General features: G+C 63.8%; 54 protein-coding genes (1 of these 54 running past the window's edge). 19 read left to right on the forward strand and 35 right to left on the reverse strand.

Going from position 1 to position 57063, the window contains the following annotated elements; genetic code table 11:
• The first annotated feature begins 180 nt into the window (after window positions 1-180).
• The gene (locus tag ACR3EK_RS14545) at window positions 181-918 is read left to right on the forward strand and encodes a response regulator transcription factor (protein WP_170341928.1); all 738 of its coding nucleotides are present in this window, start codon (window positions 181-183) and stop codon (window positions 916-918) included.
• The gene (locus ACR3EK_RS14550; RefSeq protein ID WP_480633733.1) at window positions 915-2354 is read left to right on the forward strand and encodes a sensor histidine kinase; all 1440 of its coding nucleotides are present in this window, start codon (window positions 915-917) and stop codon (window positions 2352-2354) included. Before ACR3EK_RS14545 ends, ACR3EK_RS14550 begins: the two co-directional genes overlap by 4 nt.
• 17 nt (window positions 2355-2371) lie before the next feature.
• On the opposite strand, the gene fliP is transcribed toward ACR3EK_RS14550, so the two are convergent.
• Genes fliP through fliF form a run of 4 tightly spaced genes read right to left on the reverse strand, consistent with a single transcriptional unit; the run spans window position 2372 to window position 5571 of the window.
• Window positions 2372-3100 (reverse strand): flagellar type III secretion system pore protein FliP, encoded by a 729-nt coding sequence (gene fliP, locus ACR3EK_RS14555; protein WP_170365980.1) that lies wholly within the window; start codon window positions 3098-3100, stop codon window positions 2372-2374.
• Window positions 3100-3387 (reverse strand): FliM/FliN family flagellar motor switch protein, encoded by a 288-nt coding sequence (locus ACR3EK_RS14560; protein ID WP_093964097.1) that lies wholly within the window; start codon window positions 3385-3387, stop codon window positions 3100-3102. Before ACR3EK_RS14560 ends, fliP begins: the two co-directional genes overlap by 1 nt.
• The gene (locus ACR3EK_RS14565; RefSeq protein ID WP_480633734.1) at window positions 3380-3976 is read right to left on the reverse strand and encodes a FliH/SctL family protein; all 597 of its coding nucleotides are present in this window, start codon (window positions 3974-3976) and stop codon (window positions 3380-3382) included. Before ACR3EK_RS14565 ends, ACR3EK_RS14560 begins: the two co-directional genes overlap by 8 nt.
• Entirely contained in the window at window positions 3976-5571 is a 1596-nt protein-coding gene (gene fliF, locus ACR3EK_RS14570) for a flagellar basal-body MS-ring/collar protein FliF (protein ID WP_480633735.1), read from the reverse strand. Before fliF ends, ACR3EK_RS14565 begins: the two co-directional genes overlap by 1 nt.
• 119 nt (window positions 5572-5690) lie before the next feature.
• On the opposite strand from fliF, the gene ACR3EK_RS14575 reads away from it, so the two are divergent.
• The 5 genes from ACR3EK_RS14575 to ACR3EK_RS14595 are packed head-to-tail and all read left to right on the forward strand — an operon-like array spanning window position 5691 to window position 10390.
• Window positions 5691-6188 carry a flagellar basal body-associated FliL family protein gene (locus ACR3EK_RS14575; RefSeq protein ID WP_480633736.1) on the forward strand — a complete coding sequence of 166 codons (498 nt, stop codon included), beginning with the start codon at window positions 5691-5693 and terminating at the stop codon, window positions 6186-6188.
• 9 nt (window positions 6189-6197) lie between these two features.
• Complete coding sequence (locus ACR3EK_RS14580) at window positions 6198-6752, forward strand: hypothetical protein (protein ID WP_480633737.1); 555 nt, start codon at window positions 6198-6200, stop codon at window positions 6750-6752.
• A complete protein-coding gene (locus ACR3EK_RS14585) occupies window positions 6752-7333 on the forward strand; it encodes a MotE family protein (protein ID WP_480633738.1) in 582 nt (193 codons plus the stop codon). Before ACR3EK_RS14580 ends, ACR3EK_RS14585 begins: the two co-directional genes overlap by 1 nt.
• 46 nt (window positions 7334-7379) lie before the next feature.
• A complete protein-coding gene (motA, locus tag ACR3EK_RS14590) occupies window positions 7380-8249 on the forward strand; it encodes a flagellar motor stator protein MotA (RefSeq protein WP_170439967.1) in 870 nt (289 codons plus the stop codon).
• Window positions 8246-10390 carry a hypothetical protein gene (locus ACR3EK_RS14595; protein ID WP_480633739.1) on the forward strand — a complete coding sequence of 715 codons (2145 nt, stop codon included), beginning with the start codon at window positions 8246-8248 and terminating at the stop codon, window positions 10388-10390. Before motA ends, ACR3EK_RS14595 begins: the two co-directional genes overlap by 4 nt.
• On the opposite strand, the gene ACR3EK_RS14600 is transcribed toward ACR3EK_RS14595, so the two are convergent.
• The 4 genes from ACR3EK_RS14600 to betB form a co-directional block, all read right to left on the reverse strand.
• A complete protein-coding gene (locus ACR3EK_RS14600; RefSeq protein WP_480633740.1) occupies window positions 10391-10873 on the reverse strand; it encodes a hypothetical protein in 483 nt (160 codons plus the stop codon).
• Window positions 10874-11049: 176 nt separating this feature from the next.
• Entirely contained in the window at window positions 11050-12408 is a 1359-nt protein-coding gene (locus ACR3EK_RS14605) for an MmgE/PrpD family protein (protein WP_480633741.1), read from the reverse strand.
• A complete protein-coding gene (locus ACR3EK_RS14610) occupies window positions 12405-14849 on the reverse strand; it encodes a GcvT family protein (protein ID WP_480633742.1) in 2445 nt (814 codons plus the stop codon). Before ACR3EK_RS14610 ends, ACR3EK_RS14605 begins: the two co-directional genes overlap by 4 nt.
• 141 nt (window positions 14850-14990) lie before the next feature.
• Entirely contained in the window at window positions 14991-16445 is a 1455-nt protein-coding gene (gene betB / locus ACR3EK_RS14615) for a betaine-aldehyde dehydrogenase (protein ID WP_480633743.1), read from the reverse strand.
• Between the two features lie 187 nt (window positions 16446-16632).
• Here betB and ACR3EK_RS14620 point away from each other — a divergent pair, with 187 nt between their 5' ends.
• Window positions 16633-16962: a hypothetical protein gene (locus tag ACR3EK_RS14620; RefSeq protein WP_480633744.1), complete on the forward strand. Its 330-nt coding sequence runs from the start codon at window positions 16633-16635 to the stop codon at window positions 16960-16962.
• Window positions 16963-16981: 19 nt separating this feature from the next.
• On the opposite strand, the gene ACR3EK_RS14625 is transcribed toward ACR3EK_RS14620, so the two are convergent.
• A complete protein-coding gene (locus ACR3EK_RS14625; RefSeq protein WP_170582431.1) occupies window positions 16982-17500 on the reverse strand; it encodes a potassium channel family protein in 519 nt (172 codons plus the stop codon).
• Window positions 17501-17580: 80 nt separating this feature from the next.
• Complete coding sequence (gene trhO / locus ACR3EK_RS14630; protein WP_480633745.1) at window positions 17581-18486, reverse strand: oxygen-dependent tRNA uridine(34) hydroxylase TrhO; 906 nt, start codon at window positions 18484-18486, stop codon at window positions 17581-17583.
• A gap of 96 nt (window positions 18487-18582) precedes the next feature.
• On the opposite strand from trhO, the gene pncA reads away from it, so the two are divergent.
• Entirely contained in the window at window positions 18583-19176 is a 594-nt protein-coding gene (pncA, locus tag ACR3EK_RS14635; RefSeq protein ID WP_480633746.1) for a bifunctional nicotinamidase/pyrazinamidase, read from the forward strand.
• Window positions 19177-19180: 4 nt separating this feature from the next.
• On the opposite strand, the gene ACR3EK_RS14640 is transcribed toward pncA, so the two are convergent.
• Complete coding sequence (locus tag ACR3EK_RS14640) at window positions 19181-19714, reverse strand: hypothetical protein (protein ID WP_480633747.1); 534 nt, start codon at window positions 19712-19714, stop codon at window positions 19181-19183.
• A gap of 166 nt (window positions 19715-19880) precedes the next feature.
• On the opposite strand from ACR3EK_RS14640, the gene pncB reads away from it, so the two are divergent.
• Complete coding sequence (gene pncB / locus ACR3EK_RS14645) at window positions 19881-21173, forward strand: nicotinate phosphoribosyltransferase (protein ID WP_480633748.1); 1293 nt, start codon at window positions 19881-19883, stop codon at window positions 21171-21173.
• Window positions 21174-21179: 6 nt separating this feature from the next.
• Here pncB and ACR3EK_RS14650 read toward each other — a convergent pair whose 3' ends face one another.
• The 6 genes from ACR3EK_RS14650 to ACR3EK_RS14675 are packed head-to-tail and all read right to left on the reverse strand — an operon-like array spanning window position 21180 to window position 28666.
• On the reverse strand, window positions 21180-22625 hold the full coding sequence (locus tag ACR3EK_RS14650; RefSeq protein ID WP_480633749.1) for an aldehyde dehydrogenase family protein: 1446 nt from the start codon (window positions 22623-22625) through the stop codon (window positions 21180-21182).
• 34 nt (window positions 22626-22659) lie between these two features.
• The gene (locus ACR3EK_RS14655) at window positions 22660-24258 is read right to left on the reverse strand and encodes an ABC transporter ATP-binding protein (protein WP_480633750.1); all 1599 of its coding nucleotides are present in this window, start codon (window positions 24256-24258) and stop codon (window positions 22660-22662) included.
• Window positions 24255-25070, reverse strand: coding sequence for an ABC transporter permease (locus ACR3EK_RS14660; protein WP_480633751.1), 816 nt, complete (start codon window positions 25068-25070; stop codon window positions 24255-24257). The genes ACR3EK_RS14655 and ACR3EK_RS14660 overlap by 4 nt, the downstream gene beginning before the upstream one ends.
• Entirely contained in the window at window positions 25067-26014 is a 948-nt protein-coding gene (locus tag ACR3EK_RS14665) for an ABC transporter permease (RefSeq protein ID WP_480633752.1), read from the reverse strand. Before ACR3EK_RS14665 ends, ACR3EK_RS14660 begins: the two co-directional genes overlap by 4 nt.
• A gap of 49 nt (window positions 26015-26063) precedes the next feature.
• Window positions 26064-27125 carry a ligand-gated ion channel gene (locus ACR3EK_RS14670; RefSeq protein ID WP_480633753.1) on the reverse strand — a complete coding sequence of 354 codons (1062 nt, stop codon included), beginning with the start codon at window positions 27123-27125 and terminating at the stop codon, window positions 26064-26066.
• Between the two features lie 53 nt (window positions 27126-27178).
• The gene (locus ACR3EK_RS14675) at window positions 27179-28666 is read right to left on the reverse strand and encodes an ABC transporter substrate-binding protein (RefSeq protein ID WP_480633754.1); all 1488 of its coding nucleotides are present in this window, start codon (window positions 28664-28666) and stop codon (window positions 27179-27181) included.
• A 171-nt stretch (window positions 28667-28837) separates the two neighbouring features.
• Here ACR3EK_RS14675 and panB point away from each other — a divergent pair, with 171 nt between their 5' ends.
• From panB to glpK, 3 genes are all read left to right on the forward strand, one after another.
• On the forward strand, window positions 28838-29677 hold the full coding sequence (gene panB / locus ACR3EK_RS14680) for a 3-methyl-2-oxobutanoate hydroxymethyltransferase (protein ID WP_480633755.1): 840 nt from the start codon (window positions 28838-28840) through the stop codon (window positions 29675-29677).
• Entirely contained in the window at window positions 29674-30525 is an 852-nt protein-coding gene (gene panC, locus ACR3EK_RS14685) for a pantoate--beta-alanine ligase (RefSeq protein WP_480633756.1), read from the forward strand. Before panB ends, panC begins: the two co-directional genes overlap by 4 nt.
• A gap of 71 nt (window positions 30526-30596) precedes the next feature.
• A complete protein-coding gene (gene glpK / locus ACR3EK_RS14690) occupies window positions 30597-32075 on the forward strand; it encodes a glycerol kinase GlpK (protein ID WP_480633757.1) in 1479 nt (492 codons plus the stop codon).
• A 28-nt stretch (window positions 32076-32103) separates the two neighbouring features.
• Here the strand turns inward: glpK and smpB are convergent, their stop codons facing one another.
• The 10 genes from smpB to ACR3EK_RS14740 all read right to left on the reverse strand — a co-directional run bounded on the left by smpB (window position 32104) and on the right by ACR3EK_RS14740 (window position 40296).
• Window positions 32104-32580, reverse strand: a complete 477-nt coding sequence (smpB, locus tag ACR3EK_RS14695; protein WP_480633758.1) for an SsrA-binding protein SmpB — start codon at window positions 32578-32580, stop codon at window positions 32104-32106.
• Between the two features lie 47 nt (window positions 32581-32627).
• Window positions 32628-33170 (reverse strand): isopentenyl-diphosphate Delta-isomerase, encoded by a 543-nt coding sequence (gene idi / locus ACR3EK_RS14700; RefSeq protein WP_093964071.1) that lies wholly within the window; start codon window positions 33168-33170, stop codon window positions 32628-32630.
• A gap of 189 nt (window positions 33171-33359) precedes the next feature.
• Window positions 33360-33773 (reverse strand): c-type cytochrome, encoded by a 414-nt coding sequence (locus tag ACR3EK_RS14705; RefSeq protein ID WP_170341868.1) that lies wholly within the window; start codon window positions 33771-33773, stop codon window positions 33360-33362.
• Between the two features lie 112 nt (window positions 33774-33885).
• Complete coding sequence (locus ACR3EK_RS14710) at window positions 33886-34899, reverse strand: P1 family peptidase (protein WP_480633759.1); 1014 nt, start codon at window positions 34897-34899, stop codon at window positions 33886-33888.
• Window positions 34900-34981: 82 nt separating this feature from the next.
• Window positions 34982-35728, reverse strand: a complete 747-nt coding sequence (locus ACR3EK_RS14715) for an SDR family oxidoreductase (RefSeq protein WP_170440010.1) — start codon at window positions 35726-35728, stop codon at window positions 34982-34984.
• 60 nt (window positions 35729-35788) lie between these two features.
• On the reverse strand, window positions 35789-36208 hold the full coding sequence (arfB, locus tag ACR3EK_RS14720) for an alternative ribosome rescue aminoacyl-tRNA hydrolase ArfB (protein ID WP_005980088.1): 420 nt from the start codon (window positions 36206-36208) through the stop codon (window positions 35789-35791).
• A 264-nt stretch (window positions 36209-36472) separates the two neighbouring features.
• On the reverse strand, window positions 36473-37120 hold the full coding sequence (locus ACR3EK_RS14725; RefSeq protein WP_480633760.1) for a queuosine precursor transporter: 648 nt from the start codon (window positions 37118-37120) through the stop codon (window positions 36473-36475).
• A gap of 91 nt (window positions 37121-37211) precedes the next feature.
• Window positions 37212-38096, reverse strand: a complete 885-nt coding sequence (locus tag ACR3EK_RS14730) for an esterase-like activity of phytase family protein (protein ID WP_480633761.1) — start codon at window positions 38094-38096, stop codon at window positions 37212-37214.
• Window positions 38069-38932 carry a penicillin-insensitive murein endopeptidase gene (gene mepA, locus ACR3EK_RS14735; RefSeq protein ID WP_170582416.1) on the reverse strand — a complete coding sequence of 288 codons (864 nt, stop codon included), beginning with the start codon at window positions 38930-38932 and terminating at the stop codon, window positions 38069-38071. Before mepA ends, ACR3EK_RS14730 begins: the two co-directional genes overlap by 28 nt.
• Window positions 38929-40296 carry an MFS transporter gene (locus tag ACR3EK_RS14740; RefSeq protein WP_170444000.1) on the reverse strand — a complete coding sequence of 456 codons (1368 nt, stop codon included), beginning with the start codon at window positions 40294-40296 and terminating at the stop codon, window positions 38929-38931. The genes mepA and ACR3EK_RS14740 overlap by 4 nt, the downstream gene beginning before the upstream one ends.
• A 131-nt stretch (window positions 40297-40427) precedes the next feature.
• Between ACR3EK_RS14740 and ACR3EK_RS14745 the strand changes: the two genes are divergently transcribed.
• From ACR3EK_RS14745 to yaaA, 3 genes are all read left to right on the forward strand, one after another.
• A complete protein-coding gene (locus ACR3EK_RS14745; RefSeq protein WP_005980077.1) occupies window positions 40428-40715 on the forward strand; it encodes a YggT family protein in 288 nt (95 codons plus the stop codon).
• A 76-nt stretch (window positions 40716-40791) separates the two neighbouring features.
• Complete coding sequence (gene recQ / locus ACR3EK_RS14750; RefSeq protein WP_480633762.1) at window positions 40792-42831, forward strand: DNA helicase RecQ; 2040 nt, start codon at window positions 40792-40794, stop codon at window positions 42829-42831.
• Window positions 42832-42865: 34 nt separating this feature from the next.
• Window positions 42866-43636, forward strand: a complete 771-nt coding sequence (gene yaaA, locus ACR3EK_RS14755; RefSeq protein WP_480633763.1) for a peroxide stress protein YaaA — start codon at window positions 42866-42868, stop codon at window positions 43634-43636.
• Here yaaA and ACR3EK_RS14760 read toward each other — a convergent pair.
• The 6 genes from ACR3EK_RS14760 to ACR3EK_RS14785 form a co-directional block, all read right to left on the reverse strand.
• Window positions 43627-44088, reverse strand: coding sequence for a VOC family protein (locus tag ACR3EK_RS14760; RefSeq protein ID WP_480633764.1), 462 nt, complete (start codon window positions 44086-44088; stop codon window positions 43627-43629). The two genes, yaaA and ACR3EK_RS14760, sit on opposite strands and share 10 nt — an antisense overlap.
• A 9-nt stretch (window positions 44089-44097) precedes the next feature.
• Window positions 44098-46311: a response regulator gene (locus tag ACR3EK_RS14765; protein WP_480633765.1), complete on the reverse strand. Its 2214-nt coding sequence runs from the start codon at window positions 46309-46311 to the stop codon at window positions 44098-44100.
• Window positions 46312-46383: 72 nt separating this feature from the next.
• The gene (locus ACR3EK_RS14770) at window positions 46384-48426 is read right to left on the reverse strand and encodes a hypothetical protein (RefSeq protein WP_480633766.1); all 2043 of its coding nucleotides are present in this window, start codon (window positions 48424-48426) and stop codon (window positions 46384-46386) included.
• On the reverse strand, window positions 48423-51185 hold the full coding sequence (locus ACR3EK_RS14775; RefSeq protein ID WP_480633767.1) for a DUF4159 domain-containing protein: 2763 nt from the start codon (window positions 51183-51185) through the stop codon (window positions 48423-48425). Before ACR3EK_RS14775 ends, ACR3EK_RS14770 begins: the two co-directional genes overlap by 4 nt.
• A complete protein-coding gene (locus ACR3EK_RS14780) occupies window positions 51182-52057 on the reverse strand; it encodes a DUF58 domain-containing protein (protein ID WP_170364591.1) in 876 nt (291 codons plus the stop codon). Before ACR3EK_RS14780 ends, ACR3EK_RS14775 begins: the two co-directional genes overlap by 4 nt.
• A complete protein-coding gene (locus ACR3EK_RS14785; RefSeq protein WP_480633768.1) occupies window positions 52054-53061 on the reverse strand; it encodes an AAA family ATPase in 1008 nt (335 codons plus the stop codon). The genes ACR3EK_RS14780 and ACR3EK_RS14785 overlap by 4 nt, the downstream gene beginning before the upstream one ends.
• 65 nt (window positions 53062-53126) lie before the next feature.
• Here ACR3EK_RS14785 and ACR3EK_RS14790 point away from each other — a divergent pair, with 65 nt between their 5' ends.
• Window positions 53127-53702, forward strand: coding sequence for a DUF1285 domain-containing protein (locus ACR3EK_RS14790; RefSeq protein ID WP_480633769.1), 576 nt, complete (start codon window positions 53127-53129; stop codon window positions 53700-53702).
• Here the strand turns inward: ACR3EK_RS14790 and ACR3EK_RS14795 are convergent.
• Window positions 53699-54637 (reverse strand): DMT family transporter, encoded by a 939-nt coding sequence (locus ACR3EK_RS14795; protein WP_170364404.1) that lies wholly within the window; start codon window positions 54635-54637, stop codon window positions 53699-53701. The two genes, ACR3EK_RS14790 and ACR3EK_RS14795, sit on opposite strands and share 4 nt — an antisense overlap.
• A 180-nt stretch (window positions 54638-54817) precedes the next feature.
• On the opposite strand from ACR3EK_RS14795, the gene ACR3EK_RS14800 reads away from it, so the two are divergent.
• Window positions 54818-55570, forward strand: a complete 753-nt coding sequence (locus ACR3EK_RS14800; protein WP_480633770.1) for a hydroxypyruvate isomerase family protein — start codon at window positions 54818-54820, stop codon at window positions 55568-55570.
• A 76-nt stretch (window positions 55571-55646) separates the two neighbouring features.
• Window positions 55647-55877, forward strand: coding sequence for a DUF2798 domain-containing protein (locus tag ACR3EK_RS14805; protein ID WP_480633771.1), 231 nt, complete (start codon window positions 55647-55649; stop codon window positions 55875-55877).
• Between the two features lie 49 nt (window positions 55878-55926).
• Here the strand turns inward: ACR3EK_RS14805 and polA are convergent, their stop codons facing one another.
• On the reverse strand, window positions 55927-57063 hold the end of the coding sequence (gene polA / locus ACR3EK_RS14810; RefSeq protein WP_480633772.1) for a DNA polymerase I. It continues 1662 nt past the right edge of the window; 1137 of the gene's 2799 nt are visible here — the last part of the coding sequence; the start codon falls outside the window, past its right edge — the gene reads right to left on this strand; it ends in the stop codon at window positions 55927-55929.

A 57063-nucleotide genomic window follows, 5' to 3' on the forward strand; every position in this document is an offset into this window, starting at 1 on the left:
GCAGCGATGCGGGACATTACCGGTAGCCGCTTGCCGTCTGGCAATGGCAAATTTCCCATGTATCCGGCGCGGGCTGCAAATTTTCCCGCCTTTTGTTACAGCGTGTTACGTTGACCTTGAATCTGTTGCAGTCCGTTACAATTGAGGGCAGCGTCGAGGGGGAAATCGGGGAGGAACAGCGTGAGCATTCCACGTCTGCTGGTTGTGGATGACGATCCGGAAATCCGGTCGATGTTGACCCAGTTCTTTCACCAGAACGGGTTCATTGCCCTGCCAGCAGCCACCGAGCGCGAGGTGCAGGCACACCTGAAATCAGGCCGCATCGACCTGATCCTTCTGGATGTGATGCTGGGTGACGAGAACGGGGTCGAGATCTGCGCCCGGCTGCGCCGCGAACAGGACGTGCCTATCATCTTCGTGTCGGCCCTGTCTGCCGATCATCAGCGCATGGCCGGGTACGAGGTGGGCGCCGACGACTACATCGCCAAGCCGTTCAACCCGCAACTGCTGCTGGCGCGCGTGCGCGCGGTGATGCAGCGCGCGCGGCGCACGCCATCGCTGGCCTATCGCCGGCGGATCCGTACGTTCCGCTTTGGCGGATGGGTCTATGACGGCAAACGCGACGAGGTGCATGCCCCGGATGGGTACCAGGTGTCACTGTCGCAGCGCGAAACCGCGCTGCTCAAGGTGCTGCTGGCCAACCCGCACATTCCGCTGACCCGCGACGAGATCGCCGCCGCGCTGGACGTGACCGGCACCGGTGACAAACCCGAAGCGCAGGGTCGGGCCATCGACGTCCTGGTAGGGCGGCTGCGGTCCAAGATCGAGACCAACCCCAAAGATCCGCAGATGCTGCGCACGGCCCGCGGTGTCGGCTATGTCTTCGCCTGCGAGGTCACCGTGGAACAGGAGGCATGACCCTGCGCCTGCGGGATCTGGGCTGGGCTTGGAGCCTGAGTGCGTTTGCTGCCGGGTTGCTGGCGGCAGGACTGTGGTTTTCTTCCGTTCGCAACTGGGACGCCTATCTGACCCGGGCCTATGTTGCCGGGTTCTCGGTCTACGAAGATCTGCGCACAGGTCGCGCCTCGCATCCCGACGTGTTGATCACGCCACTGCCGCCCGAGGCCGCAAGGCTGGCCAATGCGGGTGAATTCGAGCAGTTGCCCGACCTTGCAGGGCGCCGGTTTCTGACCAACCTGTCCATTCTGACCGACAGCTCCGCACCGCTCAGCGGACGGAACCTGACGCTTGCGGTCTTGTCCGACCGGCTGGTCTATCCGGTATCCGACATCGTGTCAGGCAGCGATCAGACCGGGCCGCAGAAGATGGGCAACCTGACACGCCTGCTGGCCACCTATTGCAGCGAACCCATTCTGGTGGCCCGGTTCGGACAGGGCGCTTGGCAGAAGATCGACGGTACGCAGGTCTGGGGGTGCGATGCGGCCCCGACCGACCTGCGCCTGCCTGCGATCTTTCTGGCCGTCGTGGCACTTGCGATCATTCTGACATCGGTCGGCAATGTGACAGACAGCTTTTCGCGGTTCTCCCAGTCGCTGCGTGACCGCCGGCGCAGCGGGGGTCCGGACAGCTACGACATGTCTGGGCCGGCCGAACTGCGCGACATCGTATCGGCGGTCAATACGCATCTGGAGGACGAACGCGCACAGCTGGAAAAGCGTGCCACGGTCCTGTCCGGCGTCAGCCACGACCTTGGTACGCCAGCGGCCCGCGTGCGTCTGCGCGCGGCGCTGATTCCGGACGCCGAATTGCGAGAGAAGCTGGAGTCCGATGTCGACCAGATGACGGGCATGATCGAAAGCGTGTTGACCTACACCCGCTCGGAACTGAGCATCGAGGACCCGCGCCAAATCTCCCTCACCTCACTGGTCGAGTCGCTGGTTGCCGACTATCAGGACATGGATCTGCCTGTGACCCTGAAACAGGTCGCCCCGGTCGAGATGGAGGGCGCGGCGTCGCTCTTCATGTCGCGGCGCGGGCATGGTTCGCTTCCGGAAACCCGCCGCATCCTTGTCATGGCGCGACCGATCTCATTGAAACGGGCGTTGACGAACTTGATCGACAACGCGCTGAAATACGGGCGCCACGCAACGGTTGAACTGGAAACCGACGCGGAAACCGCCACGATTGTCGTCGAAGACAAGGGAACCAACTTGTCCGTTTCGGATATCGAGGCGCTGATGGCCCCGTTCCGGCGCGGTTCGAACATCGGGTCGTCCGACGGGTTCGGGCTGGGCCTGACAATCGTTGCAACCGTGGCAGAGCAGCATGGCGGCTCGCTGCGCTTTGAAGCGGGTGATCAGGGTCTGCGGGCACGGCTGCAAATCCGGCGCTGAGACCGTCCACACGCAGGCTAGGAATAGCTTCGCACCAAGGCACTGGCGATCAGGGACCACCCATCTGCAATCACGAAAAACGCCAGTTTGAACGGCAGCGAAACCGTGGCGGGCGGCACCATCATCATCCCCATCGACATGAGTACCGCAGCCACTACAAGATCGATGATCAGAAACGGTAGAAATATCAGGAATCCGATCTGGAACGCGCGGGCAACCTCGGACAGCATGAACGACGGCATGAGAACCGACAGTGGCGCCTCCGGCGACAGCTGCATCGAAGCGGTGTCGGGGCGCAAGGCCGCCATGGCCCGAAACGTGTCACCATCCAGCCGCGCCACCATGAACTCGCGGAACGGCACCATGGCACGTTCCAATGCAGGCTCTACCGCGAGCGTTTCTTCGACCATCGGTCGGATCCCGGTGTCCCAAGCCTGGGTAAAAACCGGCTCCATGATGAAGTAGGTCAGAAACAGCGCCAGGCTGACGATCAACATGTTGGGCGGGGACTGTTGCAACCCGATCCCCTGCCGCAGAATGGCCAGTACCGTGACCAGAAATGGAAAACAGGTCACCATGATCGCAAGGCCGGGTGCTAGGCTGAGCACCGTGATCAGCAGGATCAACTGAATGGTTCGCGCCGATATGGATCCGCCGTCGCCCAATGACAGCGACAGCTCCTGTGCCGATGCCAGTGCGGGTGTCAGCACAAGGATCACAATTGCACACCAGGCCGCCCGACGCATCATCCAAGTCCGTTCTGGAAATCCGAAATCTCGGTCAGACGCACCGCCAATTGACCGGCATTGTCCCCCTCCATTTCCTCGAGCAGACCACGGGCGACCAATTGGTCGCCGACATACAGATCCACCGGATCTTCGACCCGTTTGTCCAAGGTCAGAACGGCGTTCTCACCCATGCTCAACAGGTCGCGTATCAAGGGGCGCGCCCGACCGACGGAAACCGTCACCTCTATGGGAACGGCTTCGAACGGGTTGGGTCTTTCAGGTTTGGATGCAGGTGCGTCACTCATTTGACAAAGCCTCTTTTGCCTCAAAAACAAATGCGTCGAAAGCGGCGGCGATCGCGTCCAGCAGCGCGGTGCAATCAACCTCGGACCGGGCGGTGCCGACCTGCAACCGCGCCTGACCCGGCATCAACTCGGGGTCCGCGACGACCTTGGGGAGGGGCGTTATGTCGGCGGGCAACAACGCCTCGACATCCCCCTCAACACCGGGTGGAACCAACAAAAGGATCGGTTGTGCGACCCGCGCCTTGGCCATTTCGCTCAACTGCTCGATTACACGAGCGGCAAGCCCCCGATCCAACACCTTGGGTAGAACAGTCTGAACCAGAGCGCTGAACATCGGTTCAAGCGACAAGGTCATCCGGGTCAGAGCTTCCTGGTAGGTGAAGGACATATCGGAGAAGGCAGCCCGCATATCCTCGGTCAGCGCAGCACGACCTTGGGCTTGGGCCTGCAGCGCATCCTCCCACCCCGCACCATATCCGCGTTCGAAAGCGGCGAGCCGCTCTTCCTCCAAAGCTTCTTCGTCCAGCAACCGCAGATTCGCGCCGTCGGCCTGAGCGGTGAAATCCTCGAGCAGGTGGGCGATCGACATCACACCTTCTCCTCGTTTTCTTCCAGCCAGCTCCGCAGAATTTCGACCGTTTCTTCCTGTTTGTCCCCGATCATGGCGCGCAGACGGCCGACCGCATCTTCGCTTGCCGTGGACCCAATCGCAGGCACAGAGCCTCCGTTTTCACCCTGGCCGGTGAGAGCGCTGAATTCCTGTCCATCAGCATCTGAGATTTCACCGACAAGGTATGGCGCGCCGCCCTCGGCGGAGGCTGCGGCAGGCGGCAAGGCTGGCACTGCGGCCGAACCGGTCAGAATCGGCCGGATCACGAACAGCCCCATGATCAGCGAGACGATGGCCAACACTGCCATTTGTATCAGCGACATCGTATCCAGATGGATGCTTTGCCAGACCGAAGCGGTCGCCAGTGTTCCCTGCGGTTCGACATTGGGCAGTTCCAGGGATTTCAGCGTGATGACATCCCCGCGATCCGCATCGAAGCCCACGGCCGAGGCGACAAGCTCTTCCAGAGCGTCCAGTTCCGGCTGTGCCATCGGTTCAAAAACCTCGGCACCGGTGGCGTCCGTTGTGCGGGTTCCGTTGACGAGCACGGCAACCGTCAGGCGTTTGATGGCCCCCGGCACCCGCAGAACTTCAAGCTCGGTCTCTGAAACCTCATAGTTGATCCGCTCGCGGGTTTGCGTGGCTGAAGAATTCGATTCATCGCTGCCATTGCCGTCCCCGTCCGGCAGGTTGGACGCGACCGTCACATCAGACGACTGATTGCGGGAGGTATCCAACCGTTCCTCGACATCGGTGCTGATTGCGACACGGCCCTTGGGGTCGAACCGCCGCTCTCTTATGGATTCGGTCTCGGTGACCGTGTCGACGCTGACTTCGACCACCGCATTGCCGGGTCCGACGCGTGCCTCGACCAGCCGCAGGACGCGGTCGCGCAGGACCTTGGCCTTGTCGTCGGCAGTGTCGGCGGCAACCGCCGTCTCTTGAGGGCCGATCACGGCGCCGGTGGAATCGATCACCGCAACATCCTCGGGCGCGAGGCCGGTCACGGCGGAGGCCACCAGAAAACGGATCGCCTTGGCCTGCTCAACCGTGATCTTGGCCCCGGATGGCACCAGATAGACCGAAGCGGTTGGCGAAACGCTGGGCTGGAACGGGCTTGTGGACCCGCTGGCAATGTGAACCCGCGCCTGCCCTACATGAGGGCTGCTGACGATGGTTCGCGCCAGTTCACCCTCCTTGGCGCGCCAATAGGCAGCGTCGAACATCTGCGAGGTCGTACCGAACCCACTCAGCGTATCCAGCAGTTCATAACCCCGGTTGCCATTTGCAGGCAGACCCTCGCTTGCCAGGGTCATGCGCAACTCGTCGCGTTGCGAGCCCGGAACATAGATTGAGCCGCCACGAATCTCGTAGGTGACACCGCGTTGATCCAGGGCGCGGACGATATCCCCCGCCGCCCCGCTTTCCAGCCCCGCATAGAGGAGTGTCATGGACGGAGATGTCACCAACCGCGACATCGCCAGGACACTCAGGAACACGACGACAGCTGCCCCCGCCACGATGATTTGTTTGCGCCTGCCCAAACTTGCCCAGACAGTTCCGATCTGCTGCACGCTCACCTCCGACTCGCCGACATTCTGTGCGGCTCGTGCCCTGTTTGAACGATTGCCCTTAACAATCGGTTAGTCCCTGCGGGGTTATGACGGGTGCCGAACGCAAGAATGAGGACGCCATGACAGACGCGACCGTGGATGAGGCAGAAGGCCCGAAGAAGTCGAGCAAAAACGGACTGATGATTGGCGCGATTCTGGCGCTTCTGGGTGCTGCGGGAGGGTACTATGTGACCGCGTCGGGGCTTTTGGGCAAAGCCCCAGAGGCCGAGGGGAAAACAGCGGAAAACGCGGACGCCGGACATGCGATCGATGCGTTGCCGGATGTCGGGTTCGTCGACCTGCCGCCCGTGATCGTGTCCGTGAATTCCGGCGATTCGCGCCATCTGAAATTCCACGCTCAACTTGAGGTGGCCGCCGGTCACGAGGCCGAGGTGGAAAAGATGATTCCCCGCATCATGGACGTGATGAACGGCTATCTCCGGGCCATCAACCTGTCCGACCTCGAAGACTCGCTGGCCCTGGTTCGCATCCGCGGGCACCTGCTGCGGCGCACGGGCATCGTCGTTGGCGAAGGTCGGGTACGTGACGTTCTGGTCACGGAATTCGTATTGAACTAGGAGGCGAAATTGGAACTGATCTCGGACATTCTGCTGGTCGCCGGCGCCTTGGGGGCCGGATTGTACTGTTTTGTTCTGTCCCGACGCCTCAGGCGGTTCACGGACCTGGAGCGGGGCGTCGGTGGCGCGGTTTCCGTGCTGTCCGCACAGGCGGAAGAACTGAAAAAATCCCTGGATGCCGCGCGTGCTGCATCTGACCAGTCCGGGCACAAACTGCAGGATCTGACCGTGCGCGCCGAGTCAGTCGCACAGCGGCTTGAGTTGATCATGGCGTCGATGCACGACGTGATCCCCGAGGACAAACCCGCGGCTGAAGAGCCTGCAAATTCCTCGGCCGAAACCAAAAAGCCGTCACCTCTTGAGGTAGAACCGGTCTCGTTGGAAGAAGAGGTCGGGCCAAAGGACCCCGAGCAACCCGCTGAGCCTGGGGCGGTGGAACAAATTCCATCCAAGCCGGAAGCCGAGGTCAAATCCACCAACGACCCCGCAGAGGATCCGGCCCCGATTCCCAAGGGCGTATTGTTCTTCAGGCACAAGGCGCAAGGTAGCGAGGCCCGATCCTGATGCGCAGCCTGCAACCTGCCCAGCGTCGACCACGTGGTGGCGTTCTGACCCTCATTTCAGCCTTGATGATCAGTTCCGCCATCATACGGCTGGGGCTGGAGGCTGGGCCGGCTTTGGCAAGGGGGTCTGACCCCTCGGAAGTCTCTGCACACAGCGCCGGCTCGGACGAAAAACCGGACATGCAAGCCTTGCTGACCGAATTGCTGCGTCGGGAAGCAGCCGTCAAACAGCGTGAGAGCGCGCTGCGCGACAGGGAGCGTGCCCTGGAGATTGCCAACGAGGCCATTGCGACGCGCCTTTCCGCTTTGCAAGAGGCCGAGGCATCGCTGCGCGAGACATTGGCCGTGGCGGACAAGGCGGCTGAAACCGACCTCACCCGTCTGACCGATGTCTATCAGAACATGAAGCCCAAGGACGCCGCGGCGTTGTTCGAAACGATGGATCCGGTTTTTGCGGCCGGTTTCCTGTCGCGTATGCCGCCTGAGGCTGCTGCGGGTGTGATGGCCGGTCTCAGCCCCGAGGCCGCCTATACCATCAGCGTCGTAATGGCCGGACGCAACGCCAACGCCCCCACTGAGTAGCCGCCATGAGCCCCACCCTCAAAGACCGCTCTGCCGGAGAGACCACATGATCGGAATTCTTGGAATCGTCGTTATTTTCGTAATGGTGTTCGGCGGCTACCTCGCCGCCGGCGGCAAGATGGCGATCATCCTCAAATCTCTGCCGTTCGAGATGATGATGATCGGCGGGGCTGCCATCGGCGCCTTTCTGATCAGCAATGACATGTCGGCGGTCAAACACACGATCAAGGATCTGGGCAAGGTTTTCAAAGGCCCGAAGTGGAAGCCCGAAGACTACCGCGATCTGCTATGCCTTCTGTTCTCGCTGATCCGGCTTGCCCGTTCAAATCCGGTCGAGCTCGAGCAGCACATCGAAGACCCTGAAAACTCGGCCATTTTTACGGCTTTCCCCAAAATACAGGCGGACAAAGAGGCGGTGGACCTGATTTGCGACACCATGCGGTCGGCGGCGATGAACTATGACGATCCCCATCAGGTTGAAGAGGTTCTGGAAAAGCGGATGGATGCCAATTTCCACCACGCCATGCATTCCAGCCACGCCCTGCAAACCGTGGCGGACGGGTTGCCGGCACTGGGAATCGTTGCGGCGGTTCTCGGCGTGATCAAGACCATGGGCTCGATCGACCAACCGCCCGAGGTCTTGGGCAAGTTGATCGGTGGTGCCCTTGTCGGGACTTTCCTGGGCGTCTTTCTGGCCTACGGTCTGGTCGGCCCCTTCGCCGGAAAGCTGAAAGCGGTCGTGGAGGAAGACAATCACTTCTATCAACTGATCCGGGAAGTTCTGGTTGCCAACCTGCATAATCACAACCCCGCAATGTGTATCGAGGTTGGTCGCCAGAACACGCCGACCCACAATCGCCCCGGCTTCACCGAATTGGAAGAAGCCTTGAAAGAGATCAAGCAGGCGGCAGCATGATCCGGGTTTTGCTCCTGACCCTTGGCCTGAGCGCATCGGCAACTGGAGTGCTGGCAAAGGATGTTCCGGTGCGGTCCGGCGAACATGACGGCTTCACGCGGCTTGTTCTCAGCGTTCCTGCGGGCACCAACTGGAGCCTCGCCCACCGGAAAAACGGTGCGCGCCTGGCGGTCGAATTGGACGACGTGGAATTCAAGACCGGATCGGTCTTTGCACGATTGTCCGCAGGCCGGCTTGAGGCGATATCGCAGGCCGATTCCGGCGCGCCGCTTGAGCTGGACTTCGGCTGTGACTGCGCCGCGACCGCTTTTTTGTACAAGGATACGATGATCGTTGTAGACATCGCGGCACAAAAAGCCTTGCCTCCGCCAAGTCTGGACATTCCATCGATTGTGATCCCAGAACAGACATCCAAACGTCGTCCACAGGCCGAAGCCCCATCAATTGAAATCGTTGCCCCACTTCCGCAACTGGATCGCGATGGCCTGCAGCAGCGCCTTTCGACCCATCTGTTGCAAGGCTCGGATCGCGAGCTTGTCGACCTGAACGTCACACCTCCGGGTCCGCGTGCCTCGGTGCCGGAAGCGCTTCCGGACATCGCGCGGGATCTGCCTGCTCATATCCAGGTAAGCTCGATCCTTGACGAGTTGGGCAAACTGGGAGAGCCACCGCTGCAACCTCTGGAGTCGCTGCCAGCCTGTATTTCGGATGCCGAATTGGGGTTCGACACCTGGTCTGACGGTCGGCCCTTTGCGCATCAGGTGGCTGAGCTGCGAGCGGGCTTGTTCCTGGAGTTCGACAGGGTCGACAGATCCATCGCGCTAAAGCTCGCGAAGCTGTTGGCACACTGGGGTTTCGGTTCAGAGGCCATTCAGGTTCTGCAGTTGATGGAAGATGCATCGCCGGAACAGGAATGGGTTCGAGCGGTCGCGCAAATAATTGATGATCAGCCTGTATCAGAGCCTATCCGACTGCGTGGGTTGCAACGCTGCGACGGCGCGGTTGCCATGTGGGCCGCGATGGCGGATGGCCAATTGCGGGATGATGCGCAGCAGGAACGGATGGAACAGGCGTACCTGAAGCTTCCTGAGCATCTACGCCGGATCCTCGGCCCCCGGCTGGCCGAGATATTCGTCAACTCTGGCCGGCTTGAGGCCGCCCGGCGGGTACTGCGTTCGGTAGATCGCGTCCAAACTCTGCAACACCCCGAGGTCACATTCGCGCAGGCAACTGTTGCTGCCGCTGAGGGAGATGCGGACACCAGCGACACTTTGTTGAACGACGTCATCGACAACCCAAGCTCGGATTTGGAAGCCCCGCTTGCACTGGCCCGGCTTGTTGAAAAGAAGTGGGCAGAGGGTGGGGCGGTTTCGCGACGCCAAATCGATCTGATCTCGGGCTACGCGATCGAACTGCGCAATTCTGAATTGGGCCCGGTCATGGCCCGCGGTCACGCCCTGGCGCTTGCCCTGGGCGGCGAGTTTTCTGCGGCCTTCAATATTCTTGATGCCCATCGCAGAGACGATACCTGGGCCGGCACGCGCAATCGCATCTTGCATCTGGCAGCAGAGCGCGCGGATGACCTGACCTTTCTGCTGTATGCAAGTACCCTGAAACCACATGATTTAGAGTCTATTTCGACCGGGGCTTCGCTGTTGCTGGCCAAGCGTTTTGCGGACCTCGGCTTTGCCAAGCAAGCCCGAGACTTGACTGATGCAGGTTCGGATGGGACACGCAGGCGCGACCGCGCCATCATTCGGGCCCGGGCCGCGCTGCTGGAAAACCGACCGGATCTGGCCCTGCGCGAATTGGCCGAGGATCCCTCCGATGTCGCTGAAAGGCTGCGGGCCCAAGCCCTGACCGATATGGGCAATTACACGGCCGCCGTTGAGGCTTGGCGGGACATAGGGGATGAAGATACCGCCGCGCGCCTGTCATGGTGGGCGGGATTCAACTTGGAAGAAGTTGGGGCGAAGGACACCGCGCTGGGGCAGGTCATAGATCTGAGCTCGGCCCTGCGTGCGCCAGTGCAGCGAGAACCGGACAAGCCGATTTCGGACGCTGAACAGCTGCTTGAGGCCAGCGCCGACACGCGGCAGAAGATAACCGAATTGCTGAACGTGACAACTGAATTGGAATAGTCAGGATCCGCGCGACGAACAGCCGGCTTGTGCGCCTCGCATTGAGAGCATGCGCTTGTCTGAAAGAGCAAGCACCGGCAGACTGCCCGGCAAATTCAACCTTATCCAGATAAGGGACAACGGATGTCCGGAGCGCTCATTCGATGTTTTGTCGCCATTCCCATATCTTCCGAAATCGCCCAGATATGCGCCGACGTCGCTCGCGCAGCACATTGCGGTCGAAGTTTGCCTGCTGAAAACCTTCATCTGACGCTGGCTTTCCTGGGCGACCAGACCCGAAACGCCTTGATCGAATTGAATGATCACTTCGAAGTGCTGAGGCGCCCGGCCTTTTCCGTCAGACTGTCCGGGCTGGGCAGTTTCGGAAACTCGCTGCACATGGTGGTAGAGCGCGATCCTGAACTCCTGCACCTGCATTAAAGCGTCCTGCAGTGCATTGGGCGGGCCGGGCTGACGCTGCAACGCCGCCGCTTTCGACCGCATATCACCATAGTTCGGGGTATTGAATCGGCTCTAAACAAGGCCATTTTGCATATCCCAGTTCCCCAAACCACCATGGTGGTGACCCAGTTCAACCTGAACTCTTCCACACTTCGGCCGGACGGCGCACGATATGAAACGCTGTCGACCTATCCTTTGCAACTGCAAGGCTGGTCGGGTCAGGCTGACGACTTCACCGACCGGTAGAGAGGCTGCACTATGTCACTAAACCGGGTGCCGGGATCGGTAAGGTTCAAAACCGCCCTGCTCAGATTCTTGGCAGCAGACCCTCCGATTTCCGGAGAAGAAAACTCGACAAACTTGTCGATGACGTCCTGTCGCGACATCGGAGACTCAGGCCCGCCCCGGGCATGGATGTCGCCCGAGCGGAAAACGCGACCGTCTTGCGTCGTTACCTGAACGTCGGCCCAGCGCCCGGCGGGAAAGCGGGAATTATGGCGGTCCGACTCGGATACGGTGATGCGACTCAGGAAATCGGCGACCATCGGATCGGATAGTCCATCGCCGCTGATGTGCTCGACCCCGATCCGCCCGTGTACCGCAAAAGTCGAGACGGCAAATGGCAGCGAGTATTGCGCCTGCGACGTCGTCTCGGGCATCCCCGAATACAGTTGAACCGCTTCGTGAAAACTGTGGATCTCGACGCGGGCGATCTGGTCATGGGTCAGACCGTGCGAGTTCATCACCATGCGCAGCCCGTCGATGGCGGCATGGGCCCAGCGGCAGATCGGATAGGGTTTCACATATTGACGTTCCATCTGCCAAAACGTTCCGAGGTCCTGCCAATAGGGTGCGGCGCGGTCCTCCTCGATGGTGATGGCGGGGGCGCCGGTAAAGCCGCGCTCGGCCAGAATTGCCGCCGACATGCCCACCAGCGCGCCCCAGCCTGAACCGTCATGCAGCATGGTGGGGTTGGCAATCTCGCGCATCATCTGGCTGCGAGGGCCGTGATATTCGGCAATACCAAGGCCTTGGCGCAACTGGTCCGGTGAATGGCCCCGCAAGCGGGCCGCCATGGCAACCACGCCCAGTGCGTTCCACGCCCCCGAGGTGTGATAGTCGCTGACGGTGGCGTGCAGCGCGATACCTGCGCGGCCCGCAATTTCATAGCCGGTGATGACGGCAGCCAGCGCATCGGGTCCGGACAGGTCAGGGCAATGCTCGGCCAATGCGCACAGCGCGGGCACGACCACCACGCCGATATGCCCCTTGGTCGGGTTGTAGCCGTCGTGCCCGTCTAGGTTGTCGGTCTGCGTGGCGGCCGCGTAGGCCGCGCCCGCCAGACTGACCCGGCGTCCGTCGCACAGCATCCGCGCCGAGAACGCATGATCGGTCGTTCCGTACAGAAGTGCGGCAGTGTCGCGGGCGATCACGCCGGCCTCCATCGGGGTCGAGGCGATCACGATGCCCAAAGTATCCAGCAGCATCAGGGCTGCCGCTTCGCGCGCGCTGTCGGGCATCTGGTCCGCCGGGCGGTTCAGAACAAACTCGGCAACGCGGGCGAAGGTTTCGGTCACCTGGCGCCCTCCATCGCCGGTTTTTGGTCTCGCAGGCGCAGGCCCTTTGGGTCGAACGGAGGCGCATGCAGGATCCGCGCCCTGTGCGGCTTGCCCAGAATGAGGACATGCACCTCATCACCCGGCTGGGCGACCTCAGGGTTGGCGTATCCGATGGCCAGCGACTTGCCGACCGTATAGCCATAAGCGCCCGATGTGACGCGGCCCACGGGCGTACCATCCGGGGTGAAGATCGGCTCGCCCCCGCTGGCATCGGCATCGTGGGTGACATCAACCTCGAAGATCGACAACACCTCGCGCGCGGGATTGTCCTTGATCGCCAGCCAGGCCGTCTTGTGCAGGAAATCCTTGTCTGGCTTGATCAGCCCATCCAGACCGACCTCGTGCGGCCAGTACTCCTGCGAATACTCGCGCCCCCATGAACCATAACCCTTTTCGATCCGCAACGCGCCCAGAGCACGGCCGCCGACCGGCCCGCCACCACAGGCGCGGGCAGCGTCCAGAAGCGCTGTATAGAGTCTGATTTGGTCCTCTTCGGCGCAGTGCAGCTCCCACCCCAGATCGCCGGTGAAGCTGACGCGGATGGCAAGGCAGGTGACCCCGGCAACCTCGATCGTAGCCGAGCGCATGAAGCGGAACGCATCGTTCGAGAGGTCGGCGTTGGTCAGCCGTTGCAAGGCCTCGCGCGATTTCGGGCCGGCGATGTTGAAGCCCGCGATGCGGTTGGTGGCAACGTCGAAGGTGGTGCCCTCGGGCAGGTCCACCATGTTGAAGAACCTCTGGTGATAGCGTTCGGCCATGCCCGAGCCGATCATCATGTAGTCGTCTTGGGCCGTCTTGGTGATGGTGAAATCGCCCGCCACGCCGCCTCGTACGGAAATCAGCGGGGTCAGGCATGAACGTCCAACCTCGGTCGGCACCCGGTTGGCCACCAGCTGGTCGAGCCAGTCATGGGCGCCCGGCCCCTTGATGACGTAGTTGGCAAAGTTCGAGATGTCGATCACGCCCACGCTTTCACGCAGCATCCGGGCCTCGTGCCCCACCGGTTCGAACCAGTTCTGGCGGGTAAAGCCGGCGGTCTCGACCGTTCCGGGCCGGTCGGCGAACCACAGCGGGTGTTCCCAGCCGCAGTTGAGGCCGAAGACCGCGCCCATCTGTTTCTGCATCTCGTAGGCAGGGCGCACGCGAGCCGGCCGACCAGCGCTGCGTTCCTCGTTAGGGAAATGGATGGCGAAGCGGTGGGAATATTGGTCGGCGACCCGCGCCTTGGTGAAGTTCTTGTCGGCCCAGTCGCCGAACCGCGCCAGATCCCAGGCGAACATGTCGTATTGCGGCTCGCCCTCGATCATCCATTGCGCGGCCAACAGCCCCAGCCCGCCCGATTGCGAGAATCCGGGGATGATGCCGGTGCAGCAGAAATAGTTGCGCAGTTCGGGCACCGGCCCCCAGATGGCGTTGGAATCCGGCGACCAGATCATCGGGCCGTTGATCACCCGTTTCACGCCTGCGGTCGCGGCCACCGGCACACGTTCGGTCGCGCGGATCACGTTTTCCATGATCCGGTCCAGATCGTCGGGAAACAGGTCATGGGCGAAATCCAGCGGCGTGCCGTCCTCGGCCCAGAACCGCATGTCTTTCTCGTAGGCGCCAATCAGCAACCCGTTGCCTTCCTGCCGGAAATAATACTCGCCATCGCGGTCGGCGATCGAGGGCAGGCGACGGCCAAGGGCGGCGACCTCTTCAATCGCTTCGGTCACGAAATACTGGTGCTCGGTCGGTTGCAGCGGCAATTCCAGCCCCGCCAGCGCGGCCACCTCGCGTCCCCACAACCCGGCGGCGTTGACCACCCATTGCGTGTGGATGTCGCCCTTTTCCGTGCGCACGATCCACGAGCCGTCAGGCTTCTGTTCAGTCCCTATTACGGGGCAAAACCGCTGAATCTCGGCCCCCAGCGCGCGCGCGCCGGCCGCATAGGCGTGGGTCACGCCCGAGGGGTCCACGTTGCCGCCGTCGGGTTCATACATGATGCAGCGGATGTCATCGAACTGCGCCAGCGGGTGCAGCTCCATCGCCTGTTCGCGGCTGATCTCATGGAAATTCAGGCCGTAGAACCGCGCCTTGGCCTCTTGCAGGCGCAGCTGGTGCTCGCGCGCCTCGGTCTGGGCGAGATACAGCGATCCCGGCTGGAACACGCCGCAGCCCTGCCCGGTTTCCTGCTCCAGCTGCTTGTACAGGTTCATCGTGTAGTGCTGGATGCGGGTGACGTTGTTGTTGTCGTGCAGCCCGTGGATGTTGGCCGCCGCGTGCCACGTTGAACCGCTGGTCAGTTCGTCCCGCTCCAGCAGGATCACGTCGGTCCAGCCCAGCTTGGCAAGGTGGTAAAGGATCGAACAACCGACAAGGCCCCCCCCGATCACGACGGCCTGTGCATGGGTTCTCATTGGGCTTTCTCCTGACTGGCGGGGGCGCGTCACCCCTCTGCCTCAGAAGTCAGCCACAGTGTGCGGACACCGTATGCTCTGTTCCCGACCCCAAATGTCGGGAACAGGGCAAGTTGGACCGGATTCCCGGTTTGGGAACGTCTAGTAGGGTGCCTCGACGTCGTTCATCGAGACATAGACGGTTTTCATTTCCGAATAGTGGTTGATCGCCAGCTTCGAATTCTCGCGCCCGACGCCTGACATTTTCGACCCGCCGAACGGGGCCTCGACCGGGGCCAGGTTGTAGGTGTTGATGTAGCAGGTGCCTGCCTCGAACCCGGCCACCACGCGATGGGCGCGGGTCAGGTCGTTGGTGAACACGCCGGCGGCCAGGCCGAACTCGGTGGCGTTGGCACGGGCCATCACCTCGTCTTCGGTTTCGAAATCCAGCACCGACATGACGGGGCCGAAGATCTCCTCGCGGGCGATGGTCATGTCGTCGGTCACGTCGGCAAAGACCGTGGGTTCAAGGTAGAAGCCCGGGCGATCCAGCCGCGTGCCGCCATGGACCAGCCGCGCGCCCTCGGCCTTGCCCTTCTCGATATAGCCCAGAACGATATTCATCTGGTTTTCGCTGACCATCGGGCCGAAGTTCACGGCCTCATCCATCGGGTCGCCGATCTTCACCTTGGCAAGGCGTTCGGTCAGGCGGGCCAGGAACGCCTCTTTGATGCCGTTCTGCACGAAGACCCGCGTGCCGTTGGAACAGACCTGACCGGATGAGTAGAAATTGCCCAGGATCGCGCCCGAGACGGCGTTTTCGATGTCGGCGTCATCGAACACGATCATCGGGGACTTGCCACCCAGCTCCATCGTCACATGTTTCATGCCCTCGGCCGCGGCGGAATAGACCTTGCGGCCGGTGGGCACCGATCCGGTCAGCGACACCTTGGCCACGCGCGGGTCGGTGACCAGCGCGGCGCCCACATCGCCATAGCCCTGAACCACGTTGTAGATGCCCTTGGGCGCGCCGGCCTCGATCAGGATCTCGGCCACTTTCAGCGCCGACAGGGGCGTGGTTTCCGAGGGTTTGAACACCATAGCATTGCCGCAGGCCAGCGCCGGGGCGCCCTTCCAGCAGGCGATCTGGGTCGGGTAGTTCCACGCGCCGATGCCGACGCAGACGCCCAGCGCCTCTCGGATGGTATAGACGAAATCGCCGCCGCCCAGCGGGATATGCTCGCCGGTCAGGGACCCGGCCAGCCCGCCGAAATATTCCAACGCATCCGCGCCCGAGGTCGCATCGGCCACCAACGTTTCCTGCAACGGCTTGCCGGTGTCATGGGTTTCGAGGATCGACAGCTCGCGGTTGCGCTCGCGCATGATGTCGGCGGCGCGGCGCAGGACGCGGCCGCGCTCGGTTCCGGTCATGGCTGCCCAGGCCTTTTGCGCGCGTTTGGCGCTTGTTAGAGCCTGTTCGATGATCTGCGGCGTCGCCGAATGCAGACGAGCGATGACCTCGCCCGAAGCTGGATAGATCACGTCGATCGGGGTGCCTGCGGTGTCTTCGACATATTCGCCATCAATAAAGTGGCTGGCCTTGGGCTGAACTTTCATCGCGGATCCTTTTTTACTCGGGCCCCGGGGAACCGGTGCCGGTCGGTTTCATCCGCAGGTAATGATTATTGATTGATCAGTCAATAAAGCACTGCTTTAGGCGAATTCTTGCCAACAAAAAAAGGGCCCCCCTTGAAAAAAATGGTTAATGTTCCATTTCTGTTCTACATGATCGGAGGATCACCCGATGGAACAGTCATTGCGCAAAACCACCCCGATGGGGCCGACCAACGACTACCACATTCTGCCCGTCACGGACCGTCAGATGCGCTATGCGCGCGCGATCGCCCAGCAGTCCGCGTTGGAGATCCCGGTCGAGGCGCAGCGCGACCGGCGATCGATGTCCGATTGGATCTCGGCGCACAAGCCGCACGATCCCTCCCCCTTTGCCGACTACCCGACGGGCAAACAGGTGGTCTTTGCCGAGCGGATCTCGCGCACCAAACGCCGCCCGATCCCCAGCGAGTGCTTCCGCGACAAACGTGCGATGTCGCAATGGATTGATCGGAACAAGTGAAGAAATGTGGCCGGCGGGCTCAGGCGTCTTTGTCATGGCGATGGCGATGCGACCGACCATACAGCCCTACGGCCGCTGCCACGAATAGGCCCAGTAGAATATAGCCGGTAATCGCCTCAGCCACGGCAAGGGCGCGGCACACGCCAACTGGCCGCAAGTCACCAAAACCAACCGTCGTGAAGGTAACATACGAGAAATACAGGACATCCGCCGGACCGCGGGCGCCTTCAACGCACAGATCGTAGTACCCGTATGACCCGTAGACTGCAGCGAACAGAAACGGCACGACCTGGATGAAGGAAATCCCCATCAGCAGCAACTGCCGCTTGGGCGAGCGCACAAGCGCCATGTAGTACCAGGTTTGCGAGAAAAGCCAAATCGCCAGCCCGATGGTGGCCGCGGCTCCGATCGTGTCGCCGGCGGCGGATTCGGTCAGGTGTGAAAGGATGTACCAAGCCAGACCACTGAGTATGACAAGGCCCATCGCTGCGATCAGCGTAGGCTTCCAATCCTGCAATGTGGTTGGATCATGCGCCATCGCCCCCCTCCCCAAGCACGGGTACCGACCATTTTTTAACGCCGGGCGCATCATCGCAAGCTTTTTTGCGGGATTCGAAGCTATTGGCCGCCGATATGCTCTTCGCCCCGTGCCCGTGCCAGCGTGATCTGTTTCTGCCGTTCGCGAAACCGGGCCTTGTCGGCTTCGGACGTCTCGTGGATGCACTGGTGGCAGGACACGCCATGCTCGTATTCGGGGCGCTCCATGTCCTGGGGCAGGATCGGGCGGCGGCAGCCATGACACAGCTGGTGCGGTCCCTCGGCCAACCCGTGCCCTACGGAAACGCGATTGTCGAACACGAAGCACTCACCCTTCCATGTGCTGTCTTCGGGCGGGACTTCCTCGAGATAGCGCAGGATGCCGCCTTTCAGGTGATAGACATCCTCGACCCCCTGCCCCAGCAGATAGTTGGTGGATTTTTCGCAACGGATGCCGCCTGTGCAGAACATGGCGACGCGCTTGTTGTGGAACCGGTCCTTGTTATGCTCCCACCAGGTAGGAAAATCACGGAAACTGGCCGTTTTAGGGTCGATTGCGCCGTCGAACGTACCGATCGACACCTCATAATCATTGCGCGTATCGATCACCACCACATCATCCGAACGGATCAGATCGTTCCAGTCCTGAGGCTCGACATAGTGGCCGGTGCGGGCGCGCGGATCGACATCCGGCTGGCCCATGGTCACGATCTCTTTCTTCAGGCGCACCTTCATCTTTCCAAAAGGCGGCTGGCTGGCGGTGGCCTCTTTCCATTCCAGATCGGCGCAGCCCGGCAGCGCCCGGATATGCGCCAGAGCCGCGTCGATCCCGGCGCGTGGGCCGGCGATGGTGCCGTTGATGCCCTCATGCGCCAGCAGCAGCGTGCCCTTGACCGACTGCGCGCGGCACAGCTCCAGCAGCGGCGCGCGCAGGGCGTCCGGGTCGGCAAAACGGGTAAAGTGATACAGTGCGGCGATCGTGTACATGGCCGCGATCTAATGCGCGGCCCCCCGCAACGCAAGAGACCGCATTGACGACCCCCGCCCGCCCGCCTACCGATAGGACACGCAAAGGAGGCCGCCATGACCCATGCCCTGATCGTGATCGATGTCCAGAACGACTTCTGCCCCGGCGGCGCGCTTGCAGTTCCCAACGGGGATGAAATCGTCGCCCCGATCAATGCCATGATGCCCGATTTCGATGCGGTGATCCTGACGCAGGACTGGCACCCGGCGGGTCATTCCTCGTTCGCGTCATCCCATCCGGGCAAAGCGCCTTATGATCTGGTCGAGATGCCCTATGGCCCGCAGGTCCTGTGGCCCGACCATTGCGTTCAGGGTACGCCCGGCGCCGAATTCCACCCCGACTTGCGCACCGATGCCGACCTGATCCTGCGCAAGGGCTTCCGCAGCGCGATTGACAGCTATTCGGCCTTCTTCGAAAACGACCGGACCACGCCCACCGGGCTGGAAGGTTATCTGCGCACGCGCGGGATCGACCGGCTGACGTTGGTAGGCCTGGCGACCGATTTCTGCGTACATTATTCGGCAGTGGATGCGGCCCGGCTGGGCTTTGACGTGGCCGTCAGAACCGACGCTTGCCGCGCAATCGATCTGGATGGATCGCTCGCAGCGGCGGAACAGGCCATGCGCGACGCGGGTGTTACGCTGGCCTAGCGGTTCAAGGCGTCGCTCCGGCCGCAGCCAGATACTTCAGCAGTACGAACACGATAACCGCAAGGCCAAGGGCGAAGCCAATGCGCCCCGGCACGGTTCTTCGGTCAGGTTTTGGAGGCTCAGAAGTGGCCGGTTGCGGGCGGCGCACCGGATCGCGGCGTTTGATATCGACACTGGGTTGCGCGCTTCGAACATGGCGCAGAAAGCCGTGCAGATAGAATTCACCGCAATACTGGCCGCGCAATCCCGTTGCCCGAATATTTGCAAACAGCCGACGCAAGACTTTTTCGCGGGCCTCGGCGTCTTCGGGCGGATAGAAACCACGTGGTTCACCGTTGCCGTGGCTGTCCAGAATGAACCCGGCATCCACGAACATCTGGCGCAGCTGCGGTGACGCCCCCCTAAGAGCATCGGCCGTCTTTACGTCGCGAAACCGCGCGTAGACGGTTGCGGTTTTCGAGTCTGCCGCAGTCGCCGAACCGCAATCACCCCCATCCTTCGCAATCTTTACAATATCAAAGTCGTAAGCCAGAACCATTCAACCAACTACTACCTTCTCGTACCATCCCACCATCTAACTAGACCGCTAAAAGAACAGACATTATGCCCGCATTATGGCCTGTCCTTGGCATTGTTACCAAATCCGCGACTCTTGCCATTCACCGCCCTGATTGATCTAACAACGGAAATGGCAGGAGTTCCCCATGGTCGACATCGCGACCCGTGTCTACAATCACAAATGGAAGATCGACCCGATTGTCCGGTCTTTGATCGACACAGACTTCTACAAACTGCTGATGTGCCAGTCAGTGTTTCGAAACCGACCTCAAACAACGGTCGAGTTTTCCTTGATAAACCGCTCGAATCACGTCCCGCTGGCCAAGCTGATCGACGAGGGCGAGCTGCGCGAACAGCTGGACCACATCCGTTCGCTCAGCCTCAGCCGGGGTGAAAGCACCTGGCTGCGGGGCAACACCTTCTACGGCAAACGCCAGATGTTCCGCCCCGATTTCATGGAATGGTTCGAGAATCTGCGCCTGCCGCCCTATCACCTCGAACGCCGCGGCGATCAGTACGAGCTGACATTCGAAGGCAAATGGCACGAGGTCATGCTGTGGGAGATTCCGGCGCTGGCGGTGCTGATGGAACTGCGCTCTCGCGCGGTTTTGAACGACATGCGCCGGTTCGAGTTGCAGGTTCTCTATGCCCGCGCCATGACCCGTGTCTGGGAAAAGATCGAAACGCTGCGCGGCATTCCCGGTTTGGGGATCGCAGATTTCGGCACCCGACGGCGGCATTCCTTCCTGTGGCAGGACTGGTGCGTGCAGGCGATGATCGAAGGGCTGGGCCCGGCCTTCACGGGAACGTCGAACTGCCTGATCGCCATGCGGCGCGAGGTCGAGGCGATCGGCACCAATGCGCATGAACTGCCGATGGTCTATTCGGCGCTGGCCGAAACCGACGAGGAACTGGCCCGCGCGCCCTATGACGTGCTGAGCGACTGGCATGACGAACATGACGGCAACCTGCGGATCATCCTGCCCGACACCTATGGCACCAAGGGGTTTCTTGACCGCGCGCCCGACTGGCTGGCCGGCTGGACCGGCATCCGCATCGACAGCGGCGATCCGGCCAAGGGCGCCGAGATCGCCATCGACTGGTGGAAATCGCGCGGCGAGGATCCCAGCCAGAAGCGGATCATATTCTCGGACGGGCTCGACGTGGACAAGATCCGCGAATTGCATGGCCAATTCGCGGGCCGGGTGAAGGTCTCGTTCGGGTGGGGCACGTTGCTGACCAACGATTTCCGCGGTCTGGTGCCGGGGGATGCGCTGGCGCCGTTCTCGCTGGTGTGCAAGGCGGTCTCGGCCAATGGGCGCCCGACGGTGAAACTGTCGGACAACCCCGAAAAGGCGATGGGGCCGAAAGACGAGATCGAGCGCTACAAGCGCGTCTTTGGCGTAGGGGAACAAGAAGTGATCGAAGTGATCGTCTAGCCCGGCTCAGCCGTGATGGGCGGCCACGGTTTTCAACTGGGAAAAACCGTACAGCGCCTCGAACCCCTTTTCGCGGCCATGGCCCGACTTTCCGACCCCGCCGAACGGCAGCTCGACCCCGCCGCCCGCGCCGTAATTGTTGATGAACACCTGCCCCGCGCGCAGACGTTTGGCCAGCCGCATCTGCCGCGCGCCGTCCCGCGTCCAGACCCCGGCCACCAGCCCGTACTCTGTGCCGTTGGCGATTTGTATGGCCTGTTCCTCGGTGCCGAAGGGGATCAGAACCTGCACCGGGCCAAAGATTTCCTGCTGCGCCAGCGGATGATCGGGCGGCACGTCCCCAAACAGCGTCGGGCGCACATAGGCCCCGCCCGGCGGCGCGTGATCCACGATCCGGCCTTGTGCTGCGATCTCAAGATCGGCCCCCTGCGCCAGAAACCCGGTCACGATCTGTTTCTGCCGGTCCGAAATCAGCGGCCCGACCCGCAGATCCTCGGTCGCGGGGCCGACGGTCAGGTCGGCATAGGCGGCAGCCATGCGCGCTTTGACCTCGGCATAGACCCCGCGCTGCACCAGAACGCGCGACCCGGCCGAGCAGGTCTGACCCGCGTTCTGGATGCCCGCATTCACCAGAAACGGCAGCGCGGCCTGCAAATCGGCATCATCGAACACCAATTGCGGAGATTTCCCGCCCAGTTCCAGCGTCACCGGCACCACGTTGGCCCCGGCCGCCTGCTGCACCAGCGCGCCCGTCGCCACGGATCCGGTGAACGAGATGTGGTGCACACCCGGATGCGCCGACAGGGCCGCGCCCGCCTCGGCCCCGATTCCGGGCACCACGTTCAGCGCCCCCGGCGGCAGGCCCGCCTCGGTTACCAGATGGGCGAAGGCCAACGCGGTCAGACAGGCCTCTTCCGCCGGTTTCAGAACGCAGGCATTGCCCATGGCCAGCGCCGCCCCGACCGAGCGGCCGATGATCTGCATCGGATAGTTCCACGGCACGATATGGCCGGTCACGCCATGCGGCTCGCGCAGGGTGTAGACCGTGTAGCCGTCAAGATAGGGGATGGTCGCGCCCGTCACCTTGTCCGCCGCACCGCCGTAGAACTCGCAATACCGCGCCAGCGCCAGCGCATCGGCGCGGGCCTGGCTGAGGGGTTTGCCAACGTCCAACGCTTCGAGCAAAGCAAGCTCTTCGGCCCTGTCCTGCACCAACTGCCCCAGCCGGGTCAGGATGCGGCCCCGCTCCAGCGCGGTCATCCGGCCCCAGTCACCGTCCAGCGCCGCCTGCGCGGCCCGCACGGCGGCATCGATCTGCGGCGCCTCACCGCGCGCAATCCGGCACAGCGGCGTGCCGTCGGACGGGTTGGTCAGATCAAGCGTGTCTTTGGTCGCGATCCAATCGCCGCCGATCAGGCACAGGGTGGGATCAAACCAGATGGGATTTAGCATATCTGCCTCCAAAACAGGCTCTGACAAAGGGCTTTCATGCTGCGCCCTGCCCGATCTCGGGCAATTTCGGCACGGCTTGGATCAAGGCTTGCGTATAGGGGTGCTGCGGGTCCGAGAACACGCGCTCGGTCTCGCCCTGCTCGACGATCTTTCCCGACTGCATCACCATCACCCGGTCGGTGATCGTGCGCACCACGCTCAGGTCATGGCTGATGAACAGGTAGGTCAGGTCATAGGCCGCGCACAGCTCGGCCAGCAGGTCGAGAATCTGCGCCCGCACGGACACATCGAGTGCCGAGACGGCCTCGTCGAACAGGATCAGCTCGGGCCGGATGATCAGGGCGCGGGCGATGGCGATGCGTTGGCGCTGCCCGCCCGAAAATTCGTGGATGTATTTCCCCGCATCGTCCGTCGAGAGTCCCACGGCAATCAGCATCTCGGCGATGCGATCCTGCCGCTCGGACCCGGTGGGCGGCGCTTCCAGCAGGTGAAAAGGCTCGGTGATCAGGCGGGCGACACGGTGGCGGGGGTTGAAGCTGCCGAACGGGTCCTGGAACACCACCTGCATCTTGCGGCGCACGGCCAGATTGGGTTTGTGCCCGGTGAACACTGGCTGGCCGTCCAGCAGGATCTGCCCGCCCTGAACCTCCTCAAGCCCCAAAATAGCCCGTGTTAGGGTCGATTTTCCGCAGCCGGACTCGCCCACAAGTCCAAGGCGTTCGCCCCGGTTCAGCGTGAAACTGACGTGATCCACGGCCCGGTGATGACCCGGCTTTTCGAACAGCCGCGTGCGCGGCAGGCGATAGTCCCGCACCACGTTGCGGACCTCGAGCAGCGGCGCGGGCGCGGGCGGCGCAGGCAATGCGACGCGGTGGCCCGAGGCCTGAAACAGCATCCGCGTATAGGGATGCTGCATGTGGCGCAGCAGGTGGTCGGTGGCCCCGGTTTCGACCACCCGACCCTTCTGCATCACCACGATCCGGTCGGCCATGTCGGCCACCACCGCCAGATCGTGGGTGATCATCAGCAGGCCCATGCCGTATTCCGTGACCAGCCCTCGCAGCAGATCGAGGATTTGCGCCTGCGTGGTCACGTCCAGCGCAGTTGTCGGCTCGTCCGCGATCAGCAGCCGGGGACGCAGGGCGATGGCCATGGCGATCACCACCCGCTGCCGCTGCCCGCCCGACAGTTCGTGCGGATAGCGCGACAGGGGAAAGCGGTCGGGCGGCAGGCCGACGCGGGTCAGAACCTCTTGGGCGCGCGCACGAGCGGCGTCGGGGGGCATGGCCTTGTGGATCAGGATGGTCTCCATCACCTGATCACCGATAGTCTTCACCGGATTGAGCGCCGTCATCGGCTCCTGAAACACCATCCCGACGGCCGCGCCGCGCAGGCGGCACATCTCGTCCTCGGGGCTGTTCAGAACCTCGTGCCCGTCAAGGCGGACCGAGCCGCTGGCCACGGCCCCTGCGGGCAGCAACTGCATCACCGCCAGTGCCGACATCGACTTGCCCGAGCCGCTCTCACCGGTGACGGCCACGATCTGCCCGGGGTCGATGGACAGGCTGACCTGGTCCAGAACAGGGACCCCGTGGATCGACAGCGACAGGTTATGGATTTCCAGCAGGCTCATGCGCGGGCCACCCGGATGCGAGGGTCAAGCCAATCGCGCAGCCCGTCGCCCAGCAGGTTCAGCCCCAGCACCGTCACGATGATCGCCAGCCCCGGAATCAGAGCCAGATGCGGGGCAATACTGACCATTGTCTGCGCATCGGCCAGCATGCGGCCCCAGCTGGGCGTGGGAGGCTGCGCGCCCAGACCGACATAGGACAGACCCGCCTCGGCCAGAATACCCAGAGAGAACTGGATGGTGCCCTGCACGATCAACAGGTTGGCGACGTTGGGCAGGATGTGCTCGGCCGAGATGCGCGCCGCGCCCTTGCCCGCGACGCGGGCCGCCAGGATGAACTCGCGCTCCCACAGGGACAGCGCCGCGCCGCGGGTAATGCGGGCGAAGACGGGGATGTTGAAGATGCCGATGGCGATGATCGCGTTCACCGCACCGGGGCCGAAGACGGCGGTGATTAGGATGGCAATCACCAGCGAGGGAAAGGCAAAGACCAGATCGTTGCCGCGCATGATCAGCTCGTCCAGCCAAGACCCCTTGCGCGCCGCGGCCGTCAGGCCCAATGGCACGCCGAACCCCATGCCAATGCCCACCGCCACCAGCGCCACCGCGATCGAGGTGCGCGCACCCACCATGATCATCGAGAACATGTCGCGCCCGAAATGATCGGTACCGAACCAGTGCTGTGCGTTGGGCGGCTGCAGCTTCTCGGGGATGTTCAGCGCGGCGTGGTCATAGGGTGTCCAGACGAAGGACAGCAGCGCCATCAGCACCACCACCGAGGTCAGCCCCGCCCCCAGAATCAGCGCGCGGCTCATGTGCGGCTCCGCAACCGGGGATCGACCGCGGCATAGGCCAGATCGACCAGGAAGTTCACCGTGGTGACCGCAAAGACCAGCAGCATCACCACCGACTCCACAACGATCAGGTCCCGCGCCGAGATCGCCTGGAACACCAGCCGCCCCAGCCCGGGCAGGTAGAAGACCTGCTCGATGATGATCGACCCGGCCAGCAGAAACGAGAACTGCAGCCCGATGATCGTCAGCACTGGGATAAACGCATTGCGCACCCCGTGCCGCCACAGCGCCTGGCGGCGCGACAGCCCCTTGGCGCGGGCGGTGCGCATGAAATCCTCACCCAGAATGTCCAGCAGCGCCGAGCGCATGACCCGCGACAGAATCGCCGCCTGCGGCAGGGCCAGCGCGATGGCCGGCAGCGTCAGCGAGTGCAGCCCGGCCCACAGGCCGTTGTCCCACCCCGCGAACCCGCCCGCGTTGAACCAGCGTAGATTGATCGCGAAGATCAGCACCAGCATCATCGCGAACCAGAAGTTCGGCACCGCGATGCCCAACTGCGTGGCCCCCATCACCGCCAGATCGCCCGGTTTCCCCCGGCGCGCGGCCGCATAGATGCCGACCGGAAAGGCGATCAGCGTCGACAGTGTCAGCGCATAGAGCGCCAGCGGCAGCGACACCCACAGCCGGTCGGCCACCATCTGCGCCACAGGCGTGCGATAGGTATACGAGGTGCCGAAATCTCCGGCCAGCATGCCGCTGACCCAGTTCAGGTAGCGCTGCGGCCGTGACACGTCCAAGCCCAGCTCGGCGCGCAGGGCGGCCAGCGTTTCGGGCTGGGCGTTCACCCCCAGCATGAACGAGGCCGGATCCCCCGGCGCCACCTCGATCACCGCGAAGATGACCACCGAAGCGATAGCCAGGCTGAGTGCCAGCGAAATCAGACGTTTGAGCGCATATCGGAGCATTGCCGCCACGTTAGGCCGGGATTGGCCGCCGGTCCAGCGGCACAGCGCGTCAGGACTGCATCAGAAACGCCCAGACCGCATAGCCCACGATCGCGGCATAGCCCAGCGGATAGATCCACTTGATCGCGTAGTTGTCCAGCTTGCGCGCCGTGTCCTCGCGCCCCGAGACCTTGAGCCGCCGCAGCATAACGTTGAACACCACCAGCGCCCCGGTCATCAGGAACATGCATTGCAGGATGAAATCCAGAAAGGTCAGATAGCCCAACTTGGGCAGATCGGCCGAGATCGCCCAGTTGAAGGCGACAAAGACCAGCAGGTTGGCCCCGGCGATGTCGATCCGCTTGCGGTATTCGTCCAGAAAGAACAGCGCCCAGCCGACCAGAACCAGCACCAGCATGGGCAGGAACACCCGGATGACATAGTAGGTCAGGTGGCGCTTGCCCTCGAAGACCAGCGACACCTGATCGCTTTCATTGCCCGACAGGCCCGTCGTGGTCGAGGCCAGCATACGGGCGTTGCCCAAAATCCACTCCTCTTCGCCCAGCGTGTCGCCCAGCCTCGAGAACTGGTCCAGCGCGTAGTAGTGCACGAAGTCGGACGGAAAGACCGAAACGACCTCGAAGTGGAACTCCTGCGTGTCGAAGGGGAACCTGAGGAAGTTGAAATGCGGCGCCTGCAGCGTCAGCGAGGATTTCTCGACAAAGGTCACATGCCCATCATGGCGCAGGGCGGCCGCGGATTCGTGCACCCAGCGATTGGATTGCTGGTTGTGGATGACAAAGGCCGGAACCACGGCATCCCGCGTGGCTGCATGGCGCACGAAGGCCGGCGGATCGAACACGCGGAAATCGCGACCTAGTTCATCCGGATCGAACGCCAGGGCCGGATCGCTCCATTCAAACCGCAGCACGACCACGGCGCCATAATTCTCGGCCTTCTGATCGACCGAGGTGATCTGATCGATCTTGATGCCGACGCCGACCTCGACCGGGTTTTCCGGGGTGCCCAACAGCGCGCTGTGGCCATCCTGAAACAACCCTTGTGCATCCAAAGGCCCCGTCAGGGCCAGGGCGACCATGAAGAAAAACACCGAAACCAGGCAACGTGTCATCTGAAACAGACCCTAATATGGAGAAACGGGTCCGCCGGGCGGACCCGCAAGGCTTATTCCACCCAGCTGATCGCGGTCAGGTCGATGGCCGCCGTGGGCGCGTTTTCCCACAGTCCCTGAACCCCGGCCTTGGCCACGCCCAGCTTGGCCAGCTGGAACAGATAGGCGTTGACGTAATCCTCGGCGATCATGCGCTGCGCCTCGCCCAGCAGGCGGGTGCGTTCATCGGGATCGGTGGTCGCGTTCAGCGTCGCCATCAGGGCCTGGAAGTCCGGGTTGTCATATTGGAAGTAGTAATCCGGCCGGGCATAGATGCCGATGTCCATCGGCTCGGTATGGCTGACGATGGTCAGGGCGAAATCCTTGCCCTTGAACACGGTTTCCAGCCACTGCGCCCATTCCACGTTGATGATCTCGGCCTTGATCCCGACCTCGGCCAGCTGCGCGGCCACGATCTCGCCCCCGCGGCGGGCGTAGGAGGGCGGCGGCAGGTGCAGCGTAGTTTCGAACCCGTCTGCGAACCCGGCCTCGGCCAGCAGGGCGCGGGCCTTGTCCGGGTCATGCGCCGAATTGCCGGTCAGATCGACATAGGCCGGGTTGTGCGGTGCGAAATGCGTGCCGATCGGCGTGCCATAGCCGAACATCGCGCCGTCGATGATCGCTTGACGGTCGATCGCATGGGCCAGCGCCTGCCGCACCTGCACGTCGTCAAAGGGCGGCTTCTTGTTGTTGGTCGCCAGAATGGTCTCGCCCTCGGTCGAGCCGACAAGCACCTGGAACCTAGGATCAGCCTCGAACTGCGGCAGGTTCTCGGGGGCGGGAAAATTGTCGAACACGTCCACGTCCTCGGCCATCATCGCGGCAAAGGCGGCGGTGGGGTCCGAGATGAACTTGAACGTGGCCTTCTCCAGCGCGGGTTGGTCACCCCAGTAATCGGGGTTTCGCTCTAACGTGATGCGGTCGCCCTGGACCCATTCGGCGAACTTGTAGGCACCGGTGCCCACCGGGTTGGTCTTGATGCCCTCGATGCTTTCGGGCGCCACGATCACCGCGTCGCCCCAGGCCAGGTTGAACAGAAAATTGCCGTTGGGTTCCGCCAGAGTGATTCTGACGGTCAGCGGGTCCACGACCTCAACGCTTTCGATCCCGGCGAACAGGGCCTTCTGCGCATTGGCGCTGTCCTCGGCGGTGGCGCGGTCGAGGCTGAACTTCACGTCCTCGGCATCCATCGTGGTGCCATCGTGAAAGGTGACGCCATCGTGCAGCGTGAAGGTATAGACCTTTCCGTCCTCGGAAATCTCCCAGCTTTCGGCCAGCCCCGGCACGACCGAGCCATCGCCCATGAACCGGGTCAGCCCTTCGAACACGTTGGTGTAGACGACCGAATCGATGGCTTGTGCGGCGGCGCTGGTCGGGTCCAGATGCGGCGGCTCCAGCTGCATGGCGATTGTGATGTCCGACCGGGCCATGGCCTGCGAGGCGAGAAGCCCCACGCCCAGCGCCATGGCGCCGGCAAAGGTGCGAAAGAACGGCTTGGTCATGTAAATTCCCTCCCAGAATGTGCGGATGGGCGGCGGCTGACGCGGCCCTGACGGTAACAATGTCCCTGCAAACCTTGGGTCATTCAAGGAAATGTTCGCGCAACCGGGGTTTCTCTGGCCCCTGCCGATCTGCTATGCCGCGCTGCAACATGAACCCCGCGAGGAGCGAGCATGAGCGCCACCGCCCGCAAGACAGCCCCGAATGCCGAGGATATCCGCGCCCGCAAAGGGGGCGATCCGCTGGCCAGCCTGACCGCCTATACCACGCCGATGGCCCGGCTGATGGACCCCCATTGCGACTTCGTCCTGGTGGGCGACAGCGTCGGCATGGTGCTGCACGGGCTGAGCTCGACCCTGGGCGTGACGATGGAGATGATGATCCTGCACGGGCAGGCCGTGGCGCGCGGGCTGGAGACGGCGATGATGGTCATCGACATGCCCTTTGCCAGCTATGAAGAAAGCCCCGAGCAGGCCTTCCGCAACGCGGCCCGGCTTATGGCCGAGACCGGCGCGGGCGCGGTCAAGCTGGAAGGCGGGGTCGAGATGGCCGAGACGATCCGCTTTCTGGTCAAGCGCGGCATCCCGGTGATGGCGCATATCGGGCTGACGCCGCAATCGATCAACACGCTGGGCGGCTATAAGGTGCAGGGCCGCGACGAACAGGCCGAGACGGTGCTGGCCGACGCCCGCGCCGTGGCCGAGGCCGGGGCGTTTTCGGTCGTGCTCGAGAAGGTTCCGCAGGGTCTGGCCGACCGGATCACCGCCGAGCTGCCCATCCCTACCATCGGCATTGGAGCCTCGGCCGGCTGTGACGGTCAGATCCTGGTGGTTGACGACATGTTGGGCTTTTTCACGGCCTTCAAACCGAAATTCGTCAAACGCTATGCCGATCTAGGCCTGCTGGCCGAGGCCGCCATCGCCGAATACGCCGCCGAGGTGCGCGCCCGCACCTTCCCCGCGGCCGAGCATGTGTTTGCCGATCAGGCGCCCGCCAAGGGGGGCAAGGCATGACCGCGCCCATCCTGCGCACCCTTTCGGAGCTGCGCGCCAAGACCCGGGCCTGGCGCCGGGCGGGCCAGACCATCGGCGTGGTGCCCACCATGGGCGCGCTGCATCAGGGGCACCTGTCGCTGGCACAGGCGGCGCGGGCCGATTGCGACCGGGTGATCGTGACGATCTTCGTCAACCCCAAACAGTTCAACAACCCCGAGGATCTGGCCAAGTACCCCCGCACCGAGCAGGACGACGCGGCCAAGTTGGCACCGCTGGGGGTCGATGCGATCTATGTCCCAGACCCGGACCAGATCTATCCGGACGGGTTCGTCACCACGGTGTCCGTCGCCGGCCTGACCGACGTAATGGAGGGCGAATTCCGCCCCGGACATTTCGACGGCGTGGCAACCGTCGTGGCAAAACTGTTCCTGCAGACGCAGGCAGACAGAGCCTATTTCGGCGAAAAGGACTATCAGCAGTTGATGGTCGTGCAGCGCATGGCCCGCGATCTGGACATCCCGATCGAGGTGATCGGCTGCCCCACCGTGCGCGAGCCCTCGGGGCTGGCGATGTCCTCGCGCAATCTGCGCCTGTCGGACCAGGGGCTGGCGACCGGGGCGCGGATGCATGCGGTGATGCAGGACATGGCCGGGCAGCTGGCGCAGGGCGTCGCGTTCGCCGATCTGGTGGGGCCGGCCCGCGACACGTTGCTGGCGGCGGGCTTTTCCGAGGTGGAATATATCGACCTGCGCTGCGCCGAAACGCTTGCGCCGCTGACCGCCGCCACCCGCCCCGCGCGCCTGTTCGCCACCGCCTGGCTGGAAGGCGTGCGCCTGATCGACAATACCGACGTGCCTTTGGCCTGAAACTGGGGTCTGGAACGGCCCCGACCAATCGCCTAAGGTCCCCTGAAAATGACGACAGGGGGAGCACGGGCATGACCTATATTCTGGCAATCGATCAGGGCACCACGTCCTCGCGCGCGATCCTGTTCGACGCGCAGATGCAGCGCGTGGGCACCGCACAGCAGGAATTCACCCAGTATTTCCCGCAGGAAGGCTGGGTCGAGCACGACCCCGAGGAAATCTGGGACAGCGTCCTGAACGTCTGCCGGCAGGTGATGGACAAGGTGGGCGTCGCGGCCGACCAGATCGCCGGGATCGGCATCACCAACCAGCGCGAAACCACCGTGGTCTGGGACAAGACGACCGGCAAGGCCATCCACAACGCCATCGTCTGGCAGGACCGCCGCACCGCCGAAATCTGCCAGCGGTTCCGCGACGCGGGCTGCGAGGATGACGTGACCGCCCAGACCGGCCTGCTGCTCGACCCGTATTTCTCGGGTACCAAGGTCAAGTGGATACTGGACACCGTACCCGGCGCGCGCGACCGGGCCGAGGCGGGCGAGCTGCTGTTCGGCACCATCGACAGCTTCCTGATCTGGCGCCTGACCGAGGGCCGTGTCCACGCCACCGACGCCACCAATGCCGCACGCACCCTGCTGTTCGACATCCACAAGGGCAACTGGAGCGCCGAGATCTGCGATCTTCTGGACGTGCCGCTGTCGATGCTGCCCGAGGTGCGCGACTGCGCGGCCGATTTCGGCCAGACCGGCCTGTTCGGCGGAGCAATCCCGATTCTGGGCGTGGCCGGCGACCAGCAGGCCGCCACGATCGGGCAGGCCTGTTTCCAACCGGGGATGATGAAATCGACCTATGGCACGGGCTGTTTTGCGCTGCTGAACACCGGCACGCAGCCGGTGGAGTCGAAAAATCGCCTGCTGACCACCATCGCCTATCAGCTGGACGGTCAGCGGACCTATGCGCTGGAAGGCTCGATCTTCATCGCGGGCGCGGCGGTGCAGTGGTTGCGCGACGCGCTACGGATAATCGACTCGGCCCCGCAAAGCGGTGAACTGGCCGCGCAGGCCGACCCCAACCAGCATGTGGTTCTGGTGCCCGCCTTCACCGGGCTGGGCGCGCCCTATTGGAAGCCCGACTGTCGTGGCGCCATGTTCGGTCTGACCCGCAACTCGGGCCGGGCCGAGATCGCACGAGCCACGCTGGAGAGCATCGCCTTCCAGACCCGCGACCTGTGGCACGCGATGCAGGGCGACTGGGGCGCCGAGGCCGACGTGATCCTGCGGGTCGATGGCGGGATGAGCGCGTCCGACTGGGCGATGCAGGGTCTGTCGGACATTCTGGGCGCGCCGGTCGACCGGCCGGTGATGCAGGAAACCACGGCGCTAGGCGCGGCCTGGTTGGCGGGGATGAAGGCCGGGGTCTATCCCGATCAGGCCGGATTTGCCGACACCTGGGCGCTGGACCAACGGTTCGAACCGATCCTGCCCGAGGCTGACCGCGAGGCGGCCTATGCGCGCTGGAAACGGGCGGTGCAGGCCACCATGGCGTTCTGATCCATCCTGACCCACGGCGCAGCCCGGGTCAGCTGTGATCCTTCAACAGGCGCTGTTTCTGGCGCGACCAGTCGCGCTTGGCCTGGGTTTCGCGCTTGTCGTGGATCTTCTTGCCCTTGGCGATGCCGATCTTCAGCTTGGCCCGGCCCTTGTGGTTGAAATACAGCACCAGCGGCACCAAGGTCATGCCCTTGCGCTGCGTGGCGTTCCACAGGTTCGACAGCTCTTTGCGGGACACCAGCAGCTTGCGCCGGCGGCGCTCCTCGTGCTTGAACGCCTTGGCCTGCTCGTAGGGCGCGATGTAGCTGTTGATCAGCCACAGTTCGCCATCTTCGACCGCGGCATAGCTTTCGGCGATGTTGGCCCCGCCCGCGCGCAGAGACTTGACCTCGGACCCTTCCAGCACGATGCCGCACTCGATATCCTCTTCGATCGCGTAATCGAAGCGGGCCCGCCGGTTTTCGGCGATCACCTTGTAGTTGGGGTCTGACTTCTGCTTGGCCATGACGCCGTGATGTATGCGGCTTCGTCAGCCCTTGCAAGATGGGCGCGTCAGGATTTGGCCGAGATGATCAGGTCGGGGCCAAAGATCGTGTCTGCGTGGTTGTGCAGGTAGATCTTCAGCCACGGGGTGAACCGTTCGGGGTGACGGCGCACTTCGGCCAGCAGATCGTGGTAGTCGATCCAGCGGATCTCCATCACCTCGTCGGGATTGGGCTCGATCTTCAGCGGCCCACGCACATGCGCCAAGAACACGTCCACGACCTCGTTTTCGACCATCCCGTTGCCGACATCCGCATGATATTCCAGCCGGTGCCGGTATTCCGGATACAGGCCGGTAATGCCCAACTCCTCGCGCAGGCGGCGCACGGCGCAGTCCGAGGAGTTTTCGTCCCAGTCGGGATGGGTGCAACAGGTGTTCGCCCACAGGCCGGGCGTGTGATACTTGCCCAGCGCGCGGCGCTGCATCAGAATCTCGGTGCCCCGCACGACGAAGACCGAGACCGCCTTGTGCTTGAGCCCCTTTTCGTGGGCTTCCAGCTTGTCCACGGGTGTCAGCTCGCCATGAACCCAAGCCGGGATCATGATTCCCATCTGTCCTCTCCTGATGTGACTGCGTCGGTCTGGCGGCATCGGCGACCGGGCGCGATGCGCTGGCGGATTGGGCGCAGTGTTTTTTTGGTCTGCGACAAAACTGGCGATGATCGACGTTGCAATCAAGCGCACGAAAGGCCGCAGGGCTGCGGCCTTTTGTACTTGTTCCGATTTTTTGGCAAGTGCGGCTTATTCGGCCGAAACGCTCTGCAGATAGGCAAAGACGTCCTCGCCACCCTTCTTCAGCTTGAAGGTCATCTTCGACTTGGCCGAGGTTTCACCCAGGTAGTCCTTCAGGAACGCCTTGGGGTCCTGAACATAGGCAACAAAGCTTTCCTCGTCCCAGACCAGACCTTTTTCACCGGCCGCAACCAGGCTGTCGCCGTATTTGAAGCCTTCCTCTGCACCTGCGGCGCGGCCAGCGATACCGTACAGGTTCGGCCCGGTCTTGCCGCCCTTGACGATGGCTTCGCCGTCGGGCGTTGCGATCATGTGGCAGGACTTGCACTTGTTGAAGGTCTTGGCGCCGGCTTCGGCGTCGCCTTCGGCCAGGGCCGGCACAGCCAGCAGGCCGACGATGGCAGTCGCGATGATACGTTTCATTGGCGTTGCTCCGATATGAATTGGCTGCCCTTTAACCAGTATCAAACGCGCGCAGAGTCAATGCGCAATTTGACGCGCGGCGGCGACCTGACGCAGCCGAGAAGGTATATTTTCAAGGCGTATTTTGCAGATCCGACCAGCACGGCAACAGGTCGCCCGGCGCCGGTTTCGCATGGAATACCGCGCGTGCGATAGCACGGGCCAGGCACAGAGCCGCAGCGTGGCCCAGCAGGGCCAGATCGGCCTCGGCCGAAGGGATCCGTCCCGTGCTGACGCCAAACACCAGGTCACCGTCGCCCGGCGTGTGGGCGGGCAGGATGGCGCGGGCGATCCCGTCATGGGCGGCCACCGCCATGCGCTGGCACTGCGGTTTGCTCAGCGTCGCATCGGTGGCGACGATGGCGATGGTCGTGTTGGCCTTGTCGGGCGGGGGATGGCCCATCGCCCGGGCCTTGCGGCTGGGCGCGGGGTCCCCCAGACCGGACGCCGCATCCGGCCCCAGCCCGCCAAACTCGGCCCCGATCTCGAACGGGGCGGCCCAGAAATGCCGGTCGCCCGGGGTGGTGACGCTGCCCAGCGGGTTGGCCGCAACCAGCGCACCCACGGTCACGCCGCCAGGCAACGCCGCCGAGGCAGAGCCCAGCCCGCCCTTGCACATGGCCGTCAGCGCGCCGGTTCCGGCCCCGGCGCTGCCCAGATCGAACGTCTCCGCCGCGGCGTCAAATGCGGCGCGGCCCAAGGCGCGGTACGGGTTTTCACCCCACGCCTTGTCGCCGCCGTTCAGCAGGTCGAACAGAATCGCCCCGGGTACGATCGGCACCACAGCCGAGCCCACCTGAAACCCGCGTCCCAGTGCATGCAGCGCGTCCATCACGCCCGAACAGGCATCCAGCCCGAAGGCCGAGCCACCTGAAAGCACGATCGCATCCACCCGGTCGACGGTTTTGTCGGCCGACAGCAGATCGGTCTCGCGCGTGCCGGGGGCGCCCCCCATCACATGTACCGAGGCCCGCAGGGGCTGATCTCCGGTCAGGACGGTGACACCTGATTTCAGGGCCGCGTCCTGTGCATTGCCCACCAGCAGACCGGGCACGTCGGTGATCAGGTTTCTGGGTCCGGGGGTCATGCGGTTTCGTCCTTTTCTGCGGAAAAGCGCGCTGGCGCGCGCTGCCTCCGGCGGGGATATTTCGGGCCAGATGAAGGGGTGTTCAGATACAGCGGCCCCCGTCCACCTCAAGCGCGGCACCGGTGATCATGCTGGCCTCGTCCGAGCACAGGAAACAGGCGGCGTTGCCCATGTCCTGCGGGGTCGAGAACCGGCCCAACGGGATGGTCGACAGGAACTTGGCGCGAATTTCGGGCGTGTCCTCGCCCATGAAGGATTTCAGCAGGGGCGTTTCCCCCGCTACCGGGCAGATCGCGTTCACGCGGACACCGGAGGGGGCCAGTTCGACCGCCATCGTCTTGGTCGCGGTGATCATCCAGCCCTTGGAGGCGTTGTACCAGTTCAGATTCGGGCGCGGCGACAATCCGGCGGTCGAGGCGACGTTCAGGATCGCCCCCGCCCCGCGCGATTTCATATGTGGCACCAGCGCCCGCGCAGTCAGAAAGACCGACTTCATGTTCACGCGATAGACGCGGTCGAAGTCTTCTTCGCTGACCTCCTCCAGCGGCGTCGGCAGGTGGGTCACACCGGCATTGTTCACCAAAATGTCCAGATGGCCGTAAAGTCTCAGCGCCGCATCCGCCATCGCCTGGACCGAGTCGCCGTCGGAGACATCCACCTGGCAGTGGTCGGCCAGAGGGCCCAGCGTCGCCGCCATGTGACGCGCGGCATCCCCGTTGATGTCGGCGATCATCACCCGTGCGCCCTCGGACAGGAATTTCTGTACGATCCCGGCCCCGAACCCGGATGCGCCACCGGTCACGATTGCGGTTTTTCCCTCCAGCCTCATAGCCTTGCCTCCCTGCCGCCTGTCGTCGTCAGACTAGCAACGGCAGGGAAAGATACCAGATCAATCTTCCGCCACCTTGCCGCGCAGCGCCTTGACGTCGGACCGGGCCTTTTTCGCCGCCAGCCGGCGCTTGACCGAGCCATAGGTGGGTTTCGTGGCGATCCGCCGCTTGGGTTTGACCAGCGCCTTGCCGATCAGCTCTGCCAGACGGGCGCGGGCGATCTCGCGGTTGCGGGCCTGGCTGCGGGTCTCGTCGCATTGGATGATGATCGCGCCATCCTTGGTCCAGCGCCGCCCGGCCAGCCGTTTCAGCCGCGCCTTGACCGGATCGGGCAGCGAGGGCGAGCGCGCCGCCTCGAAGCGCAGCTCGACCGCGGTCGAGACCTTGTTCACGTTCTGCCCGCCGGGACCCGAAGCGCGGATGAAGCTCTCGGTCATTTCCCAATCGTGCAGGGTGATATCGTCGGTGATGCGCAACATGGGCGCGACCTTACAGGCGCCACCCGGAAACAGAAAGGGCCGCCCCGGCGGGACGGCCCTTCGAAAGTTCAGGAGGTCGGGTCGGTTAGATCAATCGACCAGCCGGAGCGCGCGCTCCGCCAAGGGCTGCCCTAGCAGGCGGTCCCCCCGGTTGTTCCGACACCTCTCTCCAATCTCTTTCTCGACACTGGATCACCTCCTTTTCTATCTGTTGCGGTTGAAAAGAAGCGTGACACAAGATGCGCCATTCTCAAAGCACTTTTTTTACGCAGGCTGTGCAGCGGTCAATCGCGCAACGATCACCTTGAAGGGGATCAGTGCGACCAAGGCCAGCGACAGCTTCACCAGCCAGTCGGCAAAGGCCAGCGTCACCCACAGGGGCGCCTCGGGGCCCGACAGCATGAAGGGCACGGGCTCCCACGCCCAGTTGATGGCCGCATCCGCATCGGCACCGAAAACGGTCACCGAAGCCGAGAACGCGATGGTGAAGAAGATCGCGGTATCCAGTGCCGATCCGACCAGCGTGGACACCAGCGGCGCGCGCCACCAGCGACCTTTGCGCAACGCATTGAACACGGTGACGTCGGTCAGCTGCGCGATCAGGAACGCGGTTCCCGAAGCCACGGCGATGCGCAGCGGCACGGCGGCGTAGGTGAAGCCGTCGCCCTGCAGCATGATCTGGCTGCCGATCAGCGAGCAGATCACGCCGGTGACGAAGCCGGCAAACACGACCTTGCGGGCCGGGCCCACGCCATAGACGCGGTTCATGATGTCGGTGACCAGAAAGGCCAGCGGATAGGTGAAGGCACCCCAGGTCAGCAGCCCGTCAAAGATCAGGAACTGGACCAGGATGTTCGAGGCCACGACGATGGCGGCCATGGCAAGAATGCCGGGGATAAAGTTGCGTTGCATGTTCTGATGCCCGTTTTGACAAGGTAGCGGCGACTTGGCCAAGGGACCGTCCCAAGGCAAGCCGCGCTTCTAGACCCGGGATCGGCCCGTGTCAATCCGGCAGCAGATACTCGACCAGTTCGGTACGTTGCAGCGCCAGAAAGTTGTCGTCCGAGACCATCGTGGCCCGCAACCGCCCCTCCCCGTCGCGCCAGACCGACAGCCCCTCGAGGTTGTCATGGGTTCCGGTTCCGGTCTGGAACAGGATTTCCTCGGCCGAAGGAGTATCACCCTCGATCTGCCACCGACGCAGACGCGACCGGAACCCGGTCAGCGAGACCGCGCGTTCCAGCACGTAGAACCGCCCGTCCGGGCCGAAATCGGCCGCTACGGGCAGAAAACCGTCCCGCTGCGTCAGGACGAAGGGCGTGGACCAGGCGCGCCCGTTCCAGCGATAGACCGGAATGTCGCCATTTGCCGTGCGGCTTTTCTCGGGCAACGTGTACAGGCGGCCCTGCGCGTCGATGGCCAGCCCCTCGAACGAACCATTCTGGTCGAGCGCGTCAAAGGCCTTGGGGCGCGGCAGCACCTGCGCATGGGCACCGGGCGCGGCATACCGGGCCACGCGATGCACGCCTTCGAACGAGATGTAGAAGCTGCCGTCAGGCGCCAGCGCCAGCCCCTCGGAGTCACCCGAGCTGCCGGGCATGATCCGTCCCCGGCTGGACAGAACCGGCCAGTGGCCAACAATACGGATGCCGACAATCTCATCGCCATCCCGGTCGATGCGGACCGATGCCAGGGTGGAGCGGTCGCTCAGCACCCATGCGTGCTGCCCGTCATCCGAGACATGGATGGCGGAAAACCCGCCGAACCAGTCATGGCCGGCGCGCCATGCAAAGCTGCCCAGATATTCGGCCGATTTGACTTCGACCGCCCAGGCGGAACCGGCCAGAAACAGGCTGGCGATCAGTTGGACTGCAAGACGGCGGCGCATTGCTGGGGCAGATCCGCCAGAACATACTCACGCCGTTTCTTCGGAGGCGGCGCGTTGGGGTCGGGCGGCGGCGGGTTCAGGATGTTGCGCACCCACTGTTCGGCCTCGGCGCAGCCGTCACCCTTGGGCGGCGGATCCTGATTGACGCACCCGCGCGAGCCGCGCGGGCAGTTCAGCCGGACGTGGAAGTGATAATGATGCCCCCACCAGGGCCGGATCTTGCGCAGATAGGCACGGTTGCCCTTCTCTTCCTTGCACATCTGCACCTTGGCGCCCGGAAACACGAAGATGCGGGCCACGCGTTTGTCCTTGGCCGCCTCGCGCAGGATGGCGTGGTGCTGTTTCGTCCAGTTGCCGTTCACATAGGCGCCGTTCGAGCGCCGCAAGGAGATCGACGAGATGTTCTCGCGCGCCTTGCGCGACAGGCGCATGTTGTCACCGGGCAGCATCCAGATGTCGATGTCCAAGCCAAGCTGGTGGCTGCGGTGGCCCGAAGTCATAGGCCCGCCCCGCGGCTGGCTGATATCCCCGATGTAAAGCCCGTTCCACCCCGGTTGCTTTGCCGCAAAACGGCTGAGGTCCTGCACGAAGTCGATGGACTGCGGGTGGCCCCAGTTGCGGTTGCGCGACAGACGCATCGCCTGCCAGGTGGGTCCGGTCTCGGGCAGTTGCACCGATCCGGCGGCGCATCCGCGCGAATAACTGCCGAAAGCGGCCGGTTTTTGTTGCGAACTGTCCTTCTGAGCCCCGAACAACTGCTTGGCCAGCGGTTGAGCCCCAGCCGCCCCGGCCAGCGCAATTCCCGCCAAAAGTACCAAAAAACGTAATGAAATCATCTGCTCTGATCCCCTTCCGGTTTGACCCAGCGCATTAGGAACAATCCCAGAATAAACAACCCGACGATCGGAGACACCCCCAACCGAGCGCTGCCGGTCGCGGTTGTTGCAATTCCGATCAGCAAAGGCGCGGCAAAAGCGGTGGCGCGGCCCGACAGACCATAGAGGCCAAAGCTCTCGACCGGGGCGGCCGGGTCGGTGTGGCGCACCATCAACGAACGGCTGGCCGATTGCAGAATGCCCCCCATCCCGCCGATCAGGATGCCGCAGCCAAAGAACACCATGTCCGGCAGGCCCGACCCTTGGGGCAGGGCGATGCCGAAGATCTGCGTCCGGTCCATCGACACGATGGTGGTGCAGACCAGGATCAGAACCCAGATCGCGGTCAGGATCACCGGCTTGGGGCCGAATTTCCGGTCCAGCTTGCCGCCGATCCAGGCGAAGACTGCCGAAGCCAGCACGCTGATGATGCCGAAGACGCCAATCTTGATCAGGTCCCATTCCAACACCAGCCGCGCATAGACGCCGCCGAAACTGTACAGCCCGTTCAGGGCGTCCCGGTAGAACATCGATGACCCCAGATAGCTGGCAAGGCTGACCCGGTGCCGCAAGGCAGCCACGGATTTGCCCAGCAGGCTCAGCGCCTCGGATACGCTGCCCTTTTTGTCGGCGGCGGGATCGTCGCGCACCCACAGGAAATACGGGACCATGAACAGGATGAACCACCCGGCGGTGAACGGCCCCACGAAACGCGTGCCTTCGCGCGTGCCGGCGTCCAGACCGAACAGCGGCTCCATCCCGATCAGCGTCTTGCCGTTGGGCTGCTCGACGAACAGCGCCAGCATGATCGCCAAGGAAATCAGCCCGCCGAAATAGCCGAAGGCAAAGCCCGAGCCCGAGATCTCGCCCACCTCATCGTCGTCCCCCAGATCGGGCAGTTGCGAGTTGATGAAGATCAGCGCGTATTCGGCCCCCACGAAGCCCAGACCGAAGGCCGACAGCATCAGCCACATGTTCGACCCGTCCGGCAGCGTGAACCACAGCGCCGCGGAGCCCACGGCATACATCACCGAAAAGGCAAAGATCCACGGGATGCGCCGCCCCGAGACATCGGCCATCGCCCCCAAGAGCGGCGCGCCGAAAGCGATGATCAGACCGGTGATCGTCAGGCAGTTGGCCCAGACCGTCTGCGCCTGCGCGGCGGCAGCTTCGGCATCCATCCCGGCGGTTGCGTAATATTCAGCCGCAACACCGGCGAAATACGGGCCAAAGACAAAGGTCACCAACAGGGTGTGATACGGCTGGCTGGCCCAGTCGAAAAACCACCAGCCCCAGATGCGCCTGCGCTTGGAAATCTCTGCCATCTCTGCCCCTTGCCTGCTTTTGATTTCATAAGACGGGCCTTTGGGCCATTTCGCAAGCGTTCTGTGACTGCGGGCTTGCCTATTGCCGCTTGGGCACTTAGGTCTCAGGCCGTACGGAAAACGAGGTGCTCATGCTGTCGCTGATCCAAATCCTGCTGCTGATCCTGGACATCGTCTGGTTCATCATCCTGGCCCATGTGATCATGAGCTGGCTGATCAACTTCCAGGTCCTGAACCTGCATCAACAGCTGGTCGCCCAGATCTGGTACGGCCTGAACCGCCTGCTCGAGCCGATATACGGCCCGATCCGCCGCATTCTGCCCAACATGGGCGGTCTGGACCTGACGCCTCTGGTGGTGCTGATCGGGGTCTATGCGCTGCGGATCATCCTTATCAACAACGCGGTCTATTTCTACTGACCTCTTGTTCCCCGATTCCGACTGTGTGATTGTCCGTTCAAGAGCAGTCAAATCTTGAAACAGGGCACCCCCGCACATGTTCGACGCCGCGCCTCTGCTGCGAGATGTCTTTGGATTCGATGAGTTCCGCCCCGGGCAGGAAGAGATCGTCGATGCCGTGACCGCCGGCGAGAACGTGCTGGCCATCATGCCCACCGGGGGCGGCAAATCCCTGTGTTTCCAACTGCCTGCCCTGCTGCGCGACGGCGTCACGGTGGTGATCTCGCCGCTGATCGCCCTGATGCGCGACCAGGTGCGGGGGCTGCAAGAGGCCGGGGTCGAGGCCGGCGCGCTGACCTCGGGCAACACGCCCGAGGAAACCGATGCCGTGTGGGAGGCGCTCGAGGCCGGGCGGCTGAAACTGCTGTACATGGCGCCCGAACGGCTGGCGGCGGGCTCGGCGCTGGGCATGCTGCGGCGGATCAACGTCAGCCTGATCGCTGTGGACGAGGCGCATTGCGTCAGCCAGTGGGGCCATGATTTCCGCCCCGACTATCTGCGGATCGGAGAGCTGCGGCGCGCGCTGAACGTGCCACTGGCCGCCTTCACCGCCACGGCGGATGGGGAAACCCAGGACGAAATCGTCGAGAAACTGTTCGACGGCACGCCCCCGCGCAAGTTCCTGCGTGGCTTCGACCGCCCGAACATCCACCTGGCCTTTGCCGCCAAGGACAGCCCGCGCAAGCAGATCCTGGATTTCGCCGATGCCCGCCGGGGCCAGTCGGGGATCGTCTATTGCGGCACCCGCAACAAGACCGAAGTGCTGGCGCAGGCGCTGCGCGAACAGGGCCACAGCGCCTGCCACTATCACGGCGGGATGGAGGCCGAGGACCGCCGCATCGTCGAAACCCGTTTCGCGCGCGAGGACGGGCTGATCGTGGTGGCCACCGTGGCCTTTGGCATGGGCATCGACAAACCCGACATTCGCTGGGTCGCCCATGCGGACCTGCCAAAATCGATCGAGGCCTATTACCAGGAAATCGGTCGCGCCGGCCGCGACGGTGGGCCGGCGGAAACCCTGACCCTGTTCGGCCCCGACGACATCCGCCTGCGCCGCAGCCAGATCGACGAGGGGTTGGCCCCGCCCGAACGCCGCGCCGCCGACCATGCCCGTCTGAACGCGCTGCTGGGTCTGGCCGAGGCGTTGCATTGCCGCCGCCAGACTCTGCTGGGCTATTTCGGGGAAGAGGCCCAGCCCTGCGGCAAATGCGACCTGTGCGACAGCCCGCCCGAGCTGTTCGACGGCACCACCCCGGTGCGCATGGCCCTGTCGGCGATCCTGCGCACCGAGGAATGGTTCGGTTCGGGCCACCTGATCGACATCCTTCTGGGCAACGACACCGACAAGATCCGCGCCCGGCGGCATGACGAATTGCCCACCTACGGCATCGGCAAGGACTGGTCGCGCCCGCAATGGCAGGCGATCTTCCGGCAGATGATGGGCCATGACCTGGTCCGCCCCGACCCTGAACGCCACGGCGCCCTGCGCATGACCGAGGCCGCCAAGCCGATCCTGAAGGGCGAGGCGCAGATCACCCTGCGCAAGGACACGCTGCGCAAGGCCACCCGGCGGCCCGCGGTCAAGATGATGGTCTCGGAAGAGGATGCGCCCCTGCTGTCGGCGCTCAAGGCCAAGCGCCGCGCCCTGGCCGAGGCCGCCCGTGTGCCCGCCTATGTCATCTTCCCCGACCGCACGCTGATCGAGATGGCGGAAAAACGCCCCATGACCCTGGACGAGATGGCCCGGATCGGCGGCGTGGGCGCGAAAAAGCTGGACCGATACGGCGACACCTTCCTCGAGGTGATCGCGGGCGAGGCGCAGGCGCCGCATCCGGCGCGCCGGAAGCTGGCCGGGCGCGAACAGGGCGATATCTACGACCGTCTGCTCGAGGTGCAGGCGCAGCTGGCCCGAGGACCGGACGGGATCGACAAACCGCTGAGCTGTTCGGCCTCGCAACTGGCCAAGGTGGCGCAGATGCGCCCCAAAGACGAACGCGCGTTGGAGCAGATCCTGGGCGACCGCCGCGCCGAACGTTTCGCGGCCGCCTTTCTGGACGTGCTGCGCGCGGCGGGCTAGGTATCGACGGGCAGGCACGAACACGGGGGCAGACATGCTGGTGGTGATCTCTCCGGCCAAACGGCTGGACTGGGCAGAGCGGGACGTGGCACCGACCCGGCCCGATTTTCAGGACGACGCGATCCGGTTGGCGAAGACCGCGCGCAACCTGACACTGGGGGATCTGAAAAGGCTTATGAGCCTCAGCGACGATCTGGCCCGACTGAACCGTGACCGGTTCCGCGCCTTTGCCGACGCGCCGCAGCCCGAGGCCACCCGCCCAGCCGCGCTGGCCTTTGCCGGCGACACCTATCAGGGGCTCGAGGCCGCTTCGCTGGACGTCGACGAACTGGCCTGGGCGCAGAACCATCTGCGCATCCTGTCGGGGCTTTATGGCCTGTTGCGCCCGCTGGACGCCATTCAGCCCTATCGGCTGGAAATGGGCAGCCGGCTGAAGACCCGACGCGGCACGTCCTTGTACGACTATTGGCGCGACCAGCTGAGCAAGGCGCTGAATGCGCAGGCCGACGAGATCGGCACCGGTACGCTGGTGAACTGCGCCAGCCAGGAGTATTTCGGCGCGGTGACCCCCAAGGCGCTGAAACTGCGGGTCATCACCCCTGTCTTCATGGAGGACAAGGACGGCGCACCGAAGATCGTCAGCTTCTTCGCCAAAAAGGCTCGCGGCTCGATGGCGCGGTACATCATCCAGCACCGGCTGACCGACCCTGCGGGCCTGCGGGATTTCGACACCGGCGGCTATGTGTACCGGCCTGATTTGTCGGAACCGGACAAACCGGTATTCGTGCGCCCCTATCAAGCCTGATCCAGCATCGAGGCATCATACGCCACCAATTCGACCGTGTTGCCCTCGGGGTCCGTGGTAAATACGCCGCGCCAACCGATCCAGCCGAACCGTTCGACGCGATAGGGCTGGCCGATTTGATCATACCAGCGCATGACGGCCTCCTGTTCCGCAAAAGGAAGAGACAAGGCGATATGGTGCAGCGACGATTGCGCCCCGGTCATGGGTTTGTCGGCACCGGTGGGGTGCAAGCCCGGCCGCGGCGCCGCCTCATGGTGAAACAGCGCCAGAACCTGTGTGTGTCCTTCGAACCCTTCCGCAATCCGAAAGAACGTTATGGCGCTGTCATGACCGCCATGCAGGCGGGTCAGCCCGATGACGTTTTCATAGAAATCGACCATCGCTGCCATGTCGGCGCAGCGTATTGCTATTTCACCCAAAGCGCGGGGGCGAAAACCTCGTTCCTGTGACATAGCGCCAGCCTAGACCGCACCGGCCGGCGCGACAATGACGGGTTGCGCATCCGTCGGGCAGTTGGACTGGATCATCTCGCAAATCAGCTTCTTCTGAAGCGGTTTCGTCAGGTAGTGATCCAGCCCGGCCGCTAGGATGCTGTGCTCGTCACCCGCCAAGGCATGAGCGGTCAGCGCCACGATCGGCACATGCTGCCCTGTGCCGATTTCGCGTCTACGGATCTCACCCGTGGCCTGCTTTCCGTCCATCTTGGGCATCGAGATGTCCATGAGGATCAGGTCAGGGGCGAATTCCGCAAAGGCTTCGACAGCATCAAGCCCGTTGGCCACCAGCTTGAGGTCTATGTTCAGATCCTTGGTCATCTTGCTCAGGATCAACTGGTTGGTGCGATTGTCCTCGGCGGCCAGAACCCGCATCTTGCGCAGCTTCGTGTCTCCGCCGGGCGATTGGGCCGGTTCCGCGCGGCAGGGCGGGGAAACAGGCGCAGGCAACACAGCCGCGCCCAGCGCCTGAAGCCGTGAGAACAGCTCGGCCCGTGGGATCGGTTTCTGAACCACCCCTTGTATCAGCCGATGGTTCGGATCGGCGTGCACGATGGCCGGGTTTACGGACATCAGCACGATCGGAACGTCGGACCAGCCTCGCTTGCGCAGAGTTTCCGCCAAATCCAGCCCGTCCATGTCAGGCAGATCGTGATCGCAAAGGATCAGGTCGATCGACGCTTCCACCGCCCTCAGCGCTTCGGTGCCTGTGGCGCAAACCGTCACCTCGGCCCCCAAACGCCGCAGCTGCTTGTTCAGAATGGCCCGATTGACCGCCAGATCCTCGACCACGAGGACATGTTTCAGCCTGTCCGCCAAGGCAGGCGGAGCCGGTTGAGGGCCTTCGGCGGTGGGCAGTGTGATCCGGAACCCAAAGCACGATCCCTTGCCGGCCTCGCTCTCGACCCAGATCGAGCCACCCATCAAGGTAATCAGGCGTTTGGTGATGGCCAGACCAAGGCCAGTGCCGTCAAAGGCGCGGGTCTTTTCGTTTTCAACCTGATTGAACTCGCCGAAGATGTGCTCGATCTTGTCCGCTTCGATGCCGATTCCGGTGTCTTCGATCGCAATGTGGATGTCGCAGGTCTTCTGATCGGCATGCGGTACTCCGGTGACCCGGATCAGAACATGGCCCTGGGCGGTGAATTTGACCGCGTTGCCCACCAGATTGGTCAGCACCTGACGCACCCGGCCTGGATCGCCCACGAACAGCGTCGGCAGGAACAGGTCATAGTCGACCAGCAAGGTCAGCCCCTTGTCGCGCACCGTGGGCTGCAGCAGCATCGCAACTTCGAGGATGCAACGTTCAAGATCGAAATCCTCCGGATGCAGCACAAGCTTGTCCGCTTCGATCTTGGAATAGTCCAGAACGTCATTGATGATGACCAGCAGCGCGTCCCCCGAATTGCGGATCGTATCGACATAAAGCCTCTGCTCCTCATTCAGAGGGGTTTCCGACAGCAGGTCGGTCATCCCGACGATGCCATTCATCGGGGTCCGGATCTCATGGCTCATATTGGCAAGGAAAGCCGACTTGGCCCGGTTGGCGGCCTCGGCCTTTTCGCGCGCGGCTTGCAGTTGCGCCTCATGCTGGACCGAGGCCGTGATGTTCAGGGCCAGACTGACCACATCGCCGCCCTGCCCGCGCTGGTCGATCAGCTTGATATATTGCCCATTCCACAGCTGGATCACTTCGGGCGGCGGGTTGATCCGGGTCCAGCGGCGCATCATGCGGGTTTTCCACGCCTCGGCCGGTTCCGACCCGATATCGATGATGCCCTCTGTGGTCAGCAGATCAAGAATGCGGGGGTATGAAATCCCGGGCGCGACCTCATCCAGTCCTTCGAATACGCTCAGATAGGCCGTATTTGCGCTGATCAACCGATCACTGCCGTCGAAGAAGGCGAAACCGTCCTGGATCGTCTGGATCGAGTGCCAGAGGCGGCGTTCGGCCACTTCGATCTTGGCATTTGCAACGGTCAGGTCCGATTTGACCTTTTCATTCTCGCCACGCACGGTTTCGACCTCGGCCTCGGTCTCGCCGATACGTTTGGTCAGGGCCATCGCATATTCGCCCAGCTTGCGATTGGCCTCGGACAGTTCACTTTGCTTAAGTGCAAGCATGCGTTCGGCGGCCAGACGCGCCCGCCGTTCCTGTGCCAGTTTTTCTGCAAGACTCATGGTCATCTTCCCGGTCGGTTCGGGATCAGCATTCCCGCAGACCGTGAAAATCTGTTTAAGGCCAAAGTCCGGTCAGCGCCGTCCTTCGCGCAACCAGCCCGCCAGCAGGAAGCCACCCGCCAGCAGCAGCACCAGCCAGGGCGGCAACAGTCCGGCCTGGGTCACGTCACGGGTTTCATATGCCTCGCGCGGGGTCAGACCGATCCAGCCACGCCCGGCCGCAGGACGCCCGGCGCGCACGTTGCGGATTGCCGGCAGCCCATCCTCGACCCGGATTACCCCGCCGCGCATCCCGGCCATGACCGGCTCAAGGATTTCGGCTGTTGCGATGGTGCGTTCGAATTCCCGCGGCGCCGCAGGGCCAAGGCCGATGACCGAGGACAGCTCACCTTCCTGCAGGCGATAAAGCCCAATTTCAGGGCCGAAATACTGCGCCTCGAACCGGCCGGGGGACAATTCGCGCAAGGGCACTTCAAGCGTGTCGCCATTGGGTCGGGTGACCGTGACGGGGCCCACCTCTTTGTTCAGGGTCTGGCGGATGATGCGCATTGACTGCCCGTTGGCCTCGGCCCACAGCGCCTCTTCTTCAAGCTCGGGCTCTTTCATCATCCAGTGGGCAAGGCGGCGCAGCAGTTCCAACTGCGGGCCACCGCCCTCGTAGCCGCGGCTCCACAGCCAGGCATGGTCCGAGGCCAGCAGCGCCACGCGCCCTTCCACTACCCGGTCCAGCACCAGCAGCGGGCGGTCGTCGACGCCGGTCATCAGCAACTCACCCGAGCGTTGTTTTACGTCGATCTGCCGCAGCCATGCGCCCCAGTCTCCCGTCTCACCCAGATCGGCGGTCACCGGATGACGCTGGCCCAGGTCTGTAACCGTGGGCACGTAGCGTTCTTCGATGACCCGGGCCGAGGGTTGCGCCGGCAGGATCGCAGACAGGGGCGAGCGGAAGATGCTGTCGGCGGTGGCAAAGTCAGGCCCGGCCGCAATCAGCACAGCACCGCCGTCATTGATGTAGTTGGTCACGTTGTCCAGATAGATCGCGGGCAGGATGCCGCGCCGCTTGTAGCGGTCAAAGATGATCAGGTCGAAATCGTTGATCTTCTCCAGAAACAACTCGCGCGTGGGGAATGCGATCAGCGACAGTTCGTCCACCGGAACCCCGTCCTGTTTCTCGGGTGGGCGCAGGATGGTGAAATGCACCAGATCGACCGAGCTGTCGGATTTCAGCAGATTGCGCCAGGTTCGTCCGCCCGGATGCGGCTCACCCGAGACCAACAGAACCCGAAGCCGGTCGCGCACGCCGTTCATCTGGATCAAGGCGGTGTTGTTGCGGTCAGTCAGTTCGCCATCGGCCTGCGGAACCGTGAACTGGATGACGTTGCGTCCGCCATGGGGCAGGGTCACCGGCAGCTCGACATCCACACCGATCGGGATGCTGAACTGCTGCGGCTCGCCCCCGTCCACCGCGATCTCGAGCGGGGCGGACGCCGGGCCGGCGGGCACCGCGCCACTGTCCTCGACCCGCAAGGTCAGAGTGACGGGCTCATCGATGATTGCAAAGGCCGGCGCATTGCGCACGATCAGGCGGCGGTCCCAGTCCTGCGCGCGACCGGTCTGCAACAGGTGCATCGGCGCGGGCAGGTCGGGGGCCTGATCGACGTCATGCACGATGCCGTCCGACAGAACCAGAATACCGGCGATCCGGGCGCGCGGTTCCTCGGCCAGCGCGGCATTCAGCGCCGCCATCACCTGGGTACCTTCGTCTCCGTCGCCGTCGCCCACGGTGATGCGGCGCAGTTCGGTGTTGTCGCGGGCTTCGATCTCGGCGGCCAGGGCCTCAGCAGTCTGCACGGTCTGTTCTGCGCGGTCAGACAGGGTCTGGCTGGCGCTTTCATCCTCGATCATCAGCACGATGTCGGTCAGCGGGGCGCGGTCCTCGATCTGGTAGACCGGGCCGGACAGAGCCGCCAGCAGTACCAGCGCCGCCAGTCCGCGCAATGCCCAACCTGACAGCCCGCGCCACAGCGCCAGAACCGTCGCGGCCAAAGCGATCGAACCGATAACCACCAGCACGGGCCACGGGATCAGCGGGTCAAAAATGACGGAACCGGTCATTGGCCCAACCTGTCAAGCAGAGCAGGCACGTGCACCTGATCGGATTTGTAGTTCCCGGTCAACACGTGCATGACCAGGTTGACGCCGAACCGGTTGGCCAGCTCGCGCTGGCGCTCTCCGGCATAGCCGCGCCCGACCGGCAGCAGTGCCTGCCCGTTCCGGTCGATTGCCCAGGCCCCGGCCCAGTCGTTGCCACCGATCACCACCGGGGTGACGTTGTCGTTGAGGTTGCGGAAGGGCATGCCTTCGATCTGTTCAGCGTCCAGGGGCGCGGCTTCGACCCAGACTTCGGTTCCGGCAAAGCGGCCGGGGAAATCCTGCAACAGGTAGAACGCACGGGTCAGGACGTGATCGCGGGGAACAGGCTCTAACGCAGGGATATTCAGCGGCGCAGCCAGTTGCTGCAGCTTGCGGCCATTGGGGCTGGAGGCGCCGAACCCGGCGATGTTGGCGTCCCGCGTGTCAAACAGGATCATCCCGCCGGACCGCAGATAGGCGTTCAGCTTGGCATAAGCCTCGGCCGAAGGCTGGGGCTGATCCGGGGTGATCGGCCAGTAGAGCAGCGGGAAGAAAGCCAGTTCGTCACGTTCGAGGTCCACGCCCATGGGCTCGGCCGGTTCGACGGACGTGCGATAAAACAGGGTTTGCGACAGGCCGCGTAGCCCGGCATGGGCGACGTCGTCAATCTGGGCATTGCCGGTCAGTACATGTGCCAGCACCAATTCCTTGGTTGCCTGCAGCGCGAATTCGGTCTCCTCGGGCGTCTGCGCCTGCGCCTGCGGCGCGATCAGTACCGCGCCCAGCGCGACCGCCGCCGCCCGCGCCAGCCCCAGACGCCCCGACAGCGCCAGCGAGGCCACGACGTCAACCGCCAACAGGATCAGGGCCAGGCTCAGCAGCAGACCCCCGATCGGCGTTTCGGCACTGACCTCCTGCCCCTTGATCGGCACATCCGCAGGCCAGCTTATCGGGCGCAGCACGCTGTCCCCGGTCAGCACGTTCAGGGCCAGTTTCTGCTTGCCGCTTTCATACAGACCCGGGCGCAGGTCGGGGCCTAGGGCGCCGGACACCAGCGCCGGGCCATCGACACCGGCCAGATTGCCCGCATCGGACAGGGTTCCGAACCCATCCATCACCTGAATCGGCTCCCACGTGGTGCCTTGCAACTGTTCGACCTGCCGCGTCTTGGCGGCCGAGGCCACGGCCAGCCGGTCGAGCATTTCGACGAACAGGCCCGACAGCGGCAGGGTCGACCATTCGGCATCGGCCGTGACGTGGAACAACACCACCTGACCCAAACCCAGCGGCTTGCGCGTCACCAGCGGCGTGCCATCCGACAGCGCGGCGATCACCCGGTCGGCCAGGTTTGGGTCGGGCTGCGCCATCACCTGGGTGCTGACGGTCACGTCGTCGGGGATGCGCAACCCGTAGAAGGGCGAGCCCTCCTGGAAGGGCGCCAGCCCCTTCGCTTCGCCCCAGCTCATCGCGCCGCCGACCGAGCGGCCACCGCTGCGCAGCCGCACCGGCAGCAGCATGTCTTCGGCATCGCGGCCCAGATCGCTGGCCGCCATGTGCGGACCGGCAAAGCGCAGCAACAGCCCGCCCTGTTCGACCCATTCGACCAACCCGGCCTGTTCGCTGGGGGTCAGCTTGGCCACATCGGCCAGCACGATCACATCTGGGTTGGCGGGCAGAACCTCGGTCAGCCCGCCCTCGACGAAATCGGCGGTGGGGATCAGCACCTGCGTCAGGTAGTGCAGCGGCGACAGCAGCTCCAGCCCCTCGCGATTGACGGTTCCGGCGATCAGGGCGACCTCGCGCCGGCGCAGGCTGTCATCGGTCAGCGACACCGCCCCGGCCGACCGCTGGCCCTGCAGCTCGAACCGCGTGATGCGGGCGCGCAGTTCGGACGGCAACGCCAGATCGGCCTGCGCCTGGGTCGCGCCGCTGTCAAAGCTGACCTCGACCGATTGCAGCAGGCGCATCACGCCCGCAGGGTCGCGCCCCTGCGCATTGATGGTGACGGTCTGCGCCGGACCGGGTGTGGCGCGCACCGCGGTCAGCCGGATCGCCCCGTCCTGATAGGTGGCCGGCCGCAGCGCCAGGATCGGCGCCGCCGCGCGATAGACCGTGACCGCGCCCCGCGCCTGAAGTGCAGACAGCAGGGTTTCACGGCCCGGATAGTCCAGCTTGTCGGTGAACCAGTGCGTGTCGAACCCGCCCTCGACCGCCGACAGGTCGGCCAGCGCCTGTTCGATCTGCGCCGCGTCCGGCTGCCACGGCTGCGGAACCAGCCCGGGCAGGCGGTTGCGCCAGGCTTCGGCGGCCTGGAAAACCGGCGGTTCCGGCTCGGTCAGTCGCAGGATCGACACCGGGCGCCCGGCCCGCCCGGCTTCGGTCAGCTGCGCGTCGATCTGCTCCAGCGTGGCGGGCCAGCGCGTGGCCCCGGCCCAGCTGGCATCCAGCACCAGCAGCAGCGGCCCCGATCCGGTTTGGTCGCGCGACGGGTTCAGCACCGGGCCGGCCAGACCAATGATGATCGCCGCTGCCGCCAGCATCCGCAGAAGCAGCAGCCACCACGGGGTGCGGTCGGATACACTCTCGTCGTCCTTCAGGCCCAGCAAGAGGGTCACCGCCGGGAACAGCCGGCGGATCGGCGCGGGCGGCACGGCGCGCAGGATCAGCCACAGGATCGGCAGGGTCAGAAGACCCAGCAGCACCCATGGTGCGGTAAAGCCGATGCCCGCCAGAACCGTCATCGCGCCCCTCCGTCCAGGGCACGATAGAGCCACAACAGAGCCGCCTGCGCGCTGTCGCCCGTATGGTGCAGGCCCAGCTGCCAGCCGGTGACGCGGCACAGGCGCGTCAGGTCATCCTTGCGCCGCGCCAGCCGCGCCAGATAGCGCTCGCGCAGGTCGCCCGCCTTCAGTGTCTCGTGCCGGACCGTGCCGCCAACGCTTTCGAAGATGGTGCGCCCGCGATAGGGAAAGTTCTCCTCGCCCGGGTCCAGAACCTGCAGCAGCACACCGCGCACGCCGCGGTCGGCGGCCTTGGTCAGGGCCAGTTCGACCTCGTCCAGCGGGCCGAGGAAGTCAGACATGAACACGGCGCGGGCATGGGGAATCATGGCGCGGTGCTCGGGCGGGGCATAATCGGCCTCGGTATCTTCGGACAAGGCCTGCGCCAGCCGGATGATCTGGGCATTGCCGCGCCGGGGCGGCAGGGTGGTGCCGGTCAGGCCCACACGCTCGCCCCCGCGCACCAGCAGGATCGCCGTGGCCAGCCCCAGCAAACGCGCCCGGTCGGCCTTCGTGGGCAGGGATTTATCGGACGCAAAGCGCATCGAGGCGCCCTGATCGACCCACAGCATGATCGACTGCGCGATCTGCCATTCGCGTTCGCGCACATATTGCTGATCGCCGCGGGCCGAGCGCCGATGGTCGATCATCCGCCGGCTGTCGCCGATCTGGGCCGGTCGATATTGCCAGAAATCATCGCCCAACCCCGAACGCCGCCGGCCGTGATCGCCCAGCAGCACGGTTCCGGCCAGGTGTTCGGCCCGCGCCAGCAGCGGCGGCAGCCGGGACGCTTCGGCCTCGGATCTTTCGCGAAGGGTGCGGGCCGCGTTCACGCCGCCGCCTCAGCCCGGACAAGCCCGGCCGCGGTGGTTTCGATCAGGTCGGGCAGGCTGTCACCGCGCGCCCGCGCGGCGAAGTTCAGCGCCATCCGGTGGCTGAGCACAGGGCGCGCCATGTCCAGCACGTCTTCGGCATTGGGAGCCAGCCTGCCCTGCAGCATCGCCCGCGCCCGCACCGTCATCATCAGCGCCTGCGCCGCGCGCGGGCCGGGGCCCCAGGCGACGGTCTCGGACACGCGCTCGGACACGCCAGGTTCTTCGGGGCGGAACGCGCGCACCAGATCGAGGATCAGTTCAACAACCGACTCGCCCACCGGCATCCGGCGCAGCAGAACCTGCGCGGCCAGCAATTCTTCCTTGGTGAAGATCTGGTGCGCCTCTTCCTCGGCCACGCCGGTGGTGGCCAGCAGGATGTCACGCTCGGTCTGGCGGTCGGGATAGTTCACGTCGACCTGCACCAGGAAACGGTCCAGCTGGGCCTCGGGCAGCGGATAGGTGCCCTCCTGTTCAATCGGGTTCTGGGTGGCAAGCACGTGGAACGGCACGCCTAGCGCGCGATCCTCGCCCGCGACGGTCACCGTGCGTTCCTGCATCGCCTGCAGCAGCGCCGACTGGGTACGCGGGCTGGCGCGGTTGATCTCGTCCGCCATCAAGAGTTCACAGAAGATCGGGCCGGGAATGAAACGGAAATGGCGGCTGCCATCCTCGGCGGTGTCCAGAACCTCGGACCCCAGAATGTCGGCCGGCATCAGGTCCGGCGTGAACTGGATGCGGTTGCCATGCAGGCCCATGACGGTGGACAAGGTTTCGACCAGCCGCGTCTTGCCCAGGCCCGGCAGCCCGATCAGCAGGGCATGACCGCCACACAGCAGCGCCGTCAGCGTCAGGTCGACGACCCTCTCCTGCCCGATGAAGCGGCGGGTGATCGAGGATTTGGCCTGTTGCAGTTTCTCTTCCAGCGCTTCGATCTCGGACACGAGGTCGGCGGGTTCGGTCATGACTTTCCCTTCCGTGGACTTATTATAGATGAAGTGTATCGCGCTGCGAGGAAATGGCAAAAACAATGAGCGGACAAAATCCTGTGAAACCTTCGCCCGAGGGTCTGGCGGCCTCGGTCAAGGCGGCCAAACCGCGGGGTCTGCCCCCTGTGGACAAGTGGAATCCTCCGTTCTGCGGCGATCTGGACATGCGCATCGCGCGCGATGGCACCTGGTATTACCTAGGGTCGCCCATCACCCGGTTCGAGCTTGTGAAGCTTTTTTCCTCAATTCTTAAGAAAGAAGGGGACGCCTATTTTCTGGTCACCCCGGTCGAGAAGGTCGGCATCAGGGTCGAAGACGCGCCGTTTGTGGCGGTCGATTTCGACCGGACCGGCGCGGACGAGGATCAGGTTCTGACCTTTACCACCCATGTCGGCGATACGGTGTCGGCGGGTCCGGATCACCCGATACGGGTGGCCATCGACCCGGAAACAAACGAACCCAGACCCTATATATTGGTGCGATCAAACCTTGAGGCGCGGATCGACCGCAAGAGTTTCTACCGCCTTGTGGACATTGCGACGGAACGCGCCGGGCAGGTCGGGGTCTGGTCCGGCGGGCAGTTCTTTGTCTTGGGTCGCGCCGAGGAAACGCCTTAGGCAACCCGTCGTGCGGGACGGTCTTGCGCAAGGACAACCGCCAGCGCCACGACTCCGGCGCCCAGCGCCCGGGTCCAGTTCCACTCCGAACCCAGAACCACCATGATGAGCATCACGTAGAACGGGGCCACATTGATGTGGAATGACGCCAGAGCAACACCCAGCCGGCCGATCGAAGCGATGAACAGGACCTGGCTGAGGCCGAGAGAGATCACGGCGTAGATCGCCAGCATTCCTGCCTGCTGCGGGTCGATCGGCGACGATGGCCAGACTTCGAACCCGAGGACGCTCGACAGATAGAACAGCGCGCCGGCCATGAACGTGCCGCCGATCAGCGTGATCGTGGTACGTCCGGTCTGGCTGAGGTCCGGGAAGTCCCGCGCGGTCGCCATGCTGGCCCAGCAGAACAGCGCGGTCGAGGCGATGGCGCAAAGCGCGCCCAACCCCAGCTGGGCCGGCGCCACCGCGCTGGTTGCGATCAGGCCGCCTATGATCGAAACGGCAACCCCCAGCGCGAAGTTCCACCGCAATCTGCGCGTTCCTGCAGCCAGCTCGAGCAGTGTCGCAATCAAAGGCGCGCAGGAGGCGATGATGGCAACGGTTACGGGATCGGTCAGTTTCTGCGCCAGGATGATCAGGAACATGCCCAAGCCAAGTCCAAACCCGCCCACTCTCATCGCATGGGCCCAGCGCGCCCGCAGCACCGCATCCGCGCCATCGATCCACAGCCAGATCGGAATCATCACGGCCACCGCCAGCATCAGCCGCGCGGCCAGCAAGGCAACCGGCGGCCAGGTCTGCAGCAGGATTTCGGCCGCCGGGAATCCGGCCGCCCAGGCCAGCATCGACGCCACCGCCAACCCGTTTCCGGACAAGGCGGATTGCCGCGCACCGGGCACAGCGAAACTGGGCCCGCGAACGGGGTCCGGACTCATGGCCATCGGTTTCAATCCTTTTGTTGGTGCAGCGCTACGAAAATGATTCGCTGCAATACCCCGACACTTCACATTCGGCCCACGCCGGTCTGGCCGATTTTCGACATATTGTCGTTTTCAAACCCTTTCTCTGCGCACCGCCCGCGACTAAGGTCAGCACGCCATCGGACCGAGAGGACAATGCCCCGATTTGCCGCCAATATCTCGCTGCTCTTTGCCGAGCTGCCTTACCTCGACCGGTTCAAGGCGGCCGCGGATGCCGGGTTCAAGGCAGTCGAGATCCTGTTTCCCTATGACCTGGCGGCCAAGGAAACACGCCGCGCATTGATGACCAACGGTCTGGACTTGGTGCTGATCAACGCGCCGCCGCCCAACTATACCGGCGGCCAGCCGGGCTATGCGGCCGTTCCGGGGGGCGAGGGGCGGTTCCAGTCCGACATCCGCCGCGTCCTGCGCTATGCCGAGGCGCTGAAGCCCGGTTTGATCCACGTGATGGCGGGCTATACCTCGGAGGCGGACGCGCAGGACTGTTTCGTACGCAACCTGCAATGGGCCGCGGATTTTGCGCCGCATCAGCAGTTCACGATCGAACCGCTGAACCCCGTCTCGCAACCGGGATACTTCCTGAATGACTATGATCTGGCCGCCGCGTGCCTGGACCGGATCGACCGTCCGAATGTGGGCCTGCAATTCGACAGCTTTCATGCCCGGATGATCCATGGCGATGCACAGGCCATCTGGGACAGATTCCGCGACCGGATCTTACATGTTCAGATCGGATCGGCCCCCGACCGGTCGGAACCTGGCCGGGACGAGACCGATTTCCCCGCGTTGTTCGCAGCGATCGACGACAGCGGCTATGATGGCTGGGTCAGCGCCGAATACACGCCCTCGACGCGGCGCACCGACGCCTCTCTGCACTGGATGCGATAGGCCTGTGCACCTGCGCACTGGAAATCACATCTTGGATATCGCATACGAAGCGGCAACTCAGCAGAGGAACAGCCGCATGATCCCCGCCCGCTTTGCCCCCGTCCTGTTCGGATTGATCCTGTCGGGGCTGATGTCCTGCATCGTGACCTGCATCGCAACGGTCAAAGAGATCGGGCTGGGCCCCGAGACCTTTGTCAGCTGGATGGGCGCGTGGAGCATCAGCTGGCCGGTGGCGTTTGCTGTGGTTCTGGTCATGGCACCGTTGATCCGTCGGCTGGTCGCGCTGTTAGTCAGGCCCGAGGCCTGACCTGCCGCGAAGATGGCCCGCCGGGCCTGATGAGCGGCACGGCGCTTGCCTAATGCGCCTCGGCCCAGTTGGCGCCTTTGCCCGCATCCACCGTCAGTTTCACGTCCAGCTTCACCGCTGGATCGGGCGCGTTTTCCATCACGTCTCGGGCAATCTCGATGATCTTGTCCACCGCGTCTTCGGCCACTTCGAACAGCAGTTCGTCGTGCACCTGCAGCAGCATCTTGGCCGGCAGCCCGTCGATCGCCTCGGGCATCCGCACCATCGCCCGCCGGATCACGTCCGCCGCGGTACCCTGGATCGGCGCGTTGATCGCCGCCCGGCGGGCAAACCCCGCATGCGGCCCCTTGGCATTGATTTCTGCCGTGTGGATCTTGCGACCAAACAGGGTCTGCACATAGCCATGCTCTTTGGCAAAGGCGATGGTGTCATCCATGTAGCGCCGGATACCCGGGAAGCGTTCGAAATAGCGGTCGATGAAGCCCTGCGCCTCGGCCCGCGGAATACGCAGGTTGCGCGCCAGGCCAAAGCCCGAAATGCCGTAGATCACGCCGAAATTGATCGCCTTGGCCTTGCGACGGATCTCGGGCGTCATCTCGTCCAACGGCACGTCGAACATTTCCGACGCGGTCATGGCGTGAATGTCCAGCCCGTCGGCAAAGGCCTGTTTCAAGGCCGGAATATCGGCGATATGGGCCAGGATGCGCAGCTCGATCTGTGAATAGTCCAGCGAAACCAGAACATTGCCCGGCTCGGCGATGAAAGCCTCACGGATGCGGCGGCCCTCCTCGGTGCGCACCGGGATGTTCTGCAGGTTGGGGTCGGTCGAGGCCAGACGCCCCGTGTTCGCCCCGGTGATGGCGTAGGATGTATGCACCCGCCCCGTGTCGGGGTTGATATGGGTCTGCAGCGCGTCGGTATAGGTCGATTTCAGCTTGGACAGTTGCCGCCAGTCCAGCACACGGCGCGGCAGTTCATGCTCGGTCGCCAGATCTTCCAGCACGTCGGCACCGGTCGAATACTTGCCGGTCTTGCCCTTCTTGCCGCCTTCCAGACCCATCTTTTCAAACAGGATCTCGCCCAGCTGCGCAGGCGAGCCGACGTTGAAGGTTTCTCCGGCCAGCTCGTGGATTTCAGCCTCTAAACAGGCCATTTTCTGGGCAAAGGCGTTCGACATGCGGCTCAG

The sequence above is a fragment of the Ruegeria sp. BC8 genome, assembly GCF_056535705.1.

Coding starts and splice junctions, on each gene's coding strand:
- ACR3EK_RS14610 (WP_480633742.1), bottom strand. CDS start 14,849: ATGAGAACCCATGCACAGGCCGTCGTGATCGGGGGGGGCCTTGTCGGT.
- ACR3EK_RS14760 (WP_480633764.1), bottom strand. CDS start 44,088: ATGTCACAGGAACGAGGTTTTCGCCCCCGCGCTTTGGGTGAAATAGCA.
- ACR3EK_RS14710 (WP_480633759.1), bottom strand. CDS start 34,899: ATGACCCCCGGACCCAGAAACCTGATCACCGACGTGCCCGGTCTGCTG.
- ACR3EK_RS14665 (WP_480633752.1), bottom strand. CDS start 26,014: ATGCTCCGATATGCGCTCAAACGTCTGATTTCGCTGGCACTCAGCCTG.
- ACR3EK_RS14650 (WP_480633749.1), bottom strand. CDS start 22,625: ATGCTAAATCCCATCTGGTTTGATCCCACCCTGTGCCTGATCGGCGGC.
- ACR3EK_RS14675 (WP_480633754.1), bottom strand. CDS start 28,666: ATGACCAAGCCGTTCTTTCGCACCTTTGCCGGCGCCATGGCGCTGGGC.
- ACR3EK_RS14585 (WP_480633738.1), top strand. CDS start 6,752: ATGCGCAGCCTGCAACCTGCCCAGCGTCGACCACGTGGTGGCGTTCTG.
- smpB (WP_480633758.1), bottom strand. CDS start 32,580: ATGGCCAAGCAGAAGTCAGACCCCAACTACAAGGTGATCGCCGAAAAC.
- ACR3EK_RS14795 (WP_170364404.1), bottom strand. CDS start 54,637: ATGAGTCCGGACCCCGTTCGCGGGCCCAGTTTCGCTGTGCCCGGTGCG.
- ACR3EK_RS14715 (WP_170440010.1), bottom strand. CDS start 35,728: ATGAGGCTGGAGGGAAAAACCGCAATCGTGACCGGTGGCGCATCCGGG.
- arfB (WP_005980088.1), bottom strand. CDS start 36,208: ATGTTGCGCATCACCGACGATATCACCCTGCACGATTGGGAAATGACC.
- ACR3EK_RS14775 (WP_480633767.1), bottom strand. CDS start 51,185: ATGACGGTTCTGGCGGGCATCGGCTTTACCGCACCATGGGTGCTGCTG.
- pncA (WP_480633746.1), top strand. CDS start 18,583: ATGACCCATGCCCTGATCGTGATCGATGTCCAGAACGACTTCTGCCCC.
- ACR3EK_RS14560 (WP_093964097.1), bottom strand. CDS start 3,387: ATGAGTGACGCACCTGCATCCAAACCTGAAAGACCCAACCCGTTCGAA.
- ACR3EK_RS14800 (WP_480633770.1), top strand. CDS start 54,818: ATGCCCCGATTTGCCGCCAATATCTCGCTGCTCTTTGCCGAGCTGCCT.
- ACR3EK_RS14740 (WP_170444000.1), bottom strand. CDS start 40,296: ATGGCAGAGATTTCCAAGCGCAGGCGCATCTGGGGCTGGTGGTTTTTC.
- trhO (WP_480633745.1), bottom strand. CDS start 18,486: ATGTACACGATCGCCGCACTGTATCACTTTACCCGTTTTGCCGACCCG.
- ACR3EK_RS14660 (WP_480633751.1), bottom strand. CDS start 25,070: ATGAGCCGCGCGCTGATTCTGGGGGCGGGGCTGACCTCGGTGGTGGTG.
- ACR3EK_RS14565 (WP_480633734.1), bottom strand. CDS start 3,976: ATGTCGATCGCCCACCTGCTCGAGGATTTCACCGCTCAGGCCGACGGC.
- mepA (WP_170582416.1), bottom strand. CDS start 38,932: ATGATTTCATTACGTTTTTTGGTACTTTTGGCGGGAATTGCGCTGGCC.
- ACR3EK_RS14550 (WP_480633733.1), top strand. CDS start 915: ATGACCCTGCGCCTGCGGGATCTGGGCTGGGCTTGGAGCCTGAGTGCG.
- ACR3EK_RS14600 (WP_480633740.1), bottom strand. CDS start 10,873: ATGCGGTCGAAAGCGGCGGCGTTGCAGCGTCAGCCCGGCCCGCCCAAT.
- panC (WP_480633756.1), top strand. CDS start 29,674: ATGACCGCGCCCATCCTGCGCACCCTTTCGGAGCTGCGCGCCAAGACC.
- ACR3EK_RS14745 (WP_005980077.1), top strand. CDS start 40,428: ATGCTGTCGCTGATCCAAATCCTGCTGCTGATCCTGGACATCGTCTGG.
- glpK (WP_480633757.1), top strand. CDS start 30,597: ATGACCTATATTCTGGCAATCGATCAGGGCACCACGTCCTCGCGCGCG.
- ACR3EK_RS14625 (WP_170582431.1), bottom strand. CDS start 17,500: ATGGCGCATGATCCAACCACATTGCAGGATTGGAAGCCTACGCTGATC.
- ACR3EK_RS14575 (WP_480633736.1), top strand. CDS start 5,691: ATGACAGACGCGACCGTGGATGAGGCAGAAGGCCCGAAGAAGTCGAGC.
- motA (WP_170439967.1), top strand. CDS start 7,380: ATGATCGGAATTCTTGGAATCGTCGTTATTTTCGTAATGGTGTTCGGC.
- betB (WP_480633743.1), bottom strand. CDS start 16,445: ATGAAAGTTCAGCCCAAGGCCAGCCACTTTATTGATGGCGAATATGTC.
- ACR3EK_RS14805 (WP_480633771.1), top strand. CDS start 55,647: ATGATCCCCGCCCGCTTTGCCCCCGTCCTGTTCGGATTGATCCTGTCG.
- ACR3EK_RS14730 (WP_480633761.1), bottom strand. CDS start 38,096: ATGCGCCGCCGTCTTGCAGTCCAACTGATCGCCAGCCTGTTTCTGGCC.
- recQ (WP_480633762.1), top strand. CDS start 40,792: ATGTTCGACGCCGCGCCTCTGCTGCGAGATGTCTTTGGATTCGATGAG.
- ACR3EK_RS14670 (WP_480633753.1), bottom strand. CDS start 27,125: ATGACACGTTGCCTGGTTTCGGTGTTTTTCTTCATGGTCGCCCTGGCC.
- ACR3EK_RS14770 (WP_480633766.1), bottom strand. CDS start 48,426: ATGACCGGTTCCGTCATTTTTGACCCGCTGATCCCGTGGCCCGTGCTG.
- fliP (WP_170365980.1), bottom strand. CDS start 3,100: ATGCGTCGGGCGGCCTGGTGTGCAATTGTGATCCTTGTGCTGACACCC.
- ACR3EK_RS14640 (WP_480633747.1), bottom strand. CDS start 19,714: ATGGTTCTGGCTTACGACTTTGATATTGTAAAGATTGCGAAGGATGGG.
- yaaA (WP_480633763.1), top strand. CDS start 42,866: ATGCTGGTGGTGATCTCTCCGGCCAAACGGCTGGACTGGGCAGAGCGG.
- ACR3EK_RS14765 (WP_480633765.1), bottom strand. CDS start 46,311: ATGAGTCTTGCAGAAAAACTGGCACAGGAACGGCGGGCGCGTCTGGCC.
- ACR3EK_RS14705 (WP_170341868.1), bottom strand. CDS start 33,773: ATGAAACGTATCATCGCGACTGCCATCGTCGGCCTGCTGGCTGTGCCG.
- pncB (WP_480633748.1), top strand. CDS start 19,881: ATGGTCGACATCGCGACCCGTGTCTACAATCACAAATGGAAGATCGAC.
- panB (WP_480633755.1), top strand. CDS start 28,838: ATGAGCGCCACCGCCCGCAAGACAGCCCCGAATGCCGAGGATATCCGC.
- idi (WP_093964071.1), bottom strand. CDS start 33,170: ATGGGAATCATGATCCCGGCTTGGGTTCATGGCGAGCTGACACCCGTG.
- ACR3EK_RS14725 (WP_480633760.1), bottom strand. CDS start 37,120: ATGCAACGCAACTTTATCCCCGGCATTCTTGCCATGGCCGCCATCGTC.
- ACR3EK_RS14785 (WP_480633768.1), bottom strand. CDS start 53,061: ATGACCGAACCCGCCGACCTCGTGTCCGAGATCGAAGCGCTGGAAGAG.
- ACR3EK_RS14595 (WP_480633739.1), top strand. CDS start 8,246: ATGATCCGGGTTTTGCTCCTGACCCTTGGCCTGAGCGCATCGGCAACT.
- ACR3EK_RS14620 (WP_480633744.1), top strand. CDS start 16,633: ATGGAACAGTCATTGCGCAAAACCACCCCGATGGGGCCGACCAACGAC.
- ACR3EK_RS14655 (WP_480633750.1), bottom strand. CDS start 24,258: ATGAGCCTGCTGGAAATCCATAACCTGTCGCTGTCGATCCACGGGGTC.
- ACR3EK_RS14790 (WP_480633769.1), top strand. CDS start 53,127: ATGAGCGGACAAAATCCTGTGAAACCTTCGCCCGAGGGTCTGGCGGCC.